Annotated in this window: 49 protein-coding genes and 4 riboswitches (2 of these 53 cut by a window edge); of the genes, 24 read left to right on the top strand and 25 right to left on the bottom strand. The window is 72.9% G+C overall.

All coding sequences use genetic code 11. The features are described 5' to 3' along the window. The 7 genes from V6S66_RS15765 to V6S66_RS15735 all read left to right on the top strand — a co-directional run. Positions 1 to 115: the 3' end of an FMN-binding protein gene (locus tag V6S66_RS15765; RefSeq protein ID WP_334207737.1), read on the top strand. 353 nt of this gene lie to the left of the window's left edge; 115 of the gene's 468 nt are visible here — the last part of the coding sequence; its start codon lies beyond the left edge, outside the window; its stop codon occupies positions 113 to 115. Further along, positions 99 to 956 (top strand): FAD:protein FMN transferase, encoded by an 858-nt coding sequence (locus V6S66_RS15760; RefSeq protein WP_334207736.1) that lies wholly within the window; start codon positions 99 to 101, stop codon positions 954 to 956. The genes V6S66_RS15765 and V6S66_RS15760 overlap by 17 nt, the downstream gene beginning before the upstream one ends. Continuing rightward, entirely contained in the window at positions 953 to 2,494 is a 1,542-nt protein-coding gene (locus V6S66_RS15755; RefSeq protein WP_334207735.1) for an FAD-dependent oxidoreductase, read from the top strand. Before V6S66_RS15760 ends, V6S66_RS15755 begins: the two co-directional genes overlap by 4 nt. Before the next feature lie 726 nt (positions 2,495 to 3,220). Next, a complete protein-coding gene (locus V6S66_RS15750; RefSeq protein WP_334207734.1) occupies positions 3,221 to 4,483 on the top strand; it encodes a glycosyltransferase family 4 protein in 1,263 nt (420 codons plus the stop codon). Then, positions 4,470 to 5,183 carry a class I SAM-dependent methyltransferase gene (locus V6S66_RS15745; protein ID WP_334207733.1) on the top strand — a complete coding sequence of 238 codons (714 nt, stop codon included), beginning with the start codon at positions 4,470 to 4,472 and terminating at the stop codon, positions 5,181 to 5,183. The genes V6S66_RS15750 and V6S66_RS15745 overlap by 14 nt, the downstream gene beginning before the upstream one ends. Next, entirely contained in the window at positions 5,180 to 6,148 is a 969-nt protein-coding gene (locus V6S66_RS15740) for a prenyltransferase (protein ID WP_334207732.1), read from the top strand. The genes V6S66_RS15745 and V6S66_RS15740 overlap by 4 nt, the downstream gene beginning before the upstream one ends. Beyond that, complete coding sequence (locus V6S66_RS15735; protein ID WP_334207731.1) at positions 6,145 to 6,789, top strand: class I SAM-dependent methyltransferase; 645 nt, start codon at positions 6,145 to 6,147, stop codon at positions 6,787 to 6,789. The genes V6S66_RS15740 and V6S66_RS15735 overlap by 4 nt, the downstream gene beginning before the upstream one ends. A 152-nt stretch (positions 6,790 to 6,941) precedes the next feature. Here the strand turns inward: V6S66_RS15735 and V6S66_RS15730 are convergent, their stop codons facing one another. From V6S66_RS15730 to V6S66_RS15720, 3 genes are all read right to left on the bottom strand, one after another. After that, the gene (locus tag V6S66_RS15730) at positions 6,942 to 7,328 is read right to left on the bottom strand and encodes a lipopolysaccharide assembly protein LapA domain-containing protein (RefSeq protein WP_334207730.1); all 387 of its coding nucleotides are present in this window, start codon (positions 7,326 to 7,328) and stop codon (positions 6,942 to 6,944) included. A 68-nt stretch (positions 7,329 to 7,396) separates the two neighbouring features. Then, a complete protein-coding gene (locus V6S66_RS15725; protein WP_334207729.1) occupies positions 7,397 to 7,570 on the bottom strand; it encodes a CsbD family protein in 174 nt (57 codons plus the stop codon). Between the two features lie 124 nt (positions 7,571 to 7,694). Next, positions 7,695 to 8,480 carry a TetR/AcrR family transcriptional regulator gene (locus V6S66_RS15720; RefSeq protein ID WP_334207728.1) on the bottom strand — a complete coding sequence of 262 codons (786 nt, stop codon included), beginning with the start codon at positions 8,478 to 8,480 and terminating at the stop codon, positions 7,695 to 7,697. A 223-nt stretch (positions 8,481 to 8,703) separates the two neighbouring features. Here V6S66_RS15720 and clpB point away from each other — a divergent pair, with 223 nt between their 5' ends. From clpB to V6S66_RS15705, 3 genes are all read left to right on the top strand, one after another. After that, on the top strand, positions 8,704 to 11,325 hold the full coding sequence (clpB, locus tag V6S66_RS15715; RefSeq protein ID WP_334207727.1) for an ATP-dependent chaperone ClpB: 2,622 nt from the start codon (positions 8,704 to 8,706) through the stop codon (positions 11,323 to 11,325). Positions 11,326 to 11,389: 64 nt separating this feature from the next. Next, on the top strand, positions 11,390 to 12,568 hold the full coding sequence (locus V6S66_RS15710) for a hypothetical protein (protein WP_334207726.1): 1,179 nt from the start codon (positions 11,390 to 11,392) through the stop codon (positions 12,566 to 12,568). A gap of 9 nt (positions 12,569 to 12,577) precedes the next feature. Next, positions 12,578 to 13,942 (top strand): NAD(P)/FAD-dependent oxidoreductase, encoded by a 1,365-nt coding sequence (locus tag V6S66_RS15705; RefSeq protein WP_334207725.1) that lies wholly within the window; start codon positions 12,578 to 12,580, stop codon positions 13,940 to 13,942. A 10-nt stretch (positions 13,943 to 13,952) separates the two neighbouring features. On the opposite strand, the gene V6S66_RS15700 is transcribed toward V6S66_RS15705, so the two are convergent. The 5 genes from V6S66_RS15700 to icmF all read right to left on the bottom strand — a co-directional run bounded on the left by V6S66_RS15700 (position 13,953) and on the right by icmF (position 19,938). Beyond that, positions 13,953 to 14,708: a helical backbone metal receptor gene (locus tag V6S66_RS15700; protein ID WP_334207724.1), complete on the bottom strand. Its 756-nt coding sequence runs from the start codon at positions 14,706 to 14,708 to the stop codon at positions 13,953 to 13,955. 291 nt (positions 14,709 to 14,999) lie between these two features. Further along, complete coding sequence (gene rnhA / locus V6S66_RS15695; protein WP_334207723.1) at positions 15,000 to 15,449, bottom strand: ribonuclease HI; 450 nt, start codon at positions 15,447 to 15,449, stop codon at positions 15,000 to 15,002. Continuing rightward, on the bottom strand, positions 15,446 to 15,940 hold the full coding sequence (locus V6S66_RS15690; RefSeq protein WP_334207722.1) for an acyl-CoA thioesterase: 495 nt from the start codon (positions 15,938 to 15,940) through the stop codon (positions 15,446 to 15,448). Before V6S66_RS15690 ends, rnhA begins: the two co-directional genes overlap by 4 nt. 20 nt (positions 15,941 to 15,960) lie before the next feature. Further along, positions 15,961 to 16,482 (bottom strand): hypothetical protein, encoded by a 522-nt coding sequence (locus V6S66_RS15685; RefSeq protein ID WP_334207721.1) that lies wholly within the window; start codon positions 16,480 to 16,482, stop codon positions 15,961 to 15,963. Between the two features lie 222 nt (positions 16,483 to 16,704). After that, positions 16,705 to 19,938: a fused isobutyryl-CoA mutase/GTPase IcmF gene (icmF, locus tag V6S66_RS15680; protein ID WP_334207720.1), complete on the bottom strand. Its 3,234-nt coding sequence runs from the start codon at positions 19,936 to 19,938 to the stop codon at positions 16,705 to 16,707. Positions 19,939 to 20,019: 81 nt separating this feature from the next. Between icmF and V6S66_RS15675 the strand changes: the two genes are divergently transcribed. Next, the gene (locus V6S66_RS15675; protein ID WP_334207719.1) at positions 20,020 to 20,523 is read left to right on the top strand and encodes a MarR family winged helix-turn-helix transcriptional regulator; all 504 of its coding nucleotides are present in this window, start codon (positions 20,020 to 20,022) and stop codon (positions 20,521 to 20,523) included. Positions 20,524 to 20,809: 286 nt separating this feature from the next. Here the strand turns inward: V6S66_RS15675 and V6S66_RS15670 are convergent, their stop codons facing one another. Beyond that, complete coding sequence (locus tag V6S66_RS15670) at positions 20,810 to 22,726, bottom strand: acyl-CoA dehydrogenase family protein (protein WP_334207718.1); 1,917 nt, start codon at positions 22,724 to 22,726, stop codon at positions 20,810 to 20,812. Between the two features lie 49 nt (positions 22,727 to 22,775). Further along, positions 22,776 to 22,910: riboswitch (cobalamin riboswitch) on the top strand. A gap of 72 nt (positions 22,911 to 22,982) precedes the next feature. Here V6S66_RS15670 and V6S66_RS15665 point away from each other — a divergent pair. The 9 genes from V6S66_RS15665 (at position 22,983) to V6S66_RS15625 (ending at position 33,280) form a co-directional block, all read left to right on the top strand. Further along, positions 22,983 to 24,578 carry a hypothetical protein gene (locus V6S66_RS15665; RefSeq protein WP_334207717.1) on the top strand — a complete coding sequence of 532 codons (1,596 nt, stop codon included), beginning with the start codon at positions 22,983 to 22,985 and terminating at the stop codon, positions 24,576 to 24,578. A 2-nt stretch (positions 24,579 to 24,580) separates the two neighbouring features. Next, positions 24,581 to 25,420 carry a hypothetical protein gene (locus V6S66_RS15660; protein WP_334207716.1) on the top strand — a complete coding sequence of 280 codons (840 nt, stop codon included), beginning with the start codon at positions 24,581 to 24,583 and terminating at the stop codon, positions 25,418 to 25,420. A 42-nt stretch (positions 25,421 to 25,462) separates the two neighbouring features. Then, complete coding sequence (locus V6S66_RS15655; RefSeq protein WP_334207715.1) at positions 25,463 to 26,581, top strand: energy-coupling factor transporter transmembrane component T; 1,119 nt, start codon at positions 25,463 to 25,465, stop codon at positions 26,579 to 26,581. After that, a complete protein-coding gene (locus V6S66_RS15650) occupies positions 26,574 to 28,157 on the top strand; it encodes an ABC transporter ATP-binding protein (protein WP_334207714.1) in 1,584 nt (527 codons plus the stop codon). Before V6S66_RS15655 ends, V6S66_RS15650 begins: the two co-directional genes overlap by 8 nt. Then, positions 28,154 to 28,996, top strand: a complete 843-nt coding sequence (locus tag V6S66_RS15645) for an ECF transporter S component (protein WP_334207713.1) — start codon at positions 28,154 to 28,156, stop codon at positions 28,994 to 28,996. The genes V6S66_RS15650 and V6S66_RS15645 overlap by 4 nt, the downstream gene beginning before the upstream one ends. Before the next feature lie 256 nt (positions 28,997 to 29,252). Continuing rightward, positions 29,253 to 30,332, top strand: a complete 1,080-nt coding sequence (locus V6S66_RS15640) for an S-layer homology domain-containing protein (RefSeq protein ID WP_334207712.1) — start codon at positions 29,253 to 29,255, stop codon at positions 30,330 to 30,332. Between the two features lie 64 nt (positions 30,333 to 30,396). Beyond that, positions 30,397 to 30,978: an antibiotic biosynthesis monooxygenase gene (locus tag V6S66_RS15635; RefSeq protein WP_334207711.1), complete on the top strand. Its 582-nt coding sequence runs from the start codon at positions 30,397 to 30,399 to the stop codon at positions 30,976 to 30,978. Next, positions 30,975 to 32,537 (top strand): cobyric acid synthase, encoded by a 1,563-nt coding sequence (locus V6S66_RS15630; RefSeq protein ID WP_334207710.1) that lies wholly within the window; start codon positions 30,975 to 30,977, stop codon positions 32,535 to 32,537. The genes V6S66_RS15635 and V6S66_RS15630 overlap by 4 nt, the downstream gene beginning before the upstream one ends. Further along, a complete protein-coding gene (locus V6S66_RS15625) occupies positions 32,537 to 33,280 on the top strand; it encodes a cobalt-precorrin-6A reductase (protein ID WP_334207709.1) in 744 nt (247 codons plus the stop codon). The genes V6S66_RS15630 and V6S66_RS15625 overlap by 1 nt, the downstream gene beginning before the upstream one ends. An 81-nt stretch (positions 33,281 to 33,361) precedes the next feature. Here the strand turns inward: V6S66_RS15625 and V6S66_RS15620 are convergent, their stop codons facing one another. The 10 genes from V6S66_RS15620 to V6S66_RS15575 form a co-directional block, all read right to left on the bottom strand. After that, a complete protein-coding gene (locus V6S66_RS15620) occupies positions 33,362 to 34,297 on the bottom strand; it encodes a cobalamin biosynthesis protein (protein WP_334207708.1) in 936 nt (311 codons plus the stop codon). Beyond that, on the bottom strand, positions 34,294 to 35,085 hold the full coding sequence (locus V6S66_RS15615; RefSeq protein WP_334207707.1) for an adenosylcobinamide-GDP ribazoletransferase: 792 nt from the start codon (positions 35,083 to 35,085) through the stop codon (positions 34,294 to 34,296). Before V6S66_RS15615 ends, V6S66_RS15620 begins: the two co-directional genes overlap by 4 nt. Next, positions 35,085 to 36,134, bottom strand: a complete 1,050-nt coding sequence (gene cobT / locus V6S66_RS15610) for a nicotinate-nucleotide--dimethylbenzimidazole phosphoribosyltransferase (RefSeq protein WP_334207706.1) — start codon at positions 36,132 to 36,134, stop codon at positions 35,085 to 35,087. The genes V6S66_RS15615 and cobT overlap by 1 nt, the downstream gene beginning before the upstream one ends. A 26-nt stretch (positions 36,135 to 36,160) precedes the next feature. Further along, positions 36,161 to 36,985: a CbtA family protein gene (locus V6S66_RS15605; RefSeq protein ID WP_334207705.1), complete on the bottom strand. Its 825-nt coding sequence runs from the start codon at positions 36,983 to 36,985 to the stop codon at positions 36,161 to 36,163. 197 nt (positions 36,986 to 37,182) lie between these two features. Beyond that, positions 37,183 to 37,413 (bottom strand): CbtB domain-containing protein, encoded by a 231-nt coding sequence (locus tag V6S66_RS15600; RefSeq protein ID WP_334207704.1) that lies wholly within the window; start codon positions 37,411 to 37,413, stop codon positions 37,183 to 37,185. A 185-nt stretch (positions 37,414 to 37,598) separates the two neighbouring features. Further along, a complete protein-coding gene (locus V6S66_RS15595; RefSeq protein WP_334207703.1) occupies positions 37,599 to 38,021 on the bottom strand; it encodes a histidine phosphatase family protein in 423 nt (140 codons plus the stop codon). Continuing rightward, positions 38,018 to 39,046, bottom strand: a complete 1,029-nt coding sequence (gene cobA, locus V6S66_RS15590; protein WP_334207702.1) for a uroporphyrinogen-III C-methyltransferase — start codon at positions 39,044 to 39,046, stop codon at positions 38,018 to 38,020. Before cobA ends, V6S66_RS15595 begins: the two co-directional genes overlap by 4 nt. Next, positions 39,043 to 41,478 carry a cobyrinate a,c-diamide synthase gene (locus V6S66_RS15585; RefSeq protein WP_334207701.1) on the bottom strand — a complete coding sequence of 812 codons (2,436 nt, stop codon included), beginning with the start codon at positions 41,476 to 41,478 and terminating at the stop codon, positions 39,043 to 39,045. The genes cobA and V6S66_RS15585 overlap by 4 nt, the downstream gene beginning before the upstream one ends. After that, positions 41,472 to 42,086, bottom strand: coding sequence for a cob(I)yrinic acid a,c-diamide adenosyltransferase (gene cobO, locus V6S66_RS15580; protein ID WP_334207700.1), 615 nt, complete (start codon positions 42,084 to 42,086; stop codon positions 41,472 to 41,474). Before cobO ends, V6S66_RS15585 begins: the two co-directional genes overlap by 7 nt. Further along, entirely contained in the window at positions 42,086 to 44,188 is a 2,103-nt protein-coding gene (locus V6S66_RS15575; protein WP_334207699.1) for a VWA domain-containing protein, read from the bottom strand. The genes cobO and V6S66_RS15575 overlap by 1 nt, the downstream gene beginning before the upstream one ends. Before the next feature lie 22 nt (positions 44,189 to 44,210). Then, a riboswitch (cobalamin riboswitch) is annotated at positions 44,211 to 44,343 on the bottom strand. Positions 44,344 to 44,386: 43 nt separating this feature from the next. Here V6S66_RS15575 and cbiE point away from each other — a divergent pair. Beyond that, positions 44,387 to 45,607, top strand: coding sequence for a precorrin-6y C5,15-methyltransferase (decarboxylating) subunit CbiE (gene cbiE / locus V6S66_RS15570; protein WP_334207698.1), 1,221 nt, complete (start codon positions 44,387 to 44,389; stop codon positions 45,605 to 45,607). After that, positions 45,604 to 46,368, top strand: coding sequence for a precorrin-4 C(11)-methyltransferase (gene cobM / locus V6S66_RS15565; RefSeq protein WP_334207697.1), 765 nt, complete (start codon positions 45,604 to 45,606; stop codon positions 46,366 to 46,368). Before cbiE ends, cobM begins: the two co-directional genes overlap by 4 nt. A gap of 123 nt (positions 46,369 to 46,491) precedes the next feature. On the opposite strand, the gene cobJ is transcribed toward cobM, so the two are convergent. From cobJ to V6S66_RS15535, 6 genes are all read right to left on the bottom strand, one after another. Then, positions 46,492 to 47,991: a precorrin-3B C(17)-methyltransferase gene (gene cobJ, locus V6S66_RS15560; RefSeq protein WP_334207696.1), complete on the bottom strand. Its 1,500-nt coding sequence runs from the start codon at positions 47,989 to 47,991 to the stop codon at positions 46,492 to 46,494. A 71-nt stretch (positions 47,992 to 48,062) separates the two neighbouring features. Continuing rightward, positions 48,063 to 48,725: a precorrin-8X methylmutase gene (locus tag V6S66_RS15555; RefSeq protein WP_334207695.1), complete on the bottom strand. Its 663-nt coding sequence runs from the start codon at positions 48,723 to 48,725 to the stop codon at positions 48,063 to 48,065. Next, a complete protein-coding gene (locus V6S66_RS15550) occupies positions 48,722 to 49,639 on the bottom strand; it encodes a nitrite reductase (protein ID WP_334207694.1) in 918 nt (305 codons plus the stop codon). Before V6S66_RS15550 ends, V6S66_RS15555 begins: the two co-directional genes overlap by 4 nt. Further along, the gene (locus tag V6S66_RS15545) at positions 49,636 to 50,433 is read right to left on the bottom strand and encodes an ABC transporter ATP-binding protein (RefSeq protein ID WP_334207693.1); all 798 of its coding nucleotides are present in this window, start codon (positions 50,431 to 50,433) and stop codon (positions 49,636 to 49,638) included. Before V6S66_RS15545 ends, V6S66_RS15550 begins: the two co-directional genes overlap by 4 nt. Beyond that, positions 50,430 to 51,488, bottom strand: a complete 1,059-nt coding sequence (locus V6S66_RS15540; protein ID WP_334207692.1) for a FecCD family ABC transporter permease — start codon at positions 51,486 to 51,488, stop codon at positions 50,430 to 50,432. The genes V6S66_RS15545 and V6S66_RS15540 overlap by 4 nt, the downstream gene beginning before the upstream one ends. A gap of 2 nt (positions 51,489 to 51,490) precedes the next feature. After that, positions 51,491 to 52,519, bottom strand: a complete 1,029-nt coding sequence (locus V6S66_RS15535; protein WP_334207691.1) for an ABC transporter substrate-binding protein — start codon at positions 52,517 to 52,519, stop codon at positions 51,491 to 51,493. Between the two features lie 55 nt (positions 52,520 to 52,574). Further along, a riboswitch (cobalamin riboswitch) is annotated at positions 52,575 to 52,745 on the bottom strand. A 24-nt stretch (positions 52,746 to 52,769) separates the two neighbouring features. On the opposite strand from V6S66_RS15535, the gene V6S66_RS15530 reads away from it, so the two are divergent. Together V6S66_RS15530 and cobN are read left to right on the top strand one after the other, a co-directional pair. Next, positions 52,770 to 53,411, top strand: a complete 642-nt coding sequence (locus tag V6S66_RS15530; RefSeq protein ID WP_334207690.1) for a (2Fe-2S)-binding protein — start codon at positions 52,770 to 52,772, stop codon at positions 53,409 to 53,411. 19 nt (positions 53,412 to 53,430) lie between these two features. Then, a riboswitch (cobalamin riboswitch) is annotated at positions 53,431 to 53,576 on the top strand. 30 nt (positions 53,577 to 53,606) lie between these two features. Next, positions 53,607 to 55,980, top strand: partial view of a cobaltochelatase subunit CobN gene (cobN, locus tag V6S66_RS15525; protein ID WP_334207689.1) — the 5' portion only. It continues 1,232 nt past the right edge of the window; 2,374 of the gene's 3,606 nt are visible here — the first part of the coding sequence; it begins with the start codon at positions 53,607 to 53,609; its stop codon lies off the right edge, out of view.

The following is a 55,980-nucleotide window of genomic DNA, read 5'->3' as shown; positions in this document are numbered from 1 at the left end:
GGTCGTCGGCACCAAGATCAGCGAGCTGGACGTCTCGAAGGTCTCCGGCTCCTCGCTCACGAGCAGCGGCTTCAACGCCGCGATCGACAAGATCGTGGATGAAGCCGCTGCCTGAGTCCTGGCGGTTCGACGCGATCGGTACCGCCTGGGCCGTCGACACGGCCGCGGTCGTGTCGACGGTCCAGCGTGACGCCGTGGCCGATCTCGTCGCGCAGGTCGACCGCACGTGGTCGCGCTTTCGCGAGGACGGCGCCGTCGCCCGCCTGCGGGCCGGTGAGTCCGTCGACCTCGGTCCGGGCGCGCCGCTGCTGCTCGACCTCTACGACCTCCTGCACGCCGCGACCGACGGCGCCGTCAACCCGCTCGTCGGCGGCGGGCTGGAGCTGCTCGGCTACGACGCCGCGTACACGCTCCGCCAGCACGGGGCCCCGGTCCCGGCGCCCGCCTGGTCGTCGGCCACACGTGACGGCTCGGTCCTGACGGTGCCCACCGGCGCCGTGCTCGACGTCGGGGCCGCCGGCAAGGGCTGGCTCGTCGACCGTGTCACCGACCTGCTCGTGGCCGGCGGACACACGGCCACGGTCGACGCCGGCGGTGACATCGCCCACCACGGCGCGGCGCCGATCCGGGTCGCGCTCGAGCACCCGCGCGACCCGTCGATGGCCGTCGGCGTCGCGACGCTCGAGCCGGGCACGGCCCTCTGCGGATCGGCCGTCAACCGCCGTGCCTGGGGCGAGGGCCTGCACCACGTGATCGACGCCCGCACCGGTGCGCCGACGCGTGGCGTGGTGGCGACGTGGGTCGTCGCCGACACTGCTGCGGTGGCCGACGGCGCGGCGACCGCCCTGTTCTTCGTGAAGCCTGACAGGCTCGAGGATCTCGGGATCGCGGCCGTCTGGATCGACGAGGCCGGGCTCCACTCGACTCCCGACTTTCCCGGAGAGGTGTTCGCATGATCCGCACCCTGCTCGGCCGCGTGACGATGTACCGCATCCTCACGCTCGTGCTACTGGTGCTCGCGGCCGTCGCGTTCGTGCTGACGGCCACCTCGCGCCTCGATCCGTCGATCTTCTCCCTGCGCGGACTCCTGCTGACCCTGGTCGTGCTCGTCGTGACCTCCGTCGTGGCCGACCACGTCTTCGGCCTGCTGGTGCGGCGACGCCCCCACACCGAGTCGGCCGTGATCACGGCACTGCTGCTGTGGTTCCTCTACTGGCCCACGATGGAGCTCGGCACCCTCGCGTGGCTCGCCCTGACCGCGGTGGCGGCCCAGGCGTCGAAGTACGTGCTGGTCTGGCGCGCCCGGCACGTGTTCAACCCCGCGGCCGCCGGTGTGGTGCTGATGATCCTGCTCGGCGAGCTGCTCGGCGACCGCGTCGACAACCCGCCGCCGTCCACGACCTGGTGGGCGGCCAACGAGTCGATGACCTTCTTCGTGCTGGCCGGCGCACTCGTCGTGCTCTACCGGACCGGCCGGTTCGCCCTCGCGGTGACCTTCGCCGTGCCCGCCGCGCTGCTGACGTACTGGGGTGTCGAGGCCTTCTCCGACACCGGTGCGGCGATCGAGTACGTCGTGTACTCGACGCCGATCGTGTTCTTCGCGGCCTTCATGCTCACCGAGCCGCTGACGCTCGCGCCGAGGCGGGCCCAGCAGCTCGTGCTCGCGGTGCTCGCCGCGGCGGTGTTCGCCTGGCCGCTCTGGAACGCCCGCGTCCTCGACGAGTCCATCCCCCTGGGTCCGTTCGAGGGCACCTACGAGCTGGCCCTGGTCGTAACCAACGCGATCGCGTTCCTGCTCGGCCAGCGCGGCGGCGTGCGGCTGCGGCTGCGCGAGACGCGCGACCTGGGGGGCGACGTCCGCGAGTTCCGCTTCGAGCCGCGCCGCCGGGTGCGGATGCGCGCGGGTCAGTACCTCGAGCTGCAGGTGCCGCACGCGGCCGACATCCGCGGGGTCCGGCGCGTGTTCACGGTCGCGTCGAGCCCGGACGCCGACACCGTCGACATCGCGATCCGCGTGCCCGAGGACTGCTCGAGCTTCAAGCGGGCGATCGCCGACCTGCAGCCCGGCGACCAGCTGCACGCCACCGGCGTCAGGGGCGACTTCCTCTGGCCCCGCGGGTCCGCCCCGGTGCTCCTCGTGGCCGGCGGCATCGGCGTGACGCCGTTCCTCAGCCAGCTGCGGCACGAGCCCGGGCGCGACGCCGTGCTGGTCTACGGCGTGCCCTCGGGGGCGACCATCGCCTACCGCGACGAGCTCGCGGAGGCCGGCGTCCCCGTCGTCCTGGTGTCGCCCGACGCGCCGCCGGACCTCCCGGACGGCTGGACCCACGTGGCGGCCGAGCACGTGACCGGAGAGCTGGTGCGCGAGGCGGTGCCGGACTCCGGCGACCGTCGAGCCTTCGTCTCCGGGCCCCCGGCGATGGTCTCGCCCGTGGCCACCGACCTGCGCAAGCACCGCATCCGCACCAAGACCGACCACTTCACGGGGTACTGAGCCGCCGCGCTCGTTCCTCGCGCTCACTTCTGCAACTCGCCAGAGCGAGTCGCAGGCGGCTCAACCTCGCTCCGCTCGGTCCATGGATCCACCGGTGGTTGAGGTGCGAGTGCCGCCTGCGGCGCGAGCCTCGAAACCTCGGTCAGGTCGTGGGCTCGGGTACCCCTTTCGAGGCTCGTTCGTTCCTCACTCGCACCTCAAGGGGCGGGGGCTTCGCCTGCACCTGACCTCCGGTGGTTGAGGTGCGAGTGCCGCCTGCGGCGCGAGCCTCGAAACCTCGGTCAGGTCGTGGGCTCGGGTACCCCTTTCGAGGCTCGTTCGTTCCTCACTCGCACCTCAAGGGGCGGGGGCTTCGCCTGCACCCGACCTCCGGTGGTTGAGGTGCGAGTGCCGCTTGCGGCGCGAGCCTCGAAACCTCGGTCAGGTCGTGGGCTCGGGTACCCCTTTCGAGGCTCGTTCGTTCCTCACTCGCACCTCAAGGGGCGGGGGCTTCGCCTGCACCCGACCTCCGGTGGTTGAGGTGTGAGTGCCGCTTGCGGCGCGAGCCTCGAAACCTCGGTCAGGTCGTGGGCTCGGGTACCCCTTTCGAGGCTCGTTCGTTCCTCACTCGCACCTCAAGGGGCGGGGGCTTCGCCCCTCGACCACGCCTGACCTGCGGGTTCATGTTGCCCGGGAGCGCGTGGTGCAACTGACCGTGACAGGATTACTGGCGGAATTGGAGGTGACATGCGCATCGCACTGCTGTCGTACCGCAGCAAGGAGCACAGCGGCGGCCAGGGTGTGTATGTCAGGCACCTGAGTCGTGGTCTGGCCGAGCTCGGTCACGAGGTCACGGTGTTCTCCGGTCAGCCGTACCCCGAGGCCCTGGATCCGCGGGTCCGGCTCGAGAAGGTGCCGAGCCTGGACCTGTACCGCGACCCCGACCCGTTCCGCACGCCGCACCTGCGCGAGTTCCGCGGTCCGGTCGACGTGCTCGAGTACCTCCTGATGCTCACCGCCGCGTTCCCCGAGCCGCTCACGTTCACGCTGCGCATCGCCCGCGACCCCCGGTTCGACGCGTTCGACGTCGTGCACGACAACCAGTCGCTCGGCTACGGCCTGCTCTGGCTGCTGCGCCGCGGGATCCCGCTCGTCGCGACGGTCCACCACCCGATCAGCCGCGACCGCAAGGTCGACATCGCGGCGGCGTCGCTGCGCAAGCAGATCAGCACGCGCCGCTGGTACGGCTTCGTGCGCATGCAGGCCCGGGTGGCCCGCCGGCTCCCGGCGCTGCTCACGGTCTCCACCGCCTCGGCCACCGACACGATCGAGGACTTCGGGATCGACCCGGAGCGCATGACGGTCGTGCCGCTCGGCGTCGACACCGACGTCTTCCGCCCTCGCGGCGAGCGTGTGCCGGGTCGCATCGTCGCGATCGCGAGCGCCGACTCCCCGCTCAAGGGCGTCGCGCACCTGCTCGAGTCGGTCGCCAAGCTGCGGGTCGAGCGCGATGTCGAGCTGCATCTCGTGTCGCGGATCGACCCGAAGAGCGCCACGGCGCGCCGCATCGAGGACCTCGGCCTCGCGGACGCGGTCACCCTGCACAGCGGCCTGTCCGACGACGACCTCGCGGCCCTGCTCGCCTCGGCCGAGGTCATGGCGGTGCCGTCGCTGTACGAGGGGTTCAGCCTGCCCACCGTGGAGGCGCTCGCGTGCGGCACGCCCGTCGTGGCGAGCCGCGCCGGTGCCCTGCCCGAGACGGTCGGCGACGCCGCCCGACTCGTCACGCCCGGTGACGTCGGCGAGCTCACCGACGCCCTCGCCGAGCTGCTCGACGACCCCGCCGAGCGGGCCCGCCTCGTGGCCCTGGGCCTGGCCCGGGTCGAGGAACGCTACAGCTGGACCTCCGTGGCCGCCGCCACGGTCACCGCCTACGAGACCGCGATCCGCAAGACCCAGAACATGACCCAGAACGCGACACAGAAGAGGAACGCCCGTGCTGACCGTTGACTTCGACCGACTCCGCGTGGGTCGCGGCACCCGATTCATCGACGTCGGTGCCGGCGCCGGGCGGCACTCCTACGAGGCGCTGCGCCGCGGCGCCGACGTCACCGCGTTCGACATGGACGAGGTCGAGCTCAAGGGCGTCGACGACATGTTCGGCGCGATGCAGCTCGAGGGTGAGGTGCCGCCGGGGGGCCAGGGGCGCGTCGAGGTCGGCACGATCCTCGACATGCCCTACGAGGACGGCACGTTCGACGTCGTGCTCGCCTCGGAGATCCTCGAGCACGTGCCCGAGGACGTCACCGCGATCCGCGAGCTGACCCGCATCCTCGCGCCCGGCGGCATGCTCGCCGTCACGGTGCCGCGCTGGCTGCCCGAGAAGATCTGCTGGGCGCTCAGCGACGAGTACCACGCCAACGAGGGCGGACACATCCGCATCTACACGGCCGACGAGCTGCGCGACAAGCTCGAGCTGACGGGGCTGACCTTCCGGCACCAGCACCACGCGCACGCCCTGCACGCGCCGTACTGGTGGATCAAGTGCGCCGTGGGCGTGCAGCGCGACCAGCACCCGCTCGTGCGGGCGTACCACCAGCTGCTCGTCTGGGACATGATGAAGGCGCCCGCCACCACCCGACTCGCGGAGAAGGCCCTCGACCCCCTCATCGGCAAGAGCGTGGCGCTGTACTTCACGAAGCCGTGGTGACACCGGAGCAGATGGTCCGGACCGCGGACTGGATCGTGGCCCAGCAGGAGCCGTCGGGCGCGATCCCGTGGCACGCCGGCGGCCACCTCGATCCGTGGGACCACGTGCAGGCCGCGATGGGTCTGGACGCCGCCGGGCGGAGCGCCGAGGCCGAGCGGGCCTACCGCTGGTCGGCCGCGGCCCAGCGTGCCGACGGCACGTGGGCGGCGAAGTACGTCGCGGGCGAGGCGGTCGAGCACTACGTCGACGCCAACTTCACGGCGTACGTGGCCACCGGCGTCTGGCACCACTGGCGCACGACCCGGGACGCGTCGTCCGCACGTGAGCTGTGGCCCATGGTCGACGCCGCGATCGACGCCGTGCTGCCGCTGCAGCGCACCGACGGCGCATTCGTCTGGACGCCCGGTGAGCCCGACGCGCTGGTGACCGGCAACGCCAGCATCGCCTTCTCGCTGCGCTGCGCGCTCGGGCTCGCCCAGGTCGTGGGCGCCGATCGTCCGGCGTGGACGTCCGCGTCCTCCGCCGTCGCGGACGCGCTGCACCGGCCCGAGCTGTTCGAGGCCAAGCCGCACTCGATGGACTGGTACTACCCGCTGCTCGGCGCCGCGTGGACCGCCGACGAGGCCGAGCGCCGGGTCAAGGACGGGTGGGACACGTTCGTCGTCCCGGGCCTGGGGATCAAGTGCGTCACGCCCAACACGTGGGTCACCGGTGCGGAGTCGTGCGAGCTCGTGCTGGCGCTCGACGCCGTGGGCCGGCGCGACGAGGCGGTGCAGGTGTTCGCCGACATGCAGCACCTGCGCGACGACGACGGCTCGTACTGGACCGGGTTCGAGTACGAGAGCGAGCAGCGCTGGCCGGACGAGCGCACGACGTGGACCGCGGCCACCGTCCTGCTGGCGTACGACGCGCTGCACCGGGTCACCCCCGGCAGCGGACTCTTCCGAGGAGAGGCACTGCCATGAGCGCCGAGGTCTTCGTGGAGGCGCCGCTGCCGGACGCGCTCGTCGCGGTGGCGGCCGCGACCAAGGGCTTCCTGCCCGACGACGAGGCCGATGCGTTGCGGGCGGTCGTGGCGGCCCACCTGCGGCCAGGTGGCGTGGCGGTCGAGATCGGCACGTACTGCGGCAAGTCGGCGATCCACCTGGGGCACGTCGCGCGCGAGGCCGGCGCGACGCTGCTGACGCTCGACCACCACCGGGGCTCCGAGGAGCAGCAGCCGGGCTGGGAGTACCACGACACCGAGCTCGTCGACCCCGAGATCGGGGCGATGGACACGCTGCCGTTCGCGCGGCGCGCGCTGCACCGGGCCGGTCTCGAGGAGGTCGTGGTGCCGATCGTCGGTCGCTCCACGACGATCTCGGCGTTCTGGACCACGCCGCTCGACGCGGTCTTCATCGACGGCGGCCACACCGAGGAGGCCGCCCAGGCCGACTACGCCGGCTGGTCGCCCCACGTGCGGGGCGACGGGGTGCTCGTGATCCACGACGTGTTCCCCGACCCCGCCGACGGTGGGCAGGCCCCGTTCCACGTCTACGAGCGCGCGCTGGCCGACGGGTTCGCCGAGATCCTCCACGTCGGCTCGCTCCGCGCCCTCCGCCGCTGAGTCGCCGCCCGCACGTGGGCGGTGAGTGAGCGTCCGTTCGCTTCCGCGGGCGGTGAGTGAGCGTCCGTTCCCGAGTCGGGAACGGACGCCTGCTCACCGCCGGGGCGCGGGATCCGCCGCTGAGTCACCGCCCGCCCAGCGGGCGGGAGAGGTCAGCCGTTGCGGCGCAGCGAGTGGCGCAGCTGGGTGATGCGGACGCCGGCCGGGATCGCGACGAGCAGCGCTCCGGCGACGGCGGCGATCAGCAGCGCGGCGGCCGCGGAGATGTCGCCCGACATCCACAGGAAGTCGATCACGACCGACTGCGAGTTCTGCACGATGAACACGATGAACAGGATCGTGACGACCGCGAGGGCGACGGCGGAGGCCCAGGCCGTGGCGGCGCGGGTGCGCTTGACGCGACCCTTCTCGTCCAGGCCCGAGCGGCGCGGCGGGTCCTGGGGCACGGCAGGGTCGACGCTCGAGCCCGAGGCCGGCGTCGTGATCGGTCCGTCGGGGCCGACCGACTCGACCGGTTCGTGGGGCTGCTGTCCGCTCATGGCTGTCTCCTCCGTCGGGACGGGTTCGGGGGCCCGCCGACGGCGGGCCCCCGAGGTTGCGTTCGAGATTACTTCTTGAAGACGTCCTTGACGTCCTCGGCGGCGTTCTTGACGCTGCCCTTGGCCTGGTCCTTCTGGCCCTCGGCCTTGAGGTCGTCGTTGTTGGTCGCGTCGCCCACGGCCTCCTTGCCCTGGCCGGTGAGCTTCTCAGCGGTGTTCTTGGCCTTGTCGACGATGCCCATGACGTACTCCTTCGGATGAGGAAGCACCGGCTCTCTGCCGATGCGGCTTACGATGTAAGCCTTACTTCGACGGTACGCCGGTCCACCCGTCGTGCAACTCGGCGTGACGTGATCCCCGTCTCGCTCAGTCCAACTGGGCGGCGACGGAGTCGAGGAGCCGTTCCAGGCCGCGCTCGAACTCCTCGTCGAAGCGGTCCTCGGCCAGGCGCACGGCGAGGCGGTGGATCGTCGGGAACTCGGCGACCTCGATGTCGCCCTGCGGGTCGAGCTGGTCCTGCGTCGACGTCGCGTCGGCGACGGCGTCCTGCTCGACGTCGGTGCGGGTCGGCGAGAGGCCGCCCGGCACCGGTTCGTCGGACGTGCCCATCGAGCCGTCACCGTCCTGCGGGTCGCGCAGCGTGCGGGCGCCCGACTCCATGAGCAGGTAGCCGAGCAGGAAGCTGTTGAAGGAGCGGTACGCGAAGAGCACCTGATCGTCGGAGAACCCCTCGCCCTGCAGCGTCGCGAGCATCGACTCGATCCAGCGGAGCGACCGCAGCGGCGGATTGATCCACGGCGCCTCGGCCGGACGCGTCGTGACGAGGGGGAACGCGTGCGGATGGGCCAGCGCGTACCGGCGGACGCCGCGCGCCAGGCGGGTCAGGTAGTCGCGCCAGCCGCCGGACGCGTCGGAGCGCACCTCGGGGTCCTGGTCGAGCTCGGCGACGATCAGCTCCACCACGAGGTCGAGCAGCTCGTCGCGCGTCCGGACGTGCTTGTAGAGCGACATCGCCTCGACGCCGAGCCGGCTCGCGATCGCGCGCATCGTGGCGGATCCGACGCCCTCGCTGTCGATGAGCTCGAGCGCGGTGCGCGTGATCAGCTCGGGAGTCAGGCCCTTCGCGCGGTTGCTGACCTGCCGAGGTGCCATGACGGCCATCCTCCCACGCGGGGTCGGGCGCAGCTCCAGGCCCGGCGTCCGCCGGACGGCACGCGAAAGCGGTGCGACGATGAGTCATGGCGACGTTCGAGGCGACCCGGCTCGCGCAGGACGATGCCGCCGGGCGGACTCGATCGGGCGGGGTTGAGTGGAATAGACTCAACTTTGGTGAGGTTGAACCGAACAGGTCTCACGCTTACCCAGGAGTACGCCCATGAATCTCGACACCTTCACGACGCGCAGTCAGCAGGCGCTCGCGGGCGCCATCAGCCTGGCCGCGGCCGGCGGTCACCCCACCGTCGAGCCGGCCCACGTGCTCACCGCGCTGATGCAGCAGGACGGCGGCACCGCCGGCCCGCTCCTGCAGGCGGCCGGCGTCGATCCACAGGTCGTCACGGCTGGCCTCAAGTCCGAGCTCGACGCCCTGCCGCGCGCCTCCGGCAGCACCGTCGCGTCGCCGGGGCTGAGCCGCGCGAGCCACGCCGTGCTGCAGCAGGCGTTGGAGCTCTCGGGAAGCCTGGGGGACGAGTTCACCTCCTCCGAGCACCTCGTGGTGGCGATCGCCACGGTCGCCTCGCCCACGAAGGCGCTCCTGGACCGCGCGGGCGCCACGCCGGAGTCGCTCGAGGCCGCCTTCGAGTCGATCCGTGGCTCGGGCCGCGCCGCGAGCTCCGACGCCGAGGACAGCTACAAGTCGCTCGAGAAGTACGGCGTCGACCTCACCGCGGTGGCCCGCGAGGGCAAGCTCGACCCCGTCATCGGCCGTGACTCCGAGATCCGCCGGCTCGTGCAGGTGCTGAGTCGGCGCACCAAGAACAACCCGGTCCTGATCGGTGAGCCCGGCGTGGGCAAGACCGCCGTGGTGGAGGGGCTCGCCCAGCGGCTCGTCGCCGGTGACGTGCCCGACAGCCTCAAGGGCCGCCGGCTCATCAGCCTCGACCTCGGCGCGATGGTCGCCGGCGCGAAGTACCGCGGCGAGTTCGAGGAGCGCCTCAAGGCCGTGCTCACCGAGATCAAGGAGTCCGAGGGCCAGGTCATCACGTTCATCGACGAGCTGCACACCGTCGTCGGCGCGGGCGCCGGCGGCGACTCCGCGATGGACGCCGGCAACATGCTCAAGCCCATGTTGGCGCGCGGCGAGCTCCGCATGATCGGCGCCACGACGCTCGACGAGTATCGCGAGCACGTCGAGAAGGATCCGGCGCTCGAACGCCGCTTCCAGCAGGTCCTCGTCGGCGAGCCGAGCGTCGAGGACACGATCGCGATCCTGCGCGGCATCAAGTCGACCTACGAGGCGCACCACAAGGTCGAGATCACCGACGGCGCCCTCGTGGCCGCGGCCACGCTGTCGCACCGCTACATCCCCGGCCGGCAGCTGCCCGACAAGGCCATCGACCTCGTCGACGAGGCCAGCAGCCGCCTGCGCATGGAGATCGACTCCAGCCCCGTCGAGATCGACGAGCTCCGCCGCAGTCTCGACCGCCTGACGATGGAGGAGCTGCACCTCGAGCACGAGACCGACCCCGCCAGCGTCGATCGCCTCGAGAAGCTGCGCGCCGAGAAGGCCGACCAGGCCGAGTCGCTGCGCGCGCTCGAGGCGCGCTGGGAGGCCGAGAAGCAGAGCCTCAACGCGGTCGGCGAGATCAAGGAGCGCATCGACGAGCTCCGGGTGCAGGTCGACCGGTCGGAGCGACAGGCGAACGGGCTGCCCGAGGGTGAGGACAAGTGGGCGCTCCTGCGGGACCGCTTCGAGTCCGAGAAGGAGATCGAGTCCCTGAACGCCGCGCTCGTGGCGGCCCAGGAGGCCGAGGAGTCCTCGTCGTCGCAGGACCGCATGATGCGCGAGGAGGTCGGCGCCGACGAGATCGCCGAGGTCGTCGCGGCCTGGACCGGCATCCCCACGGGCCGCATGCTCGAGGGCGAGTCCGGCAAGCTCCTGCGGATGGAGGACGAGCTCGGTCGGCGCCTCGTCGGCCAGCGCAACGCGGTCTCCGCGGTGTCCGACGCGGTCCGCCGCAGTCGGGCCGGCATCGCCGACCCGGACCGTCCGACCGGCTCGTTCCTGTTCCTGGGCCCCACGGGCGTGGGCAAGACCGAGCTCGCCAAGAGCCTCGCGGACTTCCTGTTCGACGACGAGCGCGCGATGGTGCGGATCGACATGAGCGAGTACGCCGAGAAGCACAGCGTCTCGCGGCTCGTCGGTGCGCCCCCGGGCTACATCGGGCACGACGAGGGCGGTCAGCTCACCGAGGCCGTCCGGCGCCGCCCGTACTCGGTCGTGCTGCTCGACGAGGTCGAGAAGGCGCACCCGAGCGTCTTCGACATCCTGCTGCAGGTGCTCGACGACGGCCGCCTGACCGACGGGCAGGGGCGCACGGTCGACTTCCGCCAGAGCATCGTGATCCTCACGAGCAACCTCGGCTCGATGTTCCTCACCGACCCCTCGCTCGACGAGGACGCCAGGAAGGCGGCCGTGATGGAGGTGGTCAAGGTCGCGTTCAAGCCCGAGCTGCTGAACCGGCTCGACGGGATCGTGATGTTCGAGCCGCTCGGCTCCGCGGAGCTGACGCACATCGTCGACCTGCAGCTGCGATCGCTCCAGCACCGCCTGGAGTCGCGCCGCATCACCCTCGAGGTGAGCGACGCCGCGAAGGAGTGGCTGGCACTGACGGGGTGGGACCCGGCCTACGGTGCGCGGCCCCTGCGGCGGCTCGTGCAGCAGGCGATCGGCGACCGCCTGGCGCGAGCCCTCCTCGCGGGCGAGGTGCGCGACGGCACCACGGTCCGGGTCGACCGCAACGACGACCTGGACGGTCTCGTCGTGGAGCCGGTCTGAGCCCGAGTGCGCGGAAGGCTCGCGGACGTGACCGCGCTGGGACCGGCGTGATGGGATGGACGGCATGACCGAGGAACTCCGCCGACCGCCGGCCGTCACGCTCGCGTGCGCCGGTGCCGCGTTCGCGGCGTTCCTCGTGCTCACCAGCACGATCGGCCTGCTGGCCGACTGGGGCTCGTTGGAGCTCCAGGAGGTCGTCACCGAGGTCATCGACGAGGCGGGCCTGGCCGGCAGCGTCTCGCTCGACACGGCGCTGACGTGGTTGCAGGCGTGGTTCTACGTCGTCGTGGTGCTGGCCGTCGCGGTGCTCGTGCTGGCCGCCTACACGGTGCGCGGCGACCGGCCGTCGCGGATCGCGCTCACGTTCCTGTGCGGCTTCGGCGGCCTCGTCGGTTCGATGTTCGGCGCGATCATCCCGGGCATCGTGCTGATCGCCGCCACCTTCATGCTCTGGTGGCCCGAGGCGCGGGTCTGGTTCGACCTGAAGAACGGCCGCACGCCCTCGCCGGAGCTTGTGGCGCGCGCCCGGGCGCGCCAGCGCCACGGTGCCCAGCGTGGCCGCGACGCCGACGTCGACGCGCTCACCGGGCGCGGCGCGGTGCCGCCCCACAACGCCGCCCACCCCGGTTCCGGCGCCCAGCCGCCGCGGATCTCCGGCGTCACGCCCCCGCCTCCGCACCACCCCGCCCCGCCCGGGTACCCACCGCCGGCCTGGGGGCCGCCCCTGCCCGTCGTGCCGCGCGCGAAGGGGCTCCCGGGTGCACTCATCGCCGCGGCCGTCACGTCGATCGTCGGCAGCCTGCTCACGGCCGTCACGACCGGCTCCGTCGCCATGCTCTACCTCGCGCGGGAGGTCGCGCCGGGTGCCTACGACGAGGCCGTCACCGGCGACGACCCGCTCCTGGACCTCGTGCCTCGCCTGGCGCGCGGCGACGACGGCGTGGTCTGGGCGATCGTCGTGCTGTCGGGGCTGGCCCTCGTGGCGCTCGCCTCCGCCGGGATCGCGGTCGCCCTGCTGTTCGGTCGCCGCCGGCTCCTGGTCGCGGCGATCGTGCTGGCCCTCCTCGGCGCGGTGGGCAGTGCCGTCGTGGCGCCGTCGGCGCCGGCGGCGCTGGTCGTCACGGCTGCGTGCATCGCCACGTACGTCCTGCTGCGTCACCCGTCGGTGCGGGTCTGGGCGGCCGCCGGTGAGTCCCGTCACGTCGGGCCCTCCCAGATGCTGGACCAGCCCCCACGCTCGTAGACTGGCCCCATGACCGATCGACAGCCCTCCAGCCCGAAGCGCCCCCACGTCGTGGTGGTCGGAGGCGGCTTCGGCGGCCTCGCCCTCGTGCGCAAGCTCAAGCGCGCCAATGTGTCGATCACGCTGATCGACCGGCACACGTACAACACGTTCCAGCCGCTGCTCTACCAGGTCGCGACCGCCAGCCTGAACCCCGGCGACATCACCTGGTTCCTGCGCGCCGTGCGGTCCAAGCAGCGCAACGTGCGCTTCCTCAAGGGCATCGTCACGGGCATCGACCACGACCAGAAGCTGCTGCGCCTGCACGGCGACGTGTCGGTCTCGTACGACTACCTGGTGCTCGCCAACGGCGTCACGACCAACTACTTCGGCACCCCGGGCGCCGAGGAGTTCGCGATCCCGCTCTACAAGCGCTCCGACGCCCTCAAGGTGCGCGACCAGCTCTTCGAGAACCTCGAGGAGTTCGCGATCAACGGGCAGGACTCCGACCTGCGCATCGTGGTCGTGGGCGGCGGCGCCACCGGTGTCGAGACCGCCGGTGCGTTCGCGGAGTTCCGCAACGACGACATGCCCACGACCTACCCCGAGCTGGACCGCGACAAGATCCACGTCACGCTCATCGAGATGGCGCCCGACGTCCTCGGTCCCTTCCACGAGAAGCTGCGCGCCTACGCCAAGCGCTCGCTGGAGAAGCGTGAGGTCGACCTCCGGCTGAACACCGCGGTCAAGGAGGTCCGGGCCGACGGCGTGCTCGTCGAGTACGACGGCCGCGAGGAGTTCCTCGAGGCCGGCATCGTCGTGTGGGCCACGGGCGTCACGGCGCACCCCACGGTGCTCGACTGGAACGTGCCGCAGGGGCGCGGCGGCCGCATCGAGGTCGACGAGCACCAGGCCGTCAACGGCCTCGAGAACACGTTCGCGATCGGCGACATCTCGATCGGTCCGTCGTCGCTCGCGCAGCTGGCCCAGCCGGCGATCCAGGGCGGCAAGCACGTCGGCAAGCTCATCAAGGCCGACCTCAAGGGCAAGCGCGGAAGCGTCAAGGCCTTCAAGTACTCCGACAAGGGCACGATGGCCACGATCGGCAAGTCGTCGGCCGTCGCCGAGATCACGTACCTGCCGCGGCTTACGGGCTTCCCGGCCTGGATCATCTGGGTCGGCCTGCACGTCGCGACCCTGCTCGGCAACCGCAACCGGCTCGCCACGATGATCAACCTCGGCAGCAAGTACCTGTTCAGCGGCAGCCACAACGCGATCGTGGGCGAGACGCCCTACGTCGTGGCCAAGCACGAGATGCACATCACCCCGGCGGTCAAGAAGGCCCAGGTGCGCCGGGTCGAGGCCCGCAAGCAGGCCGAGAGCGCCGACCGGTAGGTCGGGCGGCTCAGGCGAGGGTGCGCCGGGCCTCGAGCATCGCCGGGCCGTACCAGGTCAGCAGCCGGCCGGAGACGAGTCGGGTGGGCGCCGTGGTGAACGCTTCCGGCCCGTCCTCGGCGGTGAACACGTAGGGCTCGTCCGGCAGCAGTACGAGGTCGACCTCCGAGGTGTCGAGCTGAGCCAGCTCGACCTTCGGGTACCGGTCGGCGTCGGCCGTCGGACCTGGATCAGCGCCGAAGGCGTTGCGGTAGCCCAGTCGCTGCAGCAGGTCGTCGGTGTAGGTGCGGGGGCCCACGACCATCCACGGATCCCGCCAGATCGGCACGGCCACGGTGCCGCGGTGCGGTGCGACCGGCTCGGACCAGGCCTGCTCGGCCTCGGTCAGCCAGTCGGGCACACCCCACCCGAGCGCCTCGTCGAAGAGCCGCCGCATCGACGTGAGCGCCTCGTCGACCGTCTCGATGCGCGTGACCCACACCGGTACGCCGGCCTCGCGGAGGCGGCGCACGTCGAGCTCGCGGTTCTCCTCCTGGTTCGCGATCACGAGATCGGGCGCGAGCGCCTCGATCGCCGTGCGGTCCGGATTCTTGGTGCCGCGGACCCGCGGGACGTCGAGGTCGGTGGGGTGGGTGCACCAGTCGGTGGCACCCACGAGCGCCTCGCGCCGCGTGGCTGCAACGGCCTCCGTCAGTGACGGCACGAGGCTCACCAGGCGGCGCACGGGTCGGTCGAGGGACAGCTCATGTCCGAGGTCGTCGTGCATGCCTCGATTGTCGCGCACGCCCTCGCAGGGGAGGAGTGGGACTGGCTCGCCTATTGGTGGTCGAGGTGCGGGCGGAACCCCGCCCCTTGAGGTGCGACGAGGGACGAGGAGCCTCGAAAGGGGTACGGCAGCCCACTTCGTGACCACGGTTTCGAGGCTCGCGCGCCAGAGCGCACTCGCACTGGGGGCACCTCCCACGACGAAGTCGTAGGGGGACAACCGCCGGTGGTGCGGGTGGGGAGGCTCGTGCGCCAGGGCGCACTCGCACCTCAACCAGCGGGCGCCGGAGGCTCAGAGGAGGGTGCGGGCGGCGGCGCTGGCGAGGCGGTCGGCGATCTCGTTGTCGCGGTCGCCGGCGTGGCCCTTGACCCAGTGCCACGTGACGTCGTGCCGTTCGACGGCCGCGACCAGCTCGCGCCACAGGTCGGCGTTCTTGACGGGCTGCTTGGCCGAGGTGCGCCAGCCGTTGCGCTGCCAGTTCGCGACCCAGCTCATGATGCCGTTGCGCACGTACGTGGAGTCGGTGCGCAGGTCGACGCGTGAGGGCTGCTTGAGCGCCTCCAGCGCGCGGATCGCGGCCGTGAGCTCCATGCGGTTGTTGGTCGTGTCGGGCTCAGCCCCCGACAGCTCCTTCTCGTGCTGCCCGGCGCGCAGGATCGCGCCCCACCCGCCCGGGCCGGGGTTGCCGAGGCAGGCGCCGTCGGTCGAGATCTCGACGTGGGGACGGTCGTCGGCCGTCATCGGCGGATCCCGAGGGCACCGCTGACGGGCAGTCGCACGTCGGACTCGGCGAGGGACGCGTCGATGAGGGCCGCGATGTCGTCGGGGAACGGCACCGGTCGTCGCGTGGCGAAGTCGACGTGCACCAGGAGGGTCTCGGCGACGCACGCGATCTCGGCGCGGGTCGTGTTCAGGATCGCCGACGCCAGGTGGATCGCGCGGCCGCCACGATCGACCGGGCGCACCACCATCGCGAGCTCGTCGCCCTCGTGGGACTCGGCGAGGAAGCGCAGGTGCTGCTCCGCCGTGAACGTCGTCATGCCGCGCTCGGTGATGTAGGTGTCGGGCATGCCCAGGTGCTGCTGGTTGAACCGCCACATCGACCCGCTGCCGAACACGTAGTAGTGCTGGATGTTCATGTGGCCGTTGACGTCGAGGTGCTCGGGGCCGACCACCGCGGTGGTGGTCGGCTCCAGCGAGGCCAGCAGGTCGTAGGTCGCGAAGTCACTCACGCCTGCACGCTACCGGCGCGTCAGGCGGGCGGCGGTGCGGGCCTGTCCGAGGTCGGGTCGGTTGCGCCGGCCGGAGGTGCGGCGGGCGGGGCGGCCGGGTCGGTCGCCACCGGTGCGCCGGCGGGCGGGGCCGGATCGACCGGCGGGGGAGGGGTGGTGGCCGAGCCAGCGGGCGGAGCCCCGTCGGCCTGGGTGCCGGTGTCGGGGTCAAGGCGGTCGGCCTCGGCGAGCCGGTCGTCGGCGATCCCTGCGGTCTCGGCGGCCTCCTCCTCGAGGCCACCGGCGCGGGAGTCGAGGCGCTCGGCCTCGAGGCGAGCCTGCTCGGCGTCCGCGCGGGCGGCGGCCGCTTCGGCCTCGCTCTGGCGGGCGGAGACGGTGGCCTCGTGGGCCTCGTCGCGCAGCTGCGTGGCCTCCTCGCGACGGCGGGCCTCGTCGCGCTCACGACGACGGTCGGCTCCTGCTCGCCGCACGACCAGCGCCACGACGGCGAGCACCGCCAGCACGGCGACGACGGCGATGACGATCCAGATCCAGGTGTCCATCAGGCTCCCTCTCCGGCGGGCCGCCGAGAGCGCCGGGAGGCGCTTGCGTCTCGGGGACCTGCCCGTCCTTGGTACCGCAGGAAGCGGCTCGCCGCGCGTCGAGCGAGGCGAGGTGCCGGGCCGGCGCCACCCCGCCGCTACCCCCAGATTTGCGCGCAGATGTGCGATTCCGGCACGGCGGAAGTGCACATCTGCGCGCACATCTGGGGGAGGCGAGCCTCGTCAGACGTTGCGGCGGTACTGGCCCCCGACCTCGAAGAAGGCGTCGGTGACCTGCTGCAGCGAGCACACGCGCGCCGCGTCGACGAGCACCGCGAAGACGTTCTCGCCCGTGACGGCCGCCTCCTTGAGGCGCGAGATCGCCTCGGCGGCCTCGCTGGAGTTCGTCTTCTGGAAGTCGCGCACGCGGGTGAGCTGGCCCTGCTTCTCGGTCTCGGTGGCGCGCGCGAGCTCGATCTTCTGCGGCTCCTCGTCCTCCACGTGCGGCTTGCGGAACGTGTTGACGCCGATGATCGGCAGCGAGCCGTCGTGCTTGCGGTGCTCGTAGAGCATCGACTCGTCCTGGATGCGGCCGCGCTGGTAGCCGGTCTCCATCGCGCCGAGCACGCCGCCGCGCTCGTTGATCGCGTCGAACTCCTCGAGCACGGCCTTCTCGACCAGGTCGGTGAGCTCGTCGATGATGAACGAGCCCTGCAGCGGGTTCTCGTTCATCGCCAGGCCCCACTCGCGGTTGATGATGAGCTGGATCGCGAGCGCCCGGCGCACCGACTCGGTGCTGGGGGTCGTGACGGCCTCGTCGTACGCGTTGGTGTGCAGGCTGCTGGCGTTGTCGTAGATCGCGATGAGCGCCTGCAGCGTGGTGCGGATGTCGTTGAAGTCCATCTCCTGCGCGTGGAGCGACCGGCCCGACGTCTGCACGTGGTACTTCATCTTCTGGCTGCGGTCGTTCGCGCCGTACTTCTCCTTCATCGCGATGGCCCAGATGCGGCGGGCCACGCGACCGAGCACCGAGTACTCCGGGTCCATGCCGTTGGAGAAGAAGAACGACAGGTTGGGGGCGAAGTCGTTGATGTCCATGCCGCGCGCGAGGTACGCCTCGACGTACGTGAAGCCGTTCGCGAGCGTGAAGGCGAGCTGGCTGATGGGGTTCGCCCCGGCCTCGGCGATGTGATAGCCGGAGATCGAGACCGAGTAGAAGTTGCGGACGCCCTCAGAGATGAACCACTCCTGGATGTCGGCCATCATGCGCAGGCTGAACTCGGTGGAGAACAGGCACGTGTTCTGGCCCTGGTCCTCCTTGAGGATGTCGGCCTGCACCGTGCCGCGCACGTTCTTGAGCGCGAACGAGCGCAGCTCGGCGTGCTCGGCCTCGTCGGGCTCGCGGCCCTCCTCCTCGCGGAAGCGGTCGACCTGCTGGTCGATCACGGTGTTGAGGAAGAACGCCAGCACCGTGGGCGCGGGGCCGTTGATCGTCATCGAGACCGAGGTGCTGGGCGAGGCGAGGTCGAAGCCGTCGTAGAGCACCTTCATGTCGTCGAGCGTCGCGACGGAGACGCCGGACGTGCCGACCTTGCCGTAGATGTCGGGGCGCTCGTCGGGGTCGCGGCCGTACAGCGTGACCGAGTCGAACGCGGTCGAGAGCCGGGTGGCGTCGCCGTCCTCGCTGAGCAGCTTGAAGCGGCGGTTGGTGCGGAAGGGGTCGCCCTCGCCGGCGAACATGCGGGCCGGGTCCTCGCCGTCGCGCTTGAACGGGAACACGCCGGCCGTGTACGGGAAGTAGCCCGGCAGGTTCTCGCGGCGCCAGAAGCGCACGAGCTCGCCGTGGTGGCGGAAGCGGGGCAGCGAGACGCGCGGGATCTTGTTGCCCGAGAGCGACTCCCGGGTCAGCTGCGTGTGGATCTCCTTGTCGCGCACCTTCACGACCTGCTCGTCGCCGGAGTACGACTCGACGACGGCGGGCCAGCCCGTGATCTGGTCGGAGATCGCGTGCGGCACGTCCTTGCGGGCGGCCTCGAGCAGGCCCTCGACCGACGTCGCGTCGACCTCGGCGCGCTCGAGCTCGGCCGTCGTGAGCTCGAGCCGCTGCACGCGGTCGGCGGCGTCGGCGAGCTTCTCGGTCTCGGCGTGGAAGTCGCGCACCGTCTCGGTGACCTCAGCGAGGTAGCGCACGCGCTCCGGCGGCACGACCTGGCGGATGCCGCTGGAGTGGCGGACGTCGACCGCGGGCAGCACGCCCTCGTCGAGCGCGAGGCCGCCGTCGGCCAGGAGGGTGCGCAGGTGCTGGTACAGCGCGGTGACGCCGTCGTCGTTGAACGTGGCGGCCGAGGTGCCGAACACCGGCATGTCCTCGGGGCGCTTGCCGAAGGCCTCGCGGTTGCGCACGAGCTGGCGACCCACGTCACGCAGCGCGTCCTTGGCGCCGCGGCGCTCGAACTTGTTGATCGCGACGACGTCGGCGAAGTCGAGCATGTCGATCTTCTCGAGCTGCGACGCGGCGCCGAACTCCGGCGTCATGACGTACAGCGAGTGGTCGACGAACGGCACGATGGCGGCGTCGCCCTGGCCGATGCCGGGGGTCTCGACGACCACGAGGTCGAAGCCGGCCGCCTTCACGACGGAGATGACGTCGGTGAGGGTCTCGGGCAGCTCGTGCGCGCCGCGGGTGGCGAGGGACCGGAAGAAGACGCGGTCGCCGTCGAGGGAGTTCATGCGGATGCGGTCGCCCAGGAGGGCGCCGCCGCCGCGACGGCGCGTGGGGTCGACCGCGATGACCGCGACGCGCAGCTTGTCCTGCTGGTCGACGCGCAGGCGACGGACGAGCTCGTCGGTCAGCGAGCTCTTGCCCGAGCCGCCGGTGCCGGTGATGCCGAGCACGGGAGTGCCGTGGGCCGCAGCGCTCTCGAGGAGGCGGGCGCGCGCGTCGTCGGTCAGGCGTCCGGCCTCGGCGGCCGTGAGCGCGCGGGCGATGGCCGCGCGGTCGCCCGCGAGCACCGCGTCGACGTCGAGCGGGGCGAGGTCGTTGAGGTCGAAGGCGCAGGCGTCGACGACCTCGGCGATCATGCCGGGCAGGCCGAGGCGCTGGCCGTCCTCGGGGCTGAAGATCGTGACGCCGGCCTTGCGCAGTCGCGCGATCTCCTCGGGCACGATCACGCCGCCGCCACCACCGACGACCTTGACGTGGCCGGCGCCCTGGGCGCGCAGCGACTCCACGAGGTACTCGAAGTACTCGACGTGGCCGCCCTGGTAGCTCGAGACCGCGACGCCCTGGACGTCCTCCTCGATCGCGGCGGTGACGACCTCGGCGACCGAGCGGTTGTGACCGAGGTGGATGACCTCGGCACCCTGCGACTGCATGATGCGCCGCATGATGTTGATGCTCGCGTCGTGACCGTCGAAGAGGGCGGACGCGGTGACGAGGCGGACGGGGGGACGCTCGCTCGGGTTGCTGGTGCTCATGCGGCTCAACTCCTGGGGACCAAGTGCTCGGAAGTCCGATACTTTGACATCCTACTAAATTCCGACGGTACGCTCCAGTCCATGCCAGGACTCGACTTCGATCCCATCGAGCGCGCCGGTGAGCTGTGGGAGAAGCACGTGGGCCCGGCCGACTCGATGCGGCTCGCGACGTCGCTGATGCGCGTGCACCAGCTCGTGCTCGCTGAGCTGGACGCGGCGGTCAGGCCTCATGGCATCACCTTCGCACGGTTCGAGGTGCTGCGGCTGCTGTCCTTCAGTTCTCGTGGCTCCCTGCCGCTGAGCAAGATCGGCCAGCGGCTCATGGTCCACCCGACCTCGGTGACCAACGTGATCGACCGGCTCACGGCCGACGGCCTCGTCGACCGGGAGGTCGACTCGACCGACCGTCGCCGGGTGCTCGCCTCGCTGACCGAGGAGGGGCGCACCGTGCTCGACGCCGCCACCGAGTCGCTCATGCGGATCGACTTCGGGCTGCACGCCCTCCCGGCGGAGCAGCAGCGCGCGGCGTTCGAGATCCTCCGCATCCTGCGGACGACCGACTTCGAGGAACCCTCCGCCGGCTGAGGTGCGAGGAGCCCTGGCGACGAGCCTCGAAGCCACCGCTGCGTGAGGGTGACGTCAGCCGACGGACAAGCGGCCACGGACCAGAGCGCCCGGCCAGGGCGGTGAGCAGGCAACCTTTCACGGGGGTCGGAAGGTTGCTGGTCCACCGCTCCTGAGCTGCGGCGGTGTCCCAGCAACCTCACCGAGGGACTGAGAGGTTGCTGGCTCACCGCTCCCCCTGGCTTCGTCCGTGCCGCTTGTCCGGCACGACTCGTCGACCGTGGCGAGACGGACGTCGGGCACCGGCTCAGGCATCGTCCTCGGTGTCGAGCAGGAACGCCGCGCCGAGCGTGGCCTCGGGGACACCGAAGCCCTCGACCAGCGTCAGCAGGTGCGGGCGGAGCTTGTCGAGCTGGTCGTTGAGCAACGAGGTGACGGTCTTGGCCCGGGCGTCGGAGAGGCGGTTGTGCCCCATGAACCACGCCAGGTCGTCCTCGATCGCGCTGAGGGCGTAGAGCGTGCAGACCTCGCGCAGCAGGTTGGCCGCGTCCTCGTCCTCGCACCGGGCGATGCCGGCGGTGAACGCCTCGAGCACGATGCGGTCGATGTGCACGCGGGCACACCGGATGACGTGGTCCTGGGCGTTGTTGAAGATGCGGAACGCCTCGGGGCCGTCGGCCCCGGCGGCGCGCTGCAGGCGGCGGGCCGCGGTCTCGATGACGTGCTGCTCGCGATCCTCGAACAGGCTCAGCTGCGTGCCGCGGTCGAGCAGGTCGTGGTCGTCGTCGCCGCCACCGGGGCGGGCGTCGATCAGGCGCTGGATCAGCTGCGACGCAGCCGTGCGCTCGCGCACGACGTCGGTCACGGTGCTGGCCACGAACTTGACCATGCCGAGCGGGTCGAGGCCGCCGACCTCCTGCGCGTACGCCGTCAGCAGCTCCTTCGCGACGAGCTGCAGCATGACGTGGTTGTCGCCCTCGAACGTCGTGAAGACGTCGATGTCGCCGCGCAGCGTGGAGATGCGGTTCTCGGCCAGGTACCCGGCGCCGCCACACAGCTCACGTGACTCCTGCACCGCGCGCGAGGCGTGCCACGTGAGGATCGCCTTAAGGCCCGCCGCGCGGCCCTCGAGCTCGCGCTGCTGCTGGGCGTCGGGCTCGGTCGACCGCTGGAGGCGGTCCATGCGGGCGACCTGCTGGTTCTGGGCGAAGCGATAGGCGTACCCGCGCGCGATGAGCGGCAGCAGGCGGCGCTGGTGCATGCGGTAGTCGGCCAGCAGGGCCTCCTCGCCGCCGGGCGGACCGAACTGACGGCGCTTGAGCGCGTAGCGGCCCGCGATGCTCAGGGCGACCTCGGACGCGGCGAGCGCCGAGCCGCCGACGCTGATGCGACCGCGGATCAGGGTGCCGAGCATCGTGAAGAAGCGCTTGCCGGTGTCGTCGATCGGCGAGCTGTAGGCGCCGTTCTCGTCGACGTTGCCGTAACGGTTGAGGAGGTTGCCGCGCGGGATGCGCACCTGGTCGAAGCTGATGCGGCCGTTGTCGACGCCGCGCAGGCCACCCTTGTGATGGTCGTCGGCGGTGGTGACGCCCGGCATGTCCTCGCCGTGCTCGTCGCGGATCGGCACGAGGAAGCAGTGCACACCGTGGTTCTCGCCGCGCGTGATGAGCTGCGCGAAGACCGCGGCGATCGAGGCGTGACGGGCGGCGTTGCCGATGTAGTCCTTCGTCGCGCTGTAGGTCGGCGAGTGGACCACGAACTCCTCGGTCTGCGGGTCGAACGTCGCCGTGGTCTCGAGGTTCTGCACGTTGCTGCCGTGACCGATCTCGGTCATCGCGAAGCAGCCCACGAGGTCGAGGTCGATGACGCGCGGGATCAGGTCGTGGTGCCGCTCGGTGCCGAGGTTCTCGACCGCTCCGCCGAACAGGCCCCACTGCACGCCGGCCTTGACCATGAGCGACAGGTCGAACTGGGCGAGCATCTCGATGCCCGTGACGGCCATGCCCGGGTCGCCGGTGCCGCCGTGCGACTCCCGGAAGCCCGCCGCCGGGACACCCGTCGGCACGAGGTCCTTGAGCTGCGCGAACGTGTGGTCGCGCGCGCCCTCCAGGTCGAGGTCGGGGTCGACGGCGAGGTCGAGCTGCGCGAGGCGTTCGCGCGACTCCTCGCGGACGTGCCGCCACTTGCCGTCGAGGGCGATCCGGATCTCATCAGCCAGCGTCATGACTCCACGTTAGTGCGGCCACGATGATCGTGCCCGCTCGAGATCGTGGTATTTTTCGGGAGCCTTCGGGCATCCATCACCTCTCTTGCGTCCAGGGGAAGCCGGTCGAAGTCCGGCGCTGACCCGCAGCCGTAGGCCACCTCGCGTGGCGAGCCGGAGCACCTGCCGCAGGACCTGACCTCCAACGCTGTCGTGGAAAACAGCGGGTCGCTCCGGTCATGCCGGTCCACCCGTTGGTGCAGCGGGAAGGACCCTCATGTCGATCCGACGCCCCCGCGCCGCCGCCGTCGCGGCCAGCGCCCTCGTCGCGCCCCTGCTCCTGATCGGAGCCGCCGGCACCGCCCACGCCGCCCCCACGGGCGAGCAGTCCGACGCCGGCGCCTGGCTCGCCGGCGAGCTCGTCGACGGGCTCGCGCCCGGCCAGTTCGGCACCGACTACGGCCTGTCGATCGACGTGCTCGTCGCGCTGCAGACCCTCGACGTCGAGACGGCCGCGCAGGACGCGATCATCTCCGCGCTCGCCGTCGAGCCGGAGGCGTACATCACGGGCGAGGCGTTCGGCGACGGCGGCAGCACCTACGCCGGCGCGACCGGCAAGCTCGCGGTCGCGGCGCAGCGCTCGGGCGAGGACCCCACGGCCTTCGGCGGCGTCGACCTGCTCGAGCGCCTCTCCGGGCTCGTCGTGGCCGACGGACCCGAGCAGGGCCGGGCCAAGGACGTCAGCGACTTCGGCGACTTCAGCAACTCGGTCGGACAGTCCTTCGTCGTGCGCGCGTTCGTCGGTGCCGACGACGTCGAGACCGCGACCACGACCGCGGAGTTCCTGGCCCGCCAGCAGTGCGCCGACGGCGGCTTCCGGACCTCGTACGACGAGACCGACCCGGAGACGTTCGAGAACCTCGGCTACGTCGACCCGTCCGTGACGTGCTCCTCCGAGATCGACTCGACCGTGTTCGCGGTCGACGCCCTGACGGAGGCCTCCGACGCCGGCGTCGAGGGACTCGACGACGACATCGACGCCGCGATCGACCACCTCCTGGCCGCGCAGGCTGCCGACGGATCCTTCCTGGGCGCGGGGGGCCCCAGCACCAACTCGACCGGCCTGGCCGCGGCGACGCTCGCCCAGCAGGGCGAGGCAGCGGCCGCACTCGCTGCTGCTGACTGGGTGCGCGGTTCGCTCGTGGCCCCCGCCCTCGCGGTCGGGCCCCTGGCGGGCGAGTCCGGCGCCATCGCCAAGGGACGCGACGCCTTCACCGAGGCCCAGACCTCGGGCATCCCCGGTCCGCAGCGCCACGAGTGGCTCCGGGCGACGGCGCAGGCGGCCGTGGCGCTCACGCTCAACCCCCCGGCGGGCTCGGTCCAGCCGGTCGGGGCTCCGGCCGAGGTCACGGCCGGCTCCGAGGTCCCGGTGGTCTTCGCGGGCCTCGCGCCGAGCGAGCAGGTCGAGGTCACGTTCGAGACCGGCACGGTCGCCGGCCGTTCGGCCTCCTTCGCCGCCGTCGCCCTGCCGACCACGGTCGTGGCCGGTCGTGACGGTGTCGCGACGGTCACCGTCACGGTCCCGGCCGCGCTCGGCCCGCAGACGATCCAGGTCCGTGGCCTCAGCACCGGTCGCACCGGCTCGCTCGGCTTCGTCGTGGTCGCCGCGGCCCCCGGTGGCGGAACGCCCGGCGCCGTGACGCCGGGTGGCCAGCCGGGCGCCGGCGGTGTCGGATCGGGTTCGCCCACCGGTGCCGGTGCCGGCGACCTGCCCGGAACCGGCCTCGAGATCGCCGCGAGCGCCGCGATCGCTGCCCTCGCGGCCGTCACCGCTGGTGTCGCGCTGCTGCTGCGCCGGTCGCGCACCGCGTGATCGTGCCGACCCGGTCCGCTCGGTCGATCGCGGGACTCCTCGCGACGCTCGTCGTCGCGATGGTCCCCGCGATCGGCCTGGCGACCCCGGCCGCGGCCGCCGCGTGCTCGGCGGGCACCGGCGTGACGGTCGTCGTGCAGGGCGGAGGCGGGAGCTCGACGTCGTGCGTCTCGGCCTCGGGCATCACCGCCCTGGACGCGCTCGGCCGTGCCGGGCACTCGACCGAGGGCACACGCCGGGACGGCGCGGGGTTCGTGTGCCGCATCGACGGATTCCCCGGTACCGACGTCGAGAAGTGCGTCGTCACCCCGCCGGCCAATGCCTACTGGGCGATCTTCGAGACCACCAGGACCCCCGGCACCTGGCGCTACTCGAACTCCGGTGCGGCGTCCTTGATCCTGAAGGCCGGTGACTGGGTCGGGTTCCGCTTCGGCTCGGGTGCCGCCCCGTCGAACCAGCCCGTCGGGCCGCAGCCGGCTGCACCGGCACCGGGCTCGGGCGGGTCCGGCTCGGGCGGCGGTTCCGGCTCGGGTGGTTCCGGCTCGGGCACCGGCGGCGGTGGCACGGCCGACGACGCAGGAACCCCCGGTGGACCGGCAGCCTCGCCGAGCGCCACGCCCGGCGTCGACCCCTCGGTCGACCCCTCCGCCGATCCGTCGGCGGACCCCTCCGCCCCTGCGACCTCGGCCGCGGAGCGCGACGACGAGACCGCGGCGACCAGCGCCTCGACCTCCGCCGACGAGGGCGGCAGCCCGTGGGGCATCCTCCTGGCCGCGCTGGTCGTCGCCGGCGTGGGCTCGGCGGCGTTCGTCGTCAACCGGCGTCGACGCTCCGGCGTCTGAACGCGCCGCCGCCGGGCGCCCCGGCCGACCTGGACAGGACTGATGATGCTCGCCCGTGACCTGCACCCCGGAGCCTGGTGGCTCTGGGCGATCGGTCTGGCCGCAGCAGCGACGTTCACGCTCAACCCCGTGGCGCTGCTCCTGATCTGGGCGGTCGCGGCGCTGGTCGTGATGTCGCGTAGGTCGGAGGCGCCGTGGGCGATCTCGTTCCGGCTCTACGTCTACCTCGCGGTGTTCGTGGTCGTGCTGCGGGTGGTGTTCCGGATCCTGTTCGGCACTGCCGCGACCGAGGCCGACGTCATCGTGCTCCACCTGCCGCAGATCCCCCTGCCCGATGCGGCGGCCGGCATCCAGCTGCTCGGTGACGTCACGCTCACGGCCCTCCTGAGCGGCCTGTACGACGGCCTGCGACTGGGGGCGATCGTCCTGTGCGTGGGGGCGGCCAACGCGCTCGCGAACCCCAAGCGGCTCCTGAAGTCGGTGCCGCCCGCGCTCTACGAGATCGGCACCGCGGTCGTCGTGGCGCTGACGATCTTCCCGCAGCTGGCCGAGAGCGTCCAGCGCGTCAACCGCGCGCGCCGATTGCGGGGGTCACCGCGCCGGGGCGTCGGCGTGCTCCGGCGGGTCATGGTGCCGGTGCTCGAGGACGCCCTGGAGCGGTCGCTGACCCTGGCGATGGGCATGGACGCGCGAGGCTACGGTCGCTCCGGCCGCGCCACCGCTCGCGAGCGGCTCCTCACCGGTCTGCTCATGCTGGTGGCCCTCTTCGCCCTCTCGGTGGGCGTCTACGCCTATCTCGACGCCACCGCGCCCCGGGTGCTCGCCGTCGGCGGGCTCTCGGCCGGACTCGTCGTCGCGGCCGCCGGCCTGTGGTCGGCGGGCCGTCGGGTCGAGCGCACGCGGTACCGGCCCGACCGCTGGCGTGCGGCCGAGATCATCACGGCGGGTTGCGGCATCGCCGTCGCGGTGGGCATCGATCGCGCCTATGCGCTCGACCCCTACGCCGTGATCTCCCCGCTGGACGGATGGCCCGAGGTCTCGCCGTGGGTGCTGGCCGTCATCATGGTCGGAGCGCTGCCGGCGTTCCTGACGCCACCACCGGCCCTCGACCGAGGTGCCGACCCGGCGCCCGAGGCCAGGGCGGAGGTCGTCGATGCTTGAGCTGCGCAGTGTCTCCTTCGCCTACCCCGATGCCGACTGGACCTGGCGCGACGTCGACCTCGTCCTCGACGAGGGCGAGCTCGTCCTGACGTGCGGTCGCACCGGATCGGGCAAGTCGACCCTGCTGGGCCTGTTCAACGGCCTGGTGCCGCACTTCACGGGTGGCACCCTGGCGGGCGACGTCCTGGTCGACGGCCGCTCGGTCATCGGCGTGCCCCCGCGGGAGCTGGCCCACCTGGTCGGCTTCGTGCCCCAGGACCCGCTGTCGGGCTTCGTCAGCGACATCGTCGAGGACGAGCTCGCCTACGGCATGGAACAGCTCGGGCTGCCGGCACCGACGATGCGCCGCCGGGTCGAGGAGACGCTCGACCTACTCGGGATCGCCGACCTGCGCCGCCGTCCGATCCGGGCGCTGTCCGGCGGTCAGCAGCAGCGGGTCGCGATCGGCGCGGTCCTCACGATGCATCCGCGCGTGCTGGTGCTCGACGAGCCCACGTCGGCGCTCGACCCCACGGCCGCCGAGGACGTCCTGGCCACGGTCGCCCGCCTGGTCGACGACCTCGGGCTCACGGTCGTCGTGGCCGAGCACCGGATGGAGCGGGTCATCCCCTTCGCCGACCGCCTCGTCGTGGTCGACGGGGGCCGGGTCGAGGTCGGTGCGCCGGCCGAGATGCTCGTCCACTCACCCGTGGCGCCCCCCATCGTGGAGCTCGGCCGGCTCGCCGGGTGGGAGCCGCTGCCGTTGTCGGTCCGCGAGGCGAGGCGCCAGCGCAGCACGATCCTGTCGCGCCTCGACGAGCCCGCTCCGACCCCGGCACGCGGTCGCGAGCCGGTGCTCACGGCGCGCGGCGTCTCGGTGGCCTACAAGGCGTTCGTCGCGGTCCGCGAGGTCGACCTCGACGTCGCGGCCGGTGAGGTCGTCGGCCTGATGGGGCGCAACGGTTCCGGCAAGTCGTCGCTGCTGTGGGCGCTCCGTGGCGCGACGAAGCGGGCGGCGGGCCGCGTCGACATCGGGGGTGCGGACCCCGCCGGGCTGTCGCCCGAGCAGGCCCGCGCCCGCGTCGGCCTGGTGCCGCAGACGGCCGCCGACCTGCTCTACCTGGAGTCCGTGGTCGAGGAGTGCGGCGCTGCGGACGACCAGGCCGACGTGGCGTCCGGGACGTGCCGAGGTCTGCTCGACCGCCTCGCGCCGGGCATCGCCGACCAGCAGCACCCGCGTGACCTCTCGGAGGGTCAGCGGCTGGCGCTCGTGCTCGCCGTCGTGCTGACCTCCTCGCCGACGCTCGTCGTGCTCGACGAGCCGACCCGAGGCCTCGACTACACCGGCAAGGAGAGCCTCGCCGCGATCCTGCGCGACCTCGCCGACCGGGGCCACGGGATCGTCGTCGCGAGCCACGACGTGGAGTTCGTCGCCGAGGTCGCCCACACCGTCGCCGTGATGGCCGAGGGCGAGATCGTCTCCTCCGGGCCCGCCGCCGACGTGCTCGCGGAGTCGCCCTCGTTCGCGCCCCAGGTGAGCAAGGTGCTGGGACCGCCGTGGCTCACGGTCGACCAGGTGCGGGAGGCGCTGTCATGAGCACGACGACCCACCCTCGGACCCGTCGCGACGCCGCGATCAGGCTCGGGCCGCGCTCGGTCGCGGTGCTCGTGCTGGCCAGCGTGGCCGGGCTCGTGATGTTCCTCTGGCCGCTGATCCTCCAGCCCGCACCGGGCGACACCCGCGTCGACCAGCCCTTCATCTTCATGGTGCTGCTCCCGGTCGTCGTGCTCGTCGTGGTGGCTGAGCTCACCGAGGGCGGCATGGACTCGAAGATCCTGGCCGTCCTCGCCGTCCTGACGGCCGTCAACGGGGCCATCCGCCTGCTCGGCGCGGGCACCGCGGGCATCGAGACGATCTTCTTCCTGCTCATCATCGCGGGGCGGGTCTATGGCGCCGGGTTCGGCTTCGTGCTGGGGTGCACGAGCCTGTTCGCGTCCGCGTTGCTGAGCTCCGGCGTGGGTCCCTGGCTGCCGTTCCAGATGATGTGCGCCGCGTGGGTCGGGATGGGGGCCGGACTGTTGCCGTCGCGGCTTCGCGGGCGGGCCGAGATCGCGCTGCTCGTGGTCTACGGGGTGCTGGCGGCCTACCTCTACGGCTTCCTCATGAACCTGTCGTCGTGGCCGTTCGCCCTCGGCATCGCCCAGGCGGGCGCGACCGACACCGCCCAGATGGTGCCGGGCGACCCGGTGCTGGAGAATCTGCACCGCTTCGTCGTCTACACGCTGGTGACCTCCACCTGGGGCTGGGACACCGGGCGTGCGATCACGACGGCCCTCTGCCTGATCGTGCTGGGCCCGCCGCTGCTCGTGACGCTGCGGCGCGCACTGCGGCGCGTGCACCACGTCGCCTCGATCACCACCCCCGGGACGTCCTGAGGCTGCGCATCGTGGCGCGGCGCCCGCCGGTGGGACTGTTAGGTTGGGAGCGCTTTCGAGCACCTCCTCGTCCGAGACAGGGGAAGCCGGTCCGATCCCGGCGCTGACCCGCAACCGTAGATCGCCCCCGGGCGATGAGCCGGAACGCCGGTCCCGGACGTCCGATCGATCCACGCTGCCGAGGAACGCGGCGGGACGTCACCGGCTCCGGCCCGTGCGGCCCTCGTCGCCTGCAGCGGAGAGGAACACCATGCACGTGCTTCGTCCTTCCGCCGGGGTCGCCCCGGTCCTGCTGGTCCTCGGCCTCCTGGTCGCCGGCGGGCCGGTCCAGGCATCGCCGGCGACCAGCCGGGCTCCCGCCGTGGCCCAGGCGGCCCACGTCGGCCAGCCCTGCGCACCGGGCGAGGGCGTGACCGTCGTGATCGACTACGGCGATCTCGCGGCGACCGTCGATGACCCGATCGCGGTGTCCTGCGCACCCGGCGCGCAGGCGTCGGGCCTGACGGCCCTCACGAACAGCGGGAACCCGTACATGTTCCACCCGCGATTCCCCGGATTCGTCTGCTCCATCAACGGCGTCGGCGACCCGAGCACCTGCCTGTCGCCGGGGTGGACGTACTGGCGCGGCGTCCCGGACGGCGAGTGGACGTACAGCAGCAGCGGAGCTGGTGCCACCACTCCTGGGGTCGACACCGTCGAGGGCTGGCGCTACCAGACGTCCGGCACCACCAACCTCCCGCCGGCCGTCGGACCGAGCGTCCCGATCGTCTTCGACGATGTCGCGGGCACCACGTTCCAGGCGGACATCGAGTGGCTCGTCGCCGCCGGCATCACGACCGGTTACGACAACGGCGACGGGACGGTCTCGTTCCGAGGCTCGCAGGCTGTCCTCCGCGAGCAGATGGCGGCGTTCCTGTACCGCTTCGAGCACGACGGCGCCAACCCGCCGTCGAGCGCCCCGAGCGCGACGTTCAGCGACGCACGCACGAACACCTTCACGAAGCACATTGCCTGGCTCGCCGGCGAGGGCGTCACGACGGGCTACCCGGACGGCACGTTCCGTCCGAGCGCCCCGGTCCTGCGCGAGCAGATGGCGGCCTTCCTCTACCGCCTCGCGGGCGAGCCGGACTTCACCCCGCCGGCCACGTCGCCGTTCGCCGACGTCCCGACGACCTCGACCTTCTACCGGGAGATCACCTGGTTGGCCGAGCAGCGCGTGACGACGGGCTACCGCGAGGCCAACGGCGCCACGACGTTCCGTGGCGCGCAGCCCGTGCTGCGTGAGCAGATGGCCGCGTTCCTCAACCGTTTCGACGAGCTGCCGTCCGAGCGCTGAGCCGTCCACCGCAGGTCCGGGACGCGTGTCGTCCCGGACCCGTGGCACGCCTAGCCTTGAGCCCATGACCGGACCCGTCACCGTCTCCATCACACGGCACGTCGACCCCGACCACGAGGACCAGATGCTCGCCTGGCTCCGGGCGGGCACGCAGCTGTCGGAGCGCTTCGACGGATTCCTGGGCTCGGGCTGGGTCCGTCCGTCGACGGGGTCGACCGAGTGGCACATGCTCTACCGGTTCGACTCCGCCGATCACCTCCAGGCCTGGAACGAGTCCGAGCACCGGCGCTGGTGGCTCGAGTCCGCGCAGGGCTTCGTGGAGGAGGCGCGCCACGAGCAGCGCACCGGCATCGAGGGCTGGTTCGACGAGCCGAGCAGCGTCGACGTCCGCGACCTCCGGCCGGCGCCCGTGCCGCCGCCGCGCTGGAAGCAGATGTGTGCGATCTTCCTGGTCTTCTTCCCGCTGAGCGTCGCGGCGAACTGGGTGTCGAGCCACCTGTTCCCCGGTCTCGTCCTGCCGCTGCGCGTGCTGCTCAGCGTCGTCGTGATGACGCCGGTCATGACCTACGTGGCGCTGCCGTTCATCACCCGCCTGCTCGCGCCGTGGCTCAACAAGCAGCCTTCGGCGCGAGTTGACCCCGCGTGAACGGACTCCTCGTCGCCGGCACGACCTCGGACGCCGGCAAGACGATCGTGACCACCGCGATCTGTCGAGCCTTCGCCCGACGCGGGGTCAAGGTGGCCCCGTTCAAGAGCCAGAACATGTCCAACAACTCGATGGTGGTGCGGGTGGCTCCTGGTGGGGGTGCCGGGCCGTGGGCGGCGGATGGGTACGGCGAGATCGGGCGAGCCCAGTGGATCCAGGCCGTTGCGGCGGGCGCCGAGCCCGAGGCCGCCATGAACCCCGTGCTGCTGAAGCCGGGCAGCGACCACACGAGCCACGTCGTCGTGATGGGGAAGCCGGCGGGGACGCTGGGGGCGCGCAGCTTCACGGGCGGTGGGCGGGCACACCTGGCCGAGGCGGCGTTCGCGGCGCTCGACGACCTCGCATCGCGCTACGACGTCGTCGTGGCCGAGGGGGCGGGCTCGCCGACCGAGATCAACCTGCGCGCGAACGACTACGTCAACATGGGCCTCGCGCGGCACGCCGGGCTGCCCACCGTGGTGGTCGGCGACATCGACCGCGGCGGTGTGTTCGCGGCGCTGTTCGGCACGGTCGCACTGCTCGAGGCTGCCGACCAGGACCTGATCGCCGGCTTCGTCATGAACAAGTTCCGCGGCGACGTCTCGCTGCTCGCCCCCGGGATCGATCGGCTGGCCGAGCTGTCGGGGCGCCCGACGCTCGGCGTGCTGCCGTGGCACCCGGACCTGTGGCTCGACTCCGAGGACGCGCTCGACCTCGACGGTCGTCGCTCGGAGTCACCCGACGACGCCCTGCGCGTCGCGGTCGTCCGCCTGCCCCGCATCAGCAACTTCACCGACGTCGACGCTCTCGGCGTCGAGCCCGGGGTCGACCTCGTCTTCGCGTCGCAGCCCCATCACCTCGACGGCGTCGACCTCGTGGTGCTGCCCGGGACCCGGGCCACGATCGCCGACCTCGCCTGGCTGCGCGAGCGAGGCCTGGCCGATGCCGTGCTGCGGCACGCCGCCGCGGGTGGCCCCGTGCTGGGGATCTGCGGCGGCTTCCAGATGCTCGGTCGCACCGTCACGGACCCGGAGGGTGTCGAGGGCGCTGCGGGGGCGCAGGTCGACGGGCTCGGCCTGCTCGACGTGCACACGGAGTTCGGCGCCGAGAAGGTCCTGCGACTGCCCACCGGCTCGGCGCTGGGGCACGCGGCCTCGGGCTACGAGATCCACCACGGCCGCATCACGCGCGGTGGCTCCGGCGGGGGTGCCGGGCCCTGGGCGGCGAATGAGCAGAGTGAGTTTCTGGGGGGAGCGCAGTCGGGGTCGGTCTTCGGCACGATGTGGCACGGGAGCCTGGAGTCCGACGGGCTGCGACGCGCGCTGCTGGCGGAGGTCGCGGCGGCGGTGGGCCGGCCTGCGCCGGTCTCCGACGTCTCGTTCGCGCAGCGGCGGGAGGCGCGGCTCGACCTGCTGGGCGACCTCGTGGAGCAGCACCTCGACGTCGACCGTCTCCTCGACCTCGCGACGTCGGGAGCACCGCGCGGACTGCGACGCCTCGCACCGGGAGTCGAGGCGTGATGGGCGGGCCGCACGTCCTCCTGCTCGGTGGCACGTCGGAGGCGCGCGACCTCGCCCAACGGCTGCTGGATGCCGGGGTCGAGTTCGAGTCATCGCTGGCCGGCCGGGTGGCGCGCCCGAAGCTGCCCGTCGGGCCGGTGCGCATCGGAGGGTTCGGCGGGGTCGAGGGACTCCGGACCCATCTGCGGGAGCGCGGCGTCTCGGCCGTCGTCGACGCGACGCATCCCTTCGCCGCGGGCATGACGCGCAACGCTGCGGCGGCCTGCGCGGCTGAGGGCGTCCCCCTGCTGCGTCTCGCCCGACCGGGCTGGTCGGAGGCGCCCGGCGCCCAGGCCTGGCACTGGGTCGACGACCACGACGCCGCGGCGGCGCGGGCTGCCGAGCTGGGGGAGCGTCCCTTCCTCACGGTCGGACGCCAGGCCCTCGACCGCTTCGTCGGCCCGCTCGCCGACCGTTCCGTGCTGGCCCGGGTCGTCGACCCGCCGGAGATCGCGCTGCCCGACGCCTGGACGCTGCTGCTGAACCGTGGCCCCTACCTGGTCGCGGGCGAGCTCGCGCTGATCGACGAGCACCGGCTCGACGTCGTGGTCACGAAGGACTCCGGCGGCACCCACACCTGGTCCAAGCTCGAGGCCGCGGCGCAGCGCTCGATCCCCGTCGTGGTGGTCCGTCGCTCCGACCCCGCCCCCGACGTGCCCACCGTCACCGACCCCGCCGCCGTCCTGACCTGGCTCCACCCCTGACCGGCTCTGCCAGATTTGGTGCCGTCTCCACCGTTGTCCGTGGTGCCTTCGGTGGATACGGCACCACATCTGGGGACGGGGTCAGCGGCGGGCGCGGAGGCTGACGGCGGCGGCCACCACCAGGGCGCCAGTGCCGACGGCATCGGCGAGGCGGACCGATCGGGGCACGTCGGCCGGAGCCGGTGGCGGACCGTCGCCCAGGCGGACGCGGTCGTCCATGACGCCCTCGTAGTGGTTGACGCCGCCGAGCTGCACGCCGAGGGCGCCGGCGAAGGACGCCTCCACGGCTCCGGCGTTGGGGCTCGGGTGCCCGGGAGCGTCGTCACGCCAGGCGCGTAGGGCATCGGCCCGGCGACCGCCGACGATCGGCGCCGCCACGGCGGCGAGCGCCGCGGCGAGACGCGCCGGCACGAGGTTGGCGACGTCGTCGAGCCGCGCCGATGCCCAGCCGAAGTGGAGGTACCGCGTCGACCGGTGCCCGACCATCGCGTCCAGCGTGTTGACCGCGCGATACCCGAGGAGCCCGGGCACGCCCGCGACGGCGCCCCACCACAGCGGCGCGACGACCGCGTCCGATGTGTTCTCCGCGACCGACTCGACCACCGCCCGCGCCAGCTGGTCGGCATCGAGTGCCCGGGGGTCGCGGCCGACGAGGCTGCGGACCCGGAGTCGCGCGGCGTCGAGGTCGTGGGCGAGCACGTGCTCACCGACCGCCGTTGCCTCGCGACCCAGTGACCGTCCGCCGAGCACGGCCCAGGTGGCCAGTGCCGTGGCGAGCGCGCGGCGGAGCGGTCGGTCCGAGCTGTGTCGTTCGACGAGGAGGCCACCGAGCGTCACCGCACCGACGGCGATCGACGTGAAGACGGCGCCGCGGGCGCGGTCGTCGGCGTACAGGCGCTGCTCGAGCGCCCCAGCGGCCCGGCCGAACCCCGCCACCGGGTGCCACCGAGCCGGGTCGCCGAGCACGCGGTCCGCCGCGTACCCGACCACCAGACCGACGGCTCGCGAGCGGCTCACGGGAGGCTCGCGGCGACCAGCCCGGCCGTGAGCGCGATCTCGATCGAGGCGCCGAAGCAGTCGCCCGTGACCCCACCGTGGCGCCGCAGGCACCGCTCCAGGACCAGGAGGACCCCGAGCAGGAGCGCGCCGCCGAGCACGAGGCCCCGCCACCACGGCAGGTCGGCGGCGACCGCCAGACCGACCCCCGCGCCGAGCACGAGGCCCCAGGTCGCGAGGGCCGCGAGTCGCGAGACCGTGCCGGCGAAGCTGACCGCGAGGCCGGAGTCGCGAGCGGCCGGGACGCCGGCGACGCAGGAGACCGACAGTGCCGCGCGCGACAGGCAGATGACAGCACCGACCACGAGGGGAGCCGCGTCGGTGCCGACGAGGGCCGCGATGCTCGCGGCCTGCAGCCCGAGCACCACGACCAGCGTGGCGGCACCGGCGGGTCCGGCCGTGCCGCCCTTCATGACCTCGAGCGATCGGTCGCGGTCGTGCGAGGCAGTGAGGCTGTCGGCGACGTCCGAGAGTCCGTCGACGTGCAGGCCGCGACTGCCGAGGGCGAGCGCGCCCACGGCGAGCAGCCCGACCACGAGGGGCGGGGCGTCCAGGAGGTCGCCGAGCCAGACCACGAGTGCCACCGCGAGGCCGAGGGGCGCGACCGCGATCGGCGCGAGCAGCATCGCGAGGCCCGCCGAGCGTCGGTCGACCCGGCTCGGCGACGGCCAGCGGACGACCGTCAGCGTGCCGGCCGCCAGCAGCCAGCCGTCCCGCAGTGCTGATCGAGTCGGGGACGCGGCGGGCATCAGGGCAGCAGGTCGGCGAGCAGCGCCATGTCGGAGAGCAGGAGACCGGCGGACCGCACGATCGGCACGGCGGCCACGGCGCCGCTGCCCTCGCCGAGGCGCATCCCGAGGTCGAGGATCGGCTCCAGACCCAGCTTGTCGAGCGCGACCTGCTGACCCGGCTCGGTCGACCGGTGGCCGGCGGCGAACCACGCGGACGCACCCGGTGCGAGCCGGTCGGCCAGCACCGCCGCGGCGACGCTGATGACGCCGTCGAGCAGCACGGGCACACCGGCGTGCGCGGCCGTGGCGAGGAAAGCGGCCGACGCGGCCAGGTCGGCGCTGCCCAGGGCCTGCAGGGTCTCGACGGGGTCGTCGGCGCGGTCGCCCACGCGGTCGAGCGCCTGCTGGACGACGGCGGTCTTGTGCGCGAGCCCGGCGTCGTCGACGCCCGTGCCACGGCCCGTGACCTCACGGGCCGGCAGGCCGAGTGACGCGGCGATCAGGGCGGCGGCCGGTGTGGTGTTGCCGATGCCCATGTCGCCCGACACGAGCAGCTGGGCACCCGCGGCGATCTCCTGGGCGGCGATCGTGGCGCCGGCCTCGAGCGCCCGACGCGTCTCGTCGGCGGTCAGGGCGTCCTCGAGGTGGATCGCGCCCGAGCCGGCTCGGACCTTGAACTCACGGACTGCCGGGTCGAGCTCGGCGAGCTCCTCCTCGACGCCGAGGTCGAGCACTCGCACGGAGACGCCGTGCTGGGCCGCGAGCACCGAGACGCCGGCGCGTCCAGAGACGAACGTGCGCACCATGGCGCCCGTGATGGCCTTGGGGTAGGCCGAGACACCGTGGTCGGCGACACCGTGGTCACCCGCCAGCACGACGGCTCGCACCCGCTCGATCGCGGGCGGCGGGACCGCACCCTGGGTCGCGGCGACCCAGACGGCGAGCTCACCCAGGCGGCCGAGCGCCCCGGCGGGCGTGGCGAGCCCGGCCAGCCGCTCCCGGGCGGCCGCGACGAGCTCGGCGTCCGGGGCGGTGACGGGCGTGCCGGTGACGGGGAGCGAGTTCACGGGATCAGTATTCACAGCGTCGATCCTCATAGGGCGGCGGCCGCCTCGCGGCGCGCGGTCGCCCTCGTCTCGTGGTTCCAGGCGCGATGCACCAGACCCGTGAGCACGACACCGAGCGCGAGCCACAGGGCGCCCTGCGTGATCAGCGAGCCGACCCGGAACTCGAACAGCGTGTTGGCCGGGAAGCTGTTCGGCACCTCGTCGATCGGGGCCATGACGGCGAACGCGACGCCCACCACCGCGAGGTACACCGCGCCGCCGACCGCGGTGGCCAGCCAGGCCGAGCGGCCGGCGAGCACCTGACGCGCCACGATGATCGCCGCGACGACGGCGAGCACCGAGATGGCCAGGAAGCCGAAGTACAGGGCCGTGCGCTCACCGATCGTGTCGCCGCTGCCCGTGGCCGGCGGGTTCGGCGGGTACTTCAGCCACGGCGCGAGCACCACCGCAACGAAGCCGAGGGCCGTGACCAGGGCCGTGGTGGCGACGGGGGAGAGCTGGCCGAAGCGGCCCGCGGCGAAGGCGGACGCGATGCCGACCAGGCCGCCGAGGATCACCCCGATGAGTCCGGTCGCGGTGGCGAGGCCGGGGCCGGCCTGGTGGTCGCGGGTGATGCCTCCGGCTTCCTCGTCCCCGTGCGAGTGCGAGTGGGCCGCGCCCTCCTCGCTCTGCCCTTCGGGAGCGGCGCCGTGCGAGTGGGCCTCGGTGTCGGCGGGGGCCGCGGCGGCCTCCTCGACCGCGATGGCGTCGTCGATGGCGGGCTCGCCGACGCCGAAGGCGACGAGGAAGGCGAACAGGCCGCCGAGGAGGCCGGCGATCAGGCCGTTGATCAGGAAGCTGCGTGCGTTCATGGAGGGACTCCGTCCAGGAGTGCGGGCGCGCCGAACCACGTCGGGTCGACGCGCCACGCGAAAGAATGGGTTCGCCGGGCTACCGGCAGGGGAGGACGACGGTCACCTCAGGTGACCGTCGTGCGCCGCGCGGATCAGCGGCGGTGCGGATCAGCGAGAGGGCGGATCAGCGACGGTGCGGATCGGTGGCAGCGCGGTCAGTGGCAGGGGAAGCCGAGCAGGTGGCGTCCGTCGTGGACCCACTCGTGCACGTCGCTGCCGGCGAACAGGGAGAAGGCCCCCTGTTCGGCACCCACGAAGTAGGTCACGACGACCGCGAGCAGCGCGGCGAAGAGCGCCCACGGGGCGAGCTCACGGACGGGGATGGCGACCGGGGTGACGGCGGTGCCTGTCATTGGTCCGGACACGGTCGGGTTCAGCTGGCTCATCTGGACTCCTTCGGGATGCGTGCGTCCCGTGGTGGGTGGAATGTCGAGATTCGGGTCTGACTCCACCCGCCGGAGCGGGTGTCACAGTAGCGCGACTGTGCCGGACTTCCACCGGCTTCCGAGGTCTCGATCAGCCTGATCGTAGGGCATGGTCGTTGCGGCTTGCGACGGACTCGGGAAACGTCTCACGGAACGATCTGGAGCTCGCCGTTGTCGGGCAGTCGCGCGGGCCGTCCGGTCGCGAGGGCGACGGCCCGCGCGATGACGTCGCCGTGGCTCACGGCGAGCACCGTGCCGCTGGGCAGGTCGGCCAGCGCCCCTGCCGTACGGGCGTCGACCAGGTCGATCGGCTCGCCGTACCCCTGCTCGACGAGGCGAGGATCGAGGTGCACCGGGAGCCCCAGTGCGCGGGCGACGACCAGCGCGGTCTGCCGGGCCCGGACAGCGGGAGAGGACACGACGTGGTCGATCCTGAGCGTGGCGGCCTCGGCCGCGGCGGCGTGCGCCTGCTCGAGGCCGAGCTCCGTGAGCGGCGGGTGGGGCGTGTGGCCCTGGAAGCGCCCGGCCGCGTTCCAGGTGGACTGTCCGTGCCGCAGCCAGACGGTCATGCGTGGACCTGGCGGTCGGCCGAGGGGAGGCCGACGCCCAGGGCCGCCACGGCGCCCACGACGACGACCGCGGGTGCGCCGATGCCGGCATCACGGGCCAGGGCGTCGATCGTCGACACCGTGCCGCGGACCACCTGCTGGCTGCTGCGGCCGGCATCGGCCACGACCGCGGCGGGGGTGGTGGCGTCGAGGCCACCCGCCACCAGGGCCGTGGCGATCGCGGGGAGCGTGCGCACCCCCATCAGCACGACGATCGTGGTGCCGGCGCGGGCGAGCGCGGACCAGTCGACGGTCGAGTCGGGGTGCCCGGGCGGGACGTGCCCCGAGACCACCGTGAAGCCCTGGGTGACGCCGCGGTGCGTCACGGGGATGCCCGCCAGGCCCGGTGCGGCGATGGCCGACGTGACGCCGGGCAGCACGCGCGTGGGCACGCCGGCGGCGTGGCACGCGTCGAGCTCCTCGCCGCCCCGGCCGAAGACGAACGGGTCCCCGCCCTTGAGCCGCACGACGTCGCGACCGGCCAGTGCATGCTCGACGAGGACGCGGTTGATGTCCTCCTGCGACGTCGAGCGGCCGTGCGGGATCTTGGCGACGTCGATGATCTCGACGTGTGGCGGCAGCGCCTCGAGGGCGGCGAGGGGTGCCAGCCGGTCGGTGACGATGACGTCGGCCGCCAGGAGGGCCGCGTGCCCGGCGACCGTGAGGAGGCCGGGGTCGGAGGGTCCACCGCCGACGAGCGTGACGGTGCCGGGACCGCTGAGGGCGTCGTCGCCCTGGGGGAGTGGCTCCGTGGTGACGGCGTTGACGACCAGGTCGGCCGCGCGCACGTCGTCGATCGTCGCCTCGCGCGGCTCCCAGGCGAGGAGTCCGCGCAGGTGCCAGTCCTCGATCGTGGCGCAGACCGTGGGGGTCACGATCGCGACACGCGCGCGGGCGCCGAGGAGGGCCTCGACCCGGGCCGCCGTGCGGGCGTCACCCGCCGTGACCAGCACCTGGCTGCCGGGCGTGATCGTCAGTCCGGTCATCGCCGCATCCCTCGCCAGGCCGCCAGGAGCGAGCGGGTCGTGGTCGGGCGTCGCACCGCGATGCGCACCCAGGAGTCGTCGAGGCCGGGGAACGTGTCAGCGCGCCGGACCGCGAACCCCGCGGCGCGCAGGCGGGCGTGGGTGCCCTCGCCGGGGCGGGCCAGCACGAACGAACCGGCGGCCGGAGCCACGACGGGCACCCCGAGCTCGGTCAGGCCGTCGACGAGGATCGCGCGCTGCGTCGTGACGAGGCGGGCCCGTCGCTCGGCCTCGGCGACCGCCTCGTCACCGGCGGTGGCGACCAGCACGGCCAGGGCCGGGGTCGAGACCGACCACGGCGGCTGCTGACGGCGCAGCTCGGCGATGACCTCGCCGTCGCCGACGACGTAGCCGGCGCGGATGCCGGGCAGGCCCCACAGCTTCGTCAGGCTTCGCAGCACCACGAGTCCGGGCATCGGCACGCCCGTGAGGCTCGCCCGTTCACCCGGCACGGCGTCCATGAAGGCCTCGTCGACCACGACGACCCGACCCGGCCGCAGCAGCCGGCGCAGGTCGGTGACGGGGTGGAGCACCGAGGTGGGGTTGGTGGGGTTGCCGATCACGACCAGGTCCGCCTCGTCGGGGACCGCCTCGGGGTCGAGCCGGAAGCCGTCCTCGGCGCGGGTGACGACGCGGTGCACGGCGTGGCCGGCGGCCGTCAGGGCAACCTCGGGCTCGGTGAACTGCGGGTGCACCACGACGGCGTGGCGCCACGGCCGGGCGCGCGCGACGAGCGTGAACCCCTCGGCGGCCCCCGACGTCGCCAGCACTTCGGCGGGCGAACGGCCGTGCCGACGCGACACGGCCTTCTCGGCCGCGCGGGGATCGGGGTAGGCAGCGATGCGGGTCATCGCGTCCGCCAGGGCGTGCGAGAGCCAGGCCGGCTGCGGCTCGTCGGTCACGTTGACGGCGAGGTCGACCAGCCCGTCGTCGAGCTCCGCGTCGCCGTGCCAGCCGAGGTCCGGGACGCGGTCGGGGCGGGTGTTGGCGACCGTCGTCGCCGCACGGCTCACGGCCCGGCCCCTGAGGGAGGGGGCGGAAGCAGGGGGGGCCGCCGCAGCGGCGTCGGCGAGACGCTGCGCGAGGCGCGGGGCGCCGGCCCAGTGGGTGTGCAGGTACGACGCGTGCAGCGCTGGGCCCGCGAAGCCGATCGACGACCCGCGGTCGATCCACGCGGCGACGTCGCCATGGACGGGCTCGACGTGCGTGCGGTGGAACTCGTGGGCCGTGAAGCGCTCGCCGGCCCGGGTCAGGAGGGTGTCCTCGCCCGCGATGCCCGTGCGGTAGGCGAGGGTGAGGCGGGGCGACATGACGGCCTCCGCATCGAGCGCCCCGATCATCGGCACGTCGTCGACGCTGCGGCACAGGTACAGCAGCCCGGCGCACTCGGCCACGGTCGGCACGCCGTCGGCCACGGCCTGGCGCAGCTGCTCGCGCAGCGCCGTGTTGCCGGCGAGGCCGGCGGCGTGGACCTCGGGGAACCCGCCGCCGAGGTAGAGCGCCCGGGTGCCGGCGGGCAGCTCGGTCGACGTGAGCGGGTCGAACACCTCGACGCGGCAGCCCGCGGCCTCGAGCAGCTCGGTCGTCTCCGCGTACGTGAACGTGAACGCGCGTCCGCCGGCGACCGCCACGACCGGCGCACCCTCGACGGGCGTCACGTGGTCGGCGGGGTCCCAGGCCGCGGTGTCGAGGTCGGGGGCCGAGCGGGCGATCTCGACGACGGCATCGAGGTCGATCCGCTCGGCGACCTGGGCGGCGAGGCGGTCGAGCGCCTGGGCGGCCTCGTCACGCTCCTGCGCGGGCACGAGGCCGAGATGGCGCGACGGCGCGACAATGCCGTCGTCGCGCGACAGCACGCCGAGCACCGGCAGGCCCAGGGGCTCGATCGAGCGACGGACCTCGTCGGCGTGGCGCTGCGAGCCGGACTTGTTGAGGATGACCCCGGCGATGCGCACGGCGGGGTCGAAGCTCGCGATGCCGTGGACGAGCGCGCCGATCGTGCGCGAGGCCGACGAGATGTCGACCACGAGGACCACGGGGCTGCGCGTCACGGCCGCGACGTGGGCGGTGGAGGCGAATCCGTCGCCCCCAATCTGGCCGTCGTAGAGCCCCATGACGCCCTCGATCACGGCCAGGCTCGCACCGCGCGCCCCGTGCTTCAGCAGCGGCGCGAGCCGGTCCTCGCCGACGAGGTGCGGGTCGAGGTTGCGGCCGGGGCGTCCGGTCGCGAGGGAGTGGTAGCCGGGGTCGATGTAGTCGGGCCCGACCTTGTGCCCGCTGACGACGTGGCCCGTCGCCGCGAGGGCCGCCATGAGCCCCGTCGCGACGGTCGTCTTCCCGTGCCCCGACGCAGGCGCCGCGACGACGAAGCGGGGCAGGCTCGCGCTTACCATTCGATCCCCCTCTGGCCCTTTTGGCCGCGGTCGAAGGGGTGCTTCTCGTGCTGCATCTCGGTCACGAGGTCGGCGATCTCGCGCAGCGCGGGGTGGGCGCGGCGGCCGGTGATCATGACGTGCTGGTGACCGGGACGGTCGCGCAGCGTGGTGACCACGTCGTCGACGTCGACCCAGCCGCGCTCCATCACGTACGTGAACTCGTCGAGCACGTAGAGCGTGTGGCGCTCGTCGGCGATGCGTCGCTTGACCTCGCCCCAGCCCTCGAGGGCCTCGGCCTCGTGGTCGGTGTCGGTGCCCTGCTTGCGCGACCACGACCAGCCGGAACCCATCTTGTGCCACTCGACGGGGCCGCCCTCGCCGGTCTGGGCGTGCAGCTCGCCGAGGCGCTCGAGCACGGTCTGCTCGCCGATGCGCCACTTGGCCGACTTCACGAACTGGAAGACGCCGATGTCCCAGCCCTGGTTCCAGCCGCGCAGCGCCAGGCCGAACGCCGACGTGGACTTGCCCTTGCCGTCGCCGGTGTTGACCATCAGCAGCGGCCGGTTGCGGCGCTGCTTGGTCGTGAGGCCGTCGTCGGGGACGGCCAGCGGCTCGCCCTGCGGCATCAGGCCACCTCCGTCCGCACGACGGTCGTGAGCGCGTCGGCCGTGACGTCGCCGAGCGGGAGGTAGGTCGCCTCCATGACCTCGGCCAGGCGGCGCGCGAGGCCGAGGCTCATGCGTCCCGTCTCGCAGTCGACGACGACGGTCTCGACGCCCGCGAGGAGCATCGCGGCGCGCTGGGACCGCGGGACGGCGTCGACGCCGTGGGTCGCGCGGCCGTCCGTGACCAGCACCAGCAGTGGGCGCCGCCGGGGGTCGCGCACGCGCTCGATGCGCAGCGTCTCCACCACCTGGAGGAGTCCCTCGGCCAGGGGCGTGCGCCCGCCGGCGGGCAGGTCGTCGAGGCGGCGGGCGGCGATGTCGATCGAGCCGGTGGGCGGCAGCGCGAGCTCGGCCTCGCCGCCACGGAACGTCACGAGGCCGACCTTGTCGCGGCGCTGGTAGGCGTCGAGCAGGAGGGAGAGGATCGCGGTCTTGACCTGCTCCATGCGCTTGCGCGCCGCCATCGAGCCGGAGGCGTCGACGCAGAACAGCACGAGGTTGGACTCGCGGCCCTCCGTGATCGCGACCCGCAGGTCTGCAGCATCGAGACGGACTCGGGTCCTGGAGGAGTGCCCTTCGAGGCTCGTCGTTCCTCCTCGCACCTCAGGGAGCGGGGAGGCGGCTCGACGGGCCGCCTGGTGGGGTGCGGCGGCCCAGAGGGTCTGCGGGAGGTCGAGTCGTCCCCCAGAGCCCTCGGGTCGTCGGGCGCCGACGCGGCGACCGTTCGAGGTCAGGGCGCGCGAGCGGCGACCGGCCTCGCCGGCCCCGAGGCCGTCGACCGTGAAGAGTCGGGCGCGGGACGGCTCGCCGGCCTGCGCCGTGGTGGTCGTGCCGGAGCCCTTCGGCTCGCCGTCGGCGTCACCGGCGGGTGGAGGCGGAGGTGCGTCACCCTCGGTCGGACCGTCGCTGGTGCCGTCGTCTGCGCTGTCGTCAACACCGCCGTCGGGTCCCGCGGGCGGGCCCTCCGGACCCTGGCCCCCGTCGTCCGGGCCGTCGTCGTCGGGACCCTCGCCGTCCGGTCCGTCGTCGTCCGGACCCTCCGGCGGCGGGGGCTCGTCGTCGCCGAGCAGGTCGTCGAGCTGCTGCTGGTCGATGCCGGGGGCGTCGAACGGGTTGCGCCGGCGGCGGTGCGGCAGCGCGAGCCGGGCGGCGACCCGGATGTCCTCGGTCGTCACGTGGGTGCGGCCCTGCCACGCGGCGTGGGCCACGGCCGCGCGGGCGGTGACGATGTCGGCGCGCATGCCGTCGACGTCGAACGCGGCGCAGATCTCGGCGATGCGCACGAGGTCGTCGTCGGTGAGCAGCACCTGCTCGAGCAGCTCCTGGGCGGCCGAGAGTCGCTCGGTCAGCGCGGTCTCCTCGGCGGCGAAACGGCCTCCGAAGGTCTCGGGCGCGGCGTCGAACGCGAGCCGGCGACGCGTCACCTCGGCGCGCAGCTGCGGGTCACGCGGCGCGGCGACGTCGACCGTGAGGCCGAAGCGGTCGAGCAGCTGCGGGCGCAGCTCGCCCTCCTCGGGGTTCATCGTGCCGATCAGCACGAACCGGGCGGCGTGCTCGACCGAGACACCGTCGCGCTCCACGGTGCTGCGGCCCATCGCGGCGGCGTCGAGCAGCAGGTCGACCAGGTGGTCGTGCAGCAGGTTGACCTCGTCGACGTAGAGGATGCCGCGGTGCGCCTTGGCCAGCAGGCCCGGCTCGTACTCCGTGACGCCCTCGCTGAGCGCCTTCTGCAGGTGCAGCGAACCGAGCACGCGGTCCTCGGAGGCGCCGACGGGAAGCTCGACGAGCCGCACGGGACGGGTCTCGACGGCGGGCTCGGGGCCGAACGGGCCGTCGGGCGACAGCGGGTCGGCGTCGCGCGGGTCGGACGAGAACCGGTCGCCCGCCACGACGTCGATCGGCGGCAGCACGGCGGCGAGCGCGCGCACCATCGTCGACTTCGCGGTGCCCTTCTCGCCGCGCACGAGGACGCCGCCGATCGAGGGCGAGATCGTCGCGAGGACGAGCGCCAGGGCCATGTCGTCGGAACCGACGACGGCCGTGAAGGGGTACTGACGTGGCATAAGGGGCTCCCGCTCCGCGCGCCGTGTGGGGCGGCCCGAGGCCGGTCTCCGGACTTCCCGGATCCAGGTCCGGGTCACCGTAGCGGGCCCTGTGCCGGACTTTCACCGGCTTCCCGATTCTCCCCATGCGGGGCACCTCGGGCCGTTCTGTTCGGCCTCAGGCTAGCGGGTCGTCAGCGCCCCGTTAGCCTCGGCGCCATGGCTGAGACCCCGACGCGCGGCGGAGTGGACGTCGTCGGCGTCGGCGCCGACGGCTGGGACGGCCTTTCCGACCGGTTGCGCGCGCTGGTCGCGCAGGCCGAGGTCGTGGTCGGAGGCGAGCGCCACCTGGCCATGCTGCCGAGCGAGATCGGTGCCGAGCGGCTCCCGTGGCCGTCGCCGATGCGCGAGGCGTTGCCCGGCGTGGTCGAGACCTGGGCGGGTCGCCGGGTCGTCGTGCTCGCCTCCGGGGATCCGTACGTGGCCGGCATCGCCACGACGCTGCAGGACTTCGTGCCGGCCGAGCACCTCATCGTCCACCCGGCCGTCTCGTCCGAGGCGCTTGCGCGGGCGCGGATGGGCTGGGCCGCCGAGACCGTCACCCTGCTGCGCGACCACGCGGTGCTGCCGCGCCACCTCGCGGACGGTCAGCGGCTGCTCGTCCTCAGCCGCGACGCCGACGTGCCGGACGAGGTCGCGGCCCTGCTCGTCAGTGCGGGCCTCGGCACGAGCCGGCTCACCGCCCTGGCGAACCTCGGAGCAGCCGACGAGACCGCCGCGGTCGGGCCGGCCGACTCCTGGGGGCACGTCGTGCCGTCGCTGCACGTGCTCGCGGTGGAGGTCGTCGCCGACCCGTCCACGACGGTGCTGGGCTGGTCGGCAGGACTGCCGGACGACGCCTTCGAGCACGACGGACAGCTGACCAAGCGCGACCTGCGCGCCTCCGCGCTCGCCCGTCTCGCGCCGACGCCGGGGGCACTCCTCTGGGACGTCGGTGCCGGTGCCGGGTCGGTCGGCATCGAGTGGATGCGCGCCCACCCGACCTGCCGCACCCTCGCGGTCGAGTCGCACCCGGACCGGGCGGCGAACGTGGCGGACAACGCGGCTCGCCTCGGCGTGCCCGCGCTCCGGGTCGTCGAGGGTCGCGCACCAGACGCGCTGACGGACCTGCCCCGGCCGGACGCCGTCTTCGTCGGCGGCGGTGCGACCCGTGAGGGCGTGCTCGACACGGTGTGGGACCGACTCGGCCCCGGCGGACGACTCGTCGTGCACGCCGTGACGCTCGAGACCGAGCGGGTCGTCGTCGACTGGGCGAGCCGGGTGGGCGGGGAGCTGACCCGCGTCGCGGTCGAGACCGCCCGCCCGATCGGCACGTTCACCGGATGGGAGCCCGCGCGCGCCGTCGTGCAGTGGGCCGTGACGAAGGGAGAGACGCCGTGACGATCCACTTCGTCGGAGCCGGCCCGGGTGCGGCCGACCTGCTGACCCTGCGCGCCGCCGCGATGCTGCGCGCCGCCGACGTCGTCGTCTACGCCGGCACCTACCTCGACGCCGAGGTGCTCAGCCACTGCCGCGACGGCGTGCGTCTCGTCGACACGCAGGACCTCGACCTCGACTGCATCACGGCCGAGCTCGTGGGCGCGCACGAGGCCGGGCTCGACGTCGTGCGGCTCTGCTCCGGCGACCCGTCGCTCTACTCCGCGGTGCACGAGCAGGGCCGGCGGCTCGACGTGCGCGGCGTCCCGTGGGACGTCACGCCCGGCGTGCCGGCCTACGCCGCCGCGGCGGCCACGGTCGCGGCCGAGCTGACGGTGCCGGAGCTCGTGCAGTCGGTCGTGCTGACGCGCACGCAGGCTCGCTCGACGGCGATGCCCGAGGGGGAGTCGCTCGCCGCGTTCGCCGCCACCGGGGCGACGCTGTGCCTGCACCTGGCCATCACCCGCACGCGGGTGCTCGCCGCCGAGCTCGCCGAGCACTACGGCGCCGACTGCCCGGTCGTCGTCGTCGCGCACGCCTCGCGTCCCGACCAGCTCGTGCTGCGCGGCACGCTGGCCGACATCGCCGACCAGGTGGAGGCCGCGGGCCTGCGCCAGGCGGCCGTGGTGCTCGTGGGTCGCGCCCTCGCCGAGGACGTCCGCGCTGGCGAGTCCTATCTCTACGCCCCCACCCGCGACCGCTCCCTCAAGTCCAACCCCACCTAGGTACCGCTCGCGAGAGACTTTGTGTGTGCACAGGAGAGAGTTTGTTGGCACGAAGTCTCTCGCGACCACCAACAAAGTCTCTCGTGACCACCAACAAAGTCTCTCGCGAGCGGAACGCCTGGATTAGAGGACGAAGCGGGGGGTCCAGACCTGGCCGGTGGGGGTGACCCGGGTGGAGGAGGCGCCGATGATCAGCAGGCACTTCATGTCGATCGACTCCGGGTCGAGGTCGGCCAGCGTCGTGACGGTGAGTGACTCCTCGGCGCGACCGATGTCGCGACCCACCACCACCACGGTCTCGGGAGCGCGGTGCTCGAGCAGGATCTGCTGCAGGTCGGCGACCTGGGTCGTGCGGCTGCGTGAGCGCGGGTTGTAGACCGCCATCACCAGGTCGGCCTCGGCAATCGCCCGCACCCGCTTCTCGACGACGTCCCACGGCTTGAGTCGGTCCGAGAGGCTCACGACCGCGAAGTCGGCGCCGACCGGAGCCCCCGCGCGAGCCGCGACGGCCTGCACCGCGGAGACCCCGGGCAGCACACGGATCGACACGGCGGCGTACTCCGGTGCTTCGGCCGCCTCGAACACCGCCGACGCCATGCCGAACACCCCCGCGTCGCCACCGGACACGACCGCGACCTTCTCGCCGGCGAGCGCGAGGTCGAGGGCGAGGCGGGCGCGGTCGACCTCGACGGTGTTGCCCGAGGCGTGGCGCTGGAGGCCGGCGCGCTGGGGCACCCGGTCGACGTAGGGGGCATAGCCGATGACGTGACCCACCTCGGCGAGCGCGTCGGAGGCCTCGGGGGTCAGCCACGCGTCGGGGCCGGGACCGAGGCCGACCACGAGGACCTCGGCGGCTGGGGTGACTTCGAGGCTCCTCGTTCCTCGTCGCACCTCAACCACCGGTAGGGGCTTGGTGTCGCCGGGGACGACGATGAGCGAGAAGTACGGCACGGACGCCGGGTCGACGTCGGCCACGGGCAGGTACCGCTCCTCGGCCATCGAGGCGCGCTCGACGTACAGCGCGCCGTCGAGGCGGCCGGCCTGCTCGAGCGCGTCGCGCACGCCGGGGAACGTGCGGCCGAGCTTCATGATGATCGCCGCATCGGTGTCGGCCAGGCGCCGGGCGAGCTCCGGAACCGGCAGCGTGCCGGGCAGCACCGTGAGCACGTCGGTGTGGCGCACGAGGGGAATCCCGGCCGTGGCCGTCGCGGCCACGAACGCGGGCACGCCCGGCACCACGGCGGTGTCGAACCGGCTCGAGAGGCGGTCGTGCAGGTACATCGCCGAGCCGTAGAAGAGCGGGTCGCCCTCGGCCAGCAGCACGACGTCGCGCGCGGCCTCGAGGTGCGCGCCGACGCGGCGCTCGCAGTCGTCGTAGAAGTCGCTCATCGCCCCGTCGTAGCCACCCGGGTGGTCGACGACGCCGGTCGTGACGGGGTACTGGAGGACCTCCTCGAGCACGCCGTCGGGGAACAGGCCCGACGCGATGCGCCGCGCGTTCGAGCTCTTGCCCACGCCCTGGTGGTACGCCACGACGTCGGCCGACTCGATCAGCCGGGCAGCCTTGAGCGTGATGAGCTCCGGGTCGCCGGGGCCCACCCCGACGACTCGGAACCTACCCATTCGTGGCTCGGTACCCCTTTCGAGGCTCGTCGTTCCTCCTCGCACCTCAAGGGGCGGAGGGGTCTGGCCGTTCACTCGCGCTCCTGGGCCAGGGCGTTGAGGGCCGAGGCGGCCATGGCCGACCCGCCGCGGCGGCCGCGCACCGTCACGAACGGCACGTCGATCCCGGTCTCGGCGGCGAAGCCCGCGAGGGCCTCCTTCGACTCGGCCGCACCGATGAAGCCGACCGGCACGCCCACGATCGCGGCCGGCGGCGCGGCGCCGTCGGCCAGCAGCTCGAGCAGGTGGAACAGCGCGGTCGGTGCGTTGCCGATCGCGACCACGGCACCCTCCATCCGGGTGCCCCAGAGCGACACCGCGGCGGCCGACCGGGTCGTGCCCCACGACCGGGCGAGATCCGGCACGCGCGGGTCGCGCAGCAGGCAGATGACGTCGTTGTCCTTCGGGAGCCGCGCGCGGGTCACGCCGGAGGCCACCATGTGCGCGTCGGTCAGGATCGGCGCACCCGACTCCAGCGCGCCACGGGCAGCCGTCACGAGACCGGGGTGGATCACGAGGTCGCCCGCGAGGTCGACCTGGCCGGTGCCGTGGATCATCCGCACCGCGACCTTCTCCGCATCGACGGGGATCGCCGTGAGGTCGGCCTCGGCGCGGATCGTCGCGAACGAGTCGTCGTAGATCGCGGAGCCGCTGCCCTCGTAGGGGTAGCGGCTGGTGGGGGGAGCGAGGGTCATGGGGTCTTCTCCAGGTCGGGCAGCAGCAGGCTGCGCCACGGGGTCACGACGACCTCGTCACCGGCCCGGTCGAGGACCGTGGCCGCGAGGTCGGGGGTGAGTCGGCCGTCGGGGACGGCGAGGTGCTCGGCGGTGCGCCCGTCGTCCTGCGCGACGCTGCCGTGCGGCAGGGGAAGGGCGGTCACGTGGGTGCGCAGGTCGCGCGCGTGGGGGTGGCCCAGGATCGTCAGGTGGGCGTCCGGCAGCTCGTCCACGTGCCACGCGGCGCCATCTGCCGCCCGTGGCCCGGCACCCCCGCCGTCGCGGTTCACTGCCAGGAACCGGTGGGCCAGGGCGACGAGCGTCTCCGGGAGCTCGTCGATCGCGACGACCTCGCCCCAGCCGCGGGTGCCCGCCCGCAGCTGGGCCTCGGTGGCCGAGACCGCCATCGCGCCGAGGTCGAGCGAGCGGTCGACGAGGTCGCCGCGTCCGTCGTCGAGCACCACGAGGAACCGGGCGGAGAGCGCCGCAAGCTCGGGATCGGCCCGGACGAGCTCGTCGTAGCGGTCCGCCACGGCTCGCAGGTCGGCCTGGCCCCCGCGGCGACCCGAGAGCGGCGAGACCATGACGTTGCGGACGAGCTCGTGCGTCGCACTCGGCAGCAGCCCGGCCGCGGTGACCGCCTCGACGAACGCCGGTGACACGCAGCCGTCCTCGTGGGCGAGGGCGCGCAGCTGCACGTTGGCCCGCTTGGTCAGGTACAGGTGGCCGTCGGCGTGCTCGGCGGCGATCTCGGTCAACGCAGCGAGCGCGGCGGTTGGCAGCCGCCCGCCGATCAGCCGCAGCCGCACCAGAGCACCGTCGTCGGCGATCCAGGGGCGGAGCACCCCGGGGCACCGGTCGGACCGGTCGCGACCGGTCTCGTGCGTCGTCATCTCGACATCCTCTCCTCGACCGGCGTCGTCACCGGCAGGGCTCGCACGTACCGGACGTGCAGGCCGTGGGCCCCCGACTCCACGACGGCCTCGACGCCGTAGACCTCGGCGAGCAGTGTCGGGGTCAGGACCTCGGCCGGCCGTCCGGCGGCGTGCACCCGGCCGCCGTCGAGCACGACGAGCCGGTCGCAGTACGTCGCGGCGTGGTTGAGGTCGTGCAGCGCCATCACGGTCGTCGTCGGAGTGGCTCGGACGAGCTCGAGCAGCTCCAGCTGGTGCCGGACGTCGAGGTGGTTCGTCGGCTCGTCGAGCAGCAGCTCGGTCGGTTGCTGGGCGAGGGCCCGAGCGATCTGCACGCGCTGCCGCTCGCCGCCCGAGAGCGTCATGTAGCTGCGGTCGAGCAGGTGGGCGGTGCGCATCGTCGCGGCCGCGCTGGCGACCATCGCCCGGTCATTCGCGCTCTCCGGCGACCACGGTGCCCGGTGCGGCAGCCGGCCCAGCCCGATGACGTCGCGGACCGTCGGGTCGGCGTCGGTCGCCGACTCCTGCTCGACCATCGCGAGCCGGCGCGCGACCTGGCGGCGACTCAGGCCCGCGATCGGGTCGCCACCGAGCCGCACGACACCGGAGGAGGTGGGGCGCAGGCCCGCGAGCAGCCGGAGCAGGGAGGACTTGCCGGAGCCGTTCGGCCCGAGCAGGCCCACGGTGCTGCCGGGGGCGACGTCGATCGTGACGCCGTCGACGATCACGGTGCCGCGGGTCGACCAGGTCGCGTCGCGGGTCTCGATGCTCATGCCTGCCTCCTGCGCTGACGGAGCAGGATCAGGACGAAGGCCGGCACGCCGACCAGGGCGGTGGCCACCCCCACCGGGAGCTCCTGCGGCGCGATCACGACGCGCGACCCGATCTCGACCCACACCAGGAAGATCGCGCCGAGCACCGTGGCGGTCGGCACGAGGAGTCGGTGCCGCACCCCCACGACCGCCCGCGCCGCGTGCGGCAGCACCAGGCCGACGAAGCCGATCGCGCCCGACGTCGACACGATGACGGCGGTCATGAGCGCCGTCATGACGAGCAGCAGGAACCGCACCTTCGCGACGGAGACGCCGAGCGACGCGGCGGCGTCCTGGCCGAAGGTGAACGCGTCGAGCGTGCCGGCGGCGGACCAGCAGACCGCGACCCCCAGCAGCACGACCGAGCCGCAGACCACGACGTCGGACCACGAGGCCGAGCTCAGCGACCCGAGGAGCCAGAACAGCACGCCGCGGGTCTGCTCGGCGTCGGCTGCCGTGTAGACGATGAACGACGTGAGCGCCGAGAACAGCTGGGTCGCGGCGACGCCGGCGAGGATCATGCGGTCGGTCGTGCCGCCGGTGACGAAGCCCAGCAGCAGGACCAGCCCGAAGGCGAGCATCGAGCCGATGAAGGCACCCGTCGCCAGGCCGATCGCGCCGGCCCCGAGGCCCGTGACCACGACCAGCACGGCGCCCGTCGAGGCACCGGACGAGACGCCCAGCACGAACGGGTCGGCCAGCGGGTTGCGCAGCAGCGACTGCAGCACGACCCCGCACAGCGCCAGACCCGCGCCGCAGATCGCGGCCAGCACGGCGCGGGGCAGCCGCAGGTCCCAGATGATCCCTTCGCGCACGCCCGACAGCCCGGAGTCGGGCCCGCCGATGCGCTCGAGGAACACCGCGAAGGCGTCGTGCGGGCCCAGGTCCGACGGGCCGATCGTGGTGCCGACCGCGATCGACACGGCCAGCGCCACGAGGGCGAGCGGCACCAGGGCGGCGGTGCCGAGCGTGCCCAGGTGTCGGGAGCCCCGTTGAGTCGAACCCGGTCGGGTCATGGTCAGCTCGCGAGTCCAAGGTCGCGCAGGCCCTGGGCGACCTTCTCGACCGCGTCGACCGTGCGGATCGACGGGTTGAGCTCGGCGCCGGCCAGGTGGATGTAGCGCTTCTCCCTGACGGCCGTCATCTGGCTCGTGACGGGGTTCGACTCCAGGAAGGCGATCTTCGCGGCGGCCGTCTCGGCAGTCTGGCTCTTGCGGGTCAGGTCGCCGATCACCAGCACGTCGGGGTCCTCGGCGGCCACGACCTCCCAGTTGATCTGGGGCCACTCGCCCGTCTGGTCGGCCAGCACGTTGTCGAGGCCGAGGGCCCGCGACACGATGCCGGGTCCGCCGCAGCAGCCGGCCATGTAGGGCGACTCGCTGTTGGCGAACCAGTACATGACCGAGACGCCCTCGCCCAGGGTGGGGGAGCCGGCTGCGGTCATGCGAGCCTCGAGGTCGGCGACCAGCGCCTCGCCCTCGTCGCCGGTGTCGGTGAGGTCGGCCAGCTGGCGCACCTCGGCGTAGATGTCGTCCATCTCGAGCGTACCCTCGCGAGCGCCGTCGGTGTTGCCCTCCTCGACCTTGCCGCACTCGGCGGCCGACAGGTAGGCGGGGAGCTCGTAGTCGTCCCAGAGCTGGTCGGCCGAGGCGACACCGCCCTCGGTCAGGGTGCTGGTGAAGGACGCCGTCACGAGGTCGGGCTCGGTGTCGAGGACGACCTCGAGCGACGGGGCCTGGTCGGCCAGGCGCTCGACGGCGTCGTTGTCCTGCTCCAGGTCCGGCAGGATCGGGTCGGTCCAGCCGGCGGTGCCGACCAGGCGATCGGCGAGGCCGAGGGACAGCAGGATCTCGGTCGTGCCCTGGTTGAGCGAGACGATCCGCTCAGGGCGGTCGGCCTGCGTGACGTCACCGTGGCAGGTCTCGACCGTGACGGGGTAGCCCGCGGCGACGGGACCGGAGTCGCCCTCGTCGGACGAGGCGCAGGCCGTCAGGAGCAGGGCGGTGCTGGTGGCGAGGGCGAGGGGAAGGGACAGACGGGTGCGCATGGGCACTCCTCGGCATCGGTGGTCCGTTCGCGAGACCCGGGGGACGCACCGCGACGGACGTCGCGGCGTGCCAGCAGGTCTTCGGACTCGGGATCACCCTCACGGAACGCCTTCCCAGGACCCCCGAAGGAGTCCCAGTGACGTCTGTCCCGCTCGTCACCCTCACCGCTGCGCGTCAGTCCCGGAGTCACACCGGATTCCCTTGCGCTGGCGATCGCACCTTAGCCGAGGGGCAGTACCGTGACGGCCCATGGGGGCGACGGGGCTGGCGCGGCTGGGGCCGTTCTTCGTCGTCGAGCCGCTCGACGACGGCCCGTGGCGACCGGTCGACGGCCTCGTCTCCGGGCCCGCCCTGGCGGAGCGGGTTCGCTGGACCCGCGACGCGTTGCAGGTGCGATCGGGCGTGGACGTCGAGGAGCGCGTGGCCGCGTCGACGGCGTCGCTCGGGATCTTCGCGCGAGTGCTCTCGCCCGCGATCGGCGCGGCGCTGCTCGGCGTGCCGGCCCCGGATCCCCGGTCGTTCTCATGGCAGCCCGTCGAAGGCGGACCGATGCGGCTCGCGGCCCCGACCTGGGGACGGCACACGCCGAGCGAGGCCGTCGACGTGCTGATCTCGCCGCTCGTCGAACGCCTCGACTCCGAGCACGGCGTCTCGACGAAGATCGGCTGGGGCAATGCCGTCTCGGCCGTGCACGGCGCCGCCCGCATGGTCGCCCAGGCCGATCCCGCCCTCGCACCGGCAGCCGGACGGTTGCTCCTCGACCTGCTCGAGCACCCGCTCCTGAGTGGTACCGCCGACGTGGGCCCGCCGTTCGTGCGCCGCTCCTGCTGCCTCTACTACCGCCTGCCCGGCGGCGGGTACTGCGGCGACTGCGTGCTCGCCCACTCCTGACGGGCCTGTCGGGAGCGGGGCGCAGTCGGTCACCTGAGGCGGATACGCTGGCGCCACCGTCCGCGTGGATCCAGGAACCCGGTGCAAGTCCGGGGCGGTTCCGCCACTGTGAGCCGGTCGTTCGCGACCGGTCAGCCAGACACTGACCACCGGACTCCCGTCATCCATGGGGCGAGAACCCCGGAGGAGCACGTCATGACGCGCATCGCGCTGCTGTCCACGTCCGACACCGACCTGCTGTCGGCCCGCGCGAGTGGCGCCGACTACCTGTGGGCCAACCCGTCCCGCCAGGTCGAGGGACACCAGTCCATGGCCGAGGCGATCGAGGCCTCGGACCTCGTGATCGCCCGCGTGCTCGGCTCGCCCCAGGACCTGTGCGCCGGCTTCGACCGCATCCGATCCACGGGCAAGCCGATGATCGTGCTCGGCGGCGAGCTCACCCCCAACGCCGAGCTCATGGAGATGTCGACCGTGCCGGTCGGCGTCGCCGCAGAGGCGCACCGCTACCTCGTCGAGGGCGGGCCGGCCAACCTCACGCAGCTGCACGCCTTCGCCTCCGACACCGTGCTGCTCACCGGCGAGGGCTTCGAGCCGCCGCACCAGGTGCCGACCTGGGGCTGGCTCGACCGCGAGTCGAAGGACACCGACCTGCCCCGCGTGGGCGTGCTGTTCTACCGCGCGCACCACACCGCGGGCAACGAGGACTTCGCGCACGCGCTCGCCGACGCGATCGACGCCACGGGCGAGGCCGTCGGCCTGCCGGTGTTCTCGAGCTCGCTCCGCTCCGCCCCCGACGACCTCTACGCGGCGCTCGGCTCGCTCGACGCGCTGATCGTCACGGTGCTGGCCGCCGGCGGCTCCACCCCCGCCGCGTCCTCGGCCGGCGGCGACGACGAGGCCTGGGACGTCGCCCGCATGGCGGCGCTCGACATCCCGATCCTCCAGGGCTTGTGCCTCACGTCGAGCCGCGAGGAGTGGCTCGCCAACGACGACGGCGTCACGCCGCTCGACTCGGCCAACCAGATCGCGATCCCGGAGTTCGACGGCCGCATCATCACGGCGCCGTTCTCGTTCAAGGAGATCGACGAGGACGGCCTGCCCCGCTACGTGGCCGATCCCGAGCGCTGCGACCGTGTGGCCCGCATCGCGGCGCACCACGCCCGCCTGGGTCACGTGCCCGCGTCCGAGCGTCGCGTCGCGCTGATGCTCTCGGCCTACCCCACCAAGCACAGCCGCGTCGGCAATGCGGTGGGCCTCGACACCCCGGTGTCGACCGTGCGTCTGCTGCGCCGCATGGCCGAGGCCGGCTACGACCTCGGCGAGGGCAACGAGGTCCTGCGCATCATCGCGATGGACGACGACACCGCCGCCGGTGACGCGCTGATCCACACGCTGATCGACGCGGGCGGCCAGGACGAGGAGTGGCTGACGAGCGCGCAGCTCACCGACTCGCACGTGCGGATCACACCCGAGCAGTACGAGGAGTGGACCGCCGACCTCCCGCAGGACCTCAAAGACGAGATCGTCGAGGCCTGGGGCGCGGCGCCCGGCACGTTGTTCGTCAACGCCGACGGCCACATCGTGCTCGCGACGCTCCAGGCCGGCAACGTCGTGCTGCTGATCCAGCCGCCCCGCGGCTTCGGCGAGAACCCCGTCGCGATCTACCACGACCCCGACATGGCGCCCTCGCACCACTACCTCGCGGCGTACCGCTGGCTGCGGGCGCAGCCCGACCGCGGCGGCTTCGGCGCGCACGCCGTCGTGCACCTGGGCAAGCACGGCTCGATGGAGTGGCTGCCGGGCAAGAACGCTGCACTGTCGGCCTCGTGCGCGACCGACGCCGCGATCGCCGACATGCCCCTGATCTACCCGTTCCTCGTCAACGACCCGGGCGAGGGCGCGCAGGCCAAGCGCCGCGCGCACGCCGTGATCGTCGACCACCTGATCCCGCCGATGGCGCGGGCCGAGACGTACGGCGACATCGCCCGGCTCGAGCAGCTGCTCGACGAGTACGGCAACATCGCCGCGATGGACCCGGCCAAGCTGCCGGCGATCCGCGGCGAGATCTGGACGCTGATGCGCTCGGCCGAGATGCACCGCGACCTCGGCCTCGACGAGCAGCCCGACGACGAGTCGTTCGACGACTTCATCATGCACGTCGACGGCTGGCTCTGCGAGATCAAGGACGTCCAGATCCGCGACGGCCTGCACGTGCTGGGGCAGGCGCCAGTCGACTCGGTGCAGGTCGACCTGGTGCTCGCGATCCTGCGCGCCTCGCAGGTGTGGGGCGGGGAGTCCGGGGCGGTCCCCGGCCTGCGCGCCGCGTTGGGTCTGAAGGACGGCGAGGCCACCTCGGCGGTCGACGCGATCGAGGCCCAGGCCCGTGCGCTGGTCGAGGGCCTGGCGGCCTCCGGCTGGGACGCGGCCGCGGCCACCGGCCTCCACGACGACCCGGGCGTGCAGAGCGTGCTGCAGTTCGCCGCCACGCAGGTCGTGCCCCGGCTCGACGGCACCCGAGGCGAGCTCGACGCGATCCTGCACGCGCTCGAGGGCGGCTTCATCCCGGCCG

This window comes from Aeromicrobium sp. Sec7.5, assembly GCF_036867135.1.
Lineage (GTDB): Bacteria > Actinomycetota > Actinomycetes > Propionibacteriales > Nocardioidaceae > Aeromicrobium.
The sequence above is the reverse complement of the archived record's forward strand: the minus strand, read 5'-3'. Positions and strand labels throughout refer to the sequence as shown.

What these genes read in the sequence shown, in the direction of transcription:
- V6S66_RS15545 (WP_334207693.1), bottom strand. Translation starts at nt 50,433, where the DNA reads ATGAGCATCGAGACCCGCGACGCGACCTGGTCGACCCGCGGCACCGTG.
- V6S66_RS15685 (WP_334207721.1), bottom strand. Translation starts at nt 16,482, where the DNA reads ATGGACACCTGGATCTGGATCGTCATCGCCGTCGTCGCCGTGCTGGCG.
- cobA (WP_334207702.1), bottom strand. Translation starts at nt 39,046, where the DNA reads ATGACCGGACTGACGATCACGCCCGGCAGCCAGGTGCTGGTCACGGCG.
- V6S66_RS15665 (WP_334207717.1), top strand. Translation starts at nt 22,983, where the DNA reads ATGTCGATCCGACGCCCCCGCGCCGCCGCCGTCGCGGCCAGCGCCCTC.
- V6S66_RS15555 (WP_334207695.1), bottom strand. Translation starts at nt 48,725, where the DNA reads ATGACCCTCGCTCCCCCCACCAGCCGCTACCCCTACGAGGGCAGCGGC.
- cobO (WP_334207700.1), bottom strand. Translation starts at nt 42,086, where the DNA reads ATGCCGCAGGGCGAGCCGCTGGCCGTCCCCGACGACGGCCTCACGACC.
- V6S66_RS15760 (WP_334207736.1), top strand. Translation starts at nt 99, where the DNA reads ATGAAGCCGCTGCCTGAGTCCTGGCGGTTCGACGCGATCGGTACCGCC.
- V6S66_RS15755 (WP_334207735.1), top strand. Translation starts at nt 953, where the DNA reads ATGATCCGCACCCTGCTCGGCCGCGTGACGATGTACCGCATCCTCACG.
- V6S66_RS15585 (WP_334207701.1), bottom strand. Translation starts at nt 41,478, where the DNA reads ATGGTAAGCGCGAGCCTGCCCCGCTTCGTCGTCGCGGCGCCTGCGTCG.
- V6S66_RS15550 (WP_334207694.1), bottom strand. Translation starts at nt 49,639, where the DNA reads ATGACGACGCACGAGACCGGTCGCGACCGGTCCGACCGGTGCCCCGGG.
- V6S66_RS15540 (WP_334207692.1), bottom strand. Translation starts at nt 51,488, where the DNA reads ATGACCCGACCGGGTTCGACTCAACGGGGCTCCCGACACCTGGGCACG.
- V6S66_RS15615 (WP_334207707.1), bottom strand. Translation starts at nt 35,085, where the DNA reads ATGCCCGCCGCGTCCCCGACTCGATCAGCACTGCGGGACGGCTGGCTG.
- V6S66_RS15600 (WP_334207704.1), bottom strand. Translation starts at nt 37,413, where the DNA reads ATGAGCCAGCTGAACCCGACCGTGTCCGGACCAATGACAGGCACCGCC.
- V6S66_RS15625 (WP_334207709.1), top strand. Translation starts at nt 32,537, where the DNA reads ATGGGCGGGCCGCACGTCCTCCTGCTCGGTGGCACGTCGGAGGCGCGC.
- V6S66_RS15750 (WP_334207734.1), top strand. Translation starts at nt 3,221, where the DNA reads ATGCGCATCGCACTGCTGTCGTACCGCAGCAAGGAGCACAGCGGCGGC.
- V6S66_RS15645 (WP_334207713.1), top strand. Translation starts at nt 28,154, where the DNA reads ATGAGCACGACGACCCACCCTCGGACCCGTCGCGACGCCGCGATCAGG.
- V6S66_RS15655 (WP_334207715.1), top strand. Translation starts at nt 25,463, where the DNA reads ATGATGCTCGCCCGTGACCTGCACCCCGGAGCCTGGTGGCTCTGGGCG.
- V6S66_RS15705 (WP_334207725.1), top strand. Translation starts at nt 12,578, where the DNA reads ATGACCGATCGACAGCCCTCCAGCCCGAAGCGCCCCCACGTCGTGGTG.
- V6S66_RS15650 (WP_334207714.1), top strand. Translation starts at nt 26,574, where the DNA reads ATGCTTGAGCTGCGCAGTGTCTCCTTCGCCTACCCCGATGCCGACTGG.
- V6S66_RS15725 (WP_334207729.1), bottom strand. Translation starts at nt 7,570, where the DNA reads ATGGGCATCGTCGACAAGGCCAAGAACACCGCTGAGAAGCTCACCGGC.
- V6S66_RS15670 (WP_334207718.1), bottom strand. Translation starts at nt 22,726, where the DNA reads ATGACGCTGGCTGATGAGATCCGGATCGCCCTCGACGGCAAGTGGCGG.
- V6S66_RS15530 (WP_334207690.1), top strand. Translation starts at nt 52,770, where the DNA reads ATGGGGGCGACGGGGCTGGCGCGGCTGGGGCCGTTCTTCGTCGTCGAG.
- V6S66_RS15720 (WP_334207728.1), bottom strand. Translation starts at nt 8,480, where the DNA reads ATGGCACCTCGGCAGGTCAGCAACCGCGCGAAGGGCCTGACTCCCGAG.
- cbiE (WP_334207698.1), top strand. Translation starts at nt 44,387, where the DNA reads ATGGCTGAGACCCCGACGCGCGGCGGAGTGGACGTCGTCGGCGTCGGC.
- clpB (WP_334207727.1), top strand. Translation starts at nt 8,704, where the DNA reads ATGAATCTCGACACCTTCACGACGCGCAGTCAGCAGGCGCTCGCGGGC.
- V6S66_RS15730 (WP_334207730.1), bottom strand. Translation starts at nt 7,328, where the DNA reads ATGAGCGGACAGCAGCCCCACGAACCGGTCGAGTCGGTCGGCCCCGAC.
- icmF (WP_334207720.1), bottom strand. Translation starts at nt 19,938, where the DNA reads ATGAGCACCAGCAACCCGAGCGAGCGTCCCCCCGTCCGCCTCGTCACC.
- V6S66_RS15535 (WP_334207691.1), bottom strand. Translation starts at nt 52,519, where the DNA reads ATGCGCACCCGTCTGTCCCTTCCCCTCGCCCTCGCCACCAGCACCGCC.
- rnhA (WP_334207723.1), bottom strand. Translation starts at nt 15,449, where the DNA reads ATGACGGCCGACGACCGTCCCCACGTCGAGATCTCGACCGACGGCGCC.
- V6S66_RS15605 (WP_334207705.1), bottom strand. Translation starts at nt 36,985, where the DNA reads ATGAACGCACGCAGCTTCCTGATCAACGGCCTGATCGCCGGCCTCCTC.
- cobJ (WP_334207696.1), bottom strand. Translation starts at nt 47,991, where the DNA reads ATGGGTAGGTTCCGAGTCGTCGGGGTGGGCCCCGGCGACCCGGAGCTC.
- V6S66_RS15595 (WP_334207703.1), bottom strand. Translation starts at nt 38,021, where the DNA reads ATGACCGTCTGGCTGCGGCACGGACAGTCCACCTGGAACGCGGCCGGG.
- V6S66_RS15675 (WP_334207719.1), top strand. Translation starts at nt 20,020, where the DNA reads ATGCCAGGACTCGACTTCGATCCCATCGAGCGCGCCGGTGAGCTGTGG.
- V6S66_RS15635 (WP_334207711.1), top strand. Translation starts at nt 30,397, where the DNA reads ATGACCGGACCCGTCACCGTCTCCATCACACGGCACGTCGACCCCGAC.
- V6S66_RS15575 (WP_334207699.1), bottom strand. Translation starts at nt 44,188, where the DNA reads ATGCCACGTCAGTACCCCTTCACGGCCGTCGTCGGTTCCGACGACATG.
- V6S66_RS15700 (WP_334207724.1), bottom strand. Translation starts at nt 14,708, where the DNA reads ATGCACGACGACCTCGGACATGAGCTGTCCCTCGACCGACCCGTGCGC.
- V6S66_RS15735 (WP_334207731.1), top strand. Translation starts at nt 6,145, where the DNA reads ATGAGCGCCGAGGTCTTCGTGGAGGCGCCGCTGCCGGACGCGCTCGTC.
- V6S66_RS15710 (WP_334207726.1), top strand. Translation starts at nt 11,390, where the DNA reads ATGACCGAGGAACTCCGCCGACCGCCGGCCGTCACGCTCGCGTGCGCC.